The sequence below is a fragment of the Methanothermobacter tenebrarum genome (genome assembly GCF_023167465.1).
GTDB lineage: Archaea > Methanobacteriota > Methanobacteria > Methanobacteriales > DSM-23052 > Methanothermobacter_A > Methanothermobacter_A tenebrarum.
On sequence record NZ_AP025698.1, the window covers coordinates 743,685 to 801,355 of the forward strand.

The window sequence follows — 57,671 nt, forward strand, 5'->3', positions numbered from 1 at the left end:
TCCCCCCGGCTCTCATTACAATAAAGTTCCATGCAAGCTTCTTCGCACACCTTTAACCCGGAGTTGAAGGATTCAATGGGCAGGGCCTCTTGGGATTTTTGTAAGGAAACTTTCATTGGGCAACTGCGTGAGGGAACATAAAAAAAGTTTTATAATATAGGCCTTAGCTTCTCCTGTAAATGGATGGTTCAGTACCAGTAAGAAGTGTAAAAATTTTCAAGGAGGATACGAGACCAACCGGGTGGTGGATTGACGCCCAAAAGGGAGTCCCATAATATGCAGATGGAAAAACATAAAAGACGCCATCATAGAAAATACTAAAGAGTGGATTGTCACATCCTATAATGTCCAGGATCTTCGAAACCGGAAGGATAGTGGGGGAGATTCGATGAAATCTACAAAGGAGCAACCAGCCATGAAGTTTCCATCAGCACACGATAGGAAAATCCTCATACTCTTAGTTTCGATCGTTTCGATAATCACATATAAGCTCATAACAACACAAGATAGTATTGGAGTATACTACTGGGATATATTCCTCTACCTTAATAATGCCCTCAGGATGGCCCATCTTGGCACCAGTGACACATTATACCTCCCACCCCTTTTACCAAGCATCCTATCAGTATTCTTCAGATTAGGATTCGTCAAAGAATACGTGCTCTTTATTGTCTGTGGAGCATTCTATATACTCGGGTCAGTTGGAATGTACCTCCTCCTAAGGCTGAGATTTGACGAAATTGAAAGCCTCCTTGGGGCTTTAACCTTCGCATCCTTCACCCTGATATTGGCATGGGCCGTTACAGGCTCCACCGACGTTCCAGCTATATCATTATCAATATGGGCAATCTACTTGACACTCCTTGCCAAAAGAAAAGACAAGAGATTCTATTATCTGGCCTTCCCAGTGGCGATGGCAGCCTTCCTCACAAGGTATGTTTCAGCCCTTATAATCATTCCCATTCTCCTTGTGATTATCATGGATACTAGGCCCAAGTTCCGTGAAATCACAGGGGGTATAATCCTTGGAATCCTATTTTATTCACCATTTGGATTATTCTTTTACAGGAACCTCAAAGAGCCCCTACCATTCTTGGGCCAGTTCACAGCAACTGCAAGCGGGTCAGTGACGGCAGTTAACCCTGGGTATAATCTTGACAGCCTATACTATCTTAAACACCTCCCAGAGTATCTTTCAAGTTTCCCCTCTGACAATTACATGTTAATTATTAACCCCTCAAGTGCGGGTCCAACCCCATTAGCATATCTTATACTGGCCATCCTAGCAGTCGGTATCATATTCTATATCATCCGCAATAGGATGATATTAAATGGGCTGAGGACCAGAAGATTAATAGTCTTCCTTTTATTATCAGCTGCTTTAGTAGCCGTCTTCGGGAGGATATCCTATGCCCTGGCTGAAGTTTTAATCTTCCTCTGGGCCCTTAGCATATATTGGCTCTTAGAGGATCATAAGCCGGATAATCTTGACATTAACCTTGCCATGGTAACATGGTTCTTAGCATTCCTTTATATGCATAGTTTTCATCCCGTTAAAGTTGACAGGTATATTATAACAATTCTACCAGCCATTGCATATGCAATGCCCCTTAGCATAAGTGAAATTTCGCAGACGCTAAAATTGGGGCGTGTCAGGCGCCTAATCCCCATCCTAGTCATGTTTTTGATGCTATCATCCGCAGCCTATTATATCCTTGGGATGCCAAGGGATTATCCTATCGTAGATGCTGAACATGAAGCAGCCCAATGGCTCAAAGCATATGACCCAAACTACCATGATAAAGTGATAGCATCTGATAGAGGCCCTGCATTCACATGGTACCTTAAAGATTATGTTTTCACAAGGAGAATCAATAAGAATAATACTGAACTCTCCTATAGGCTATTCTACGAGCTCAAACCAGACTATTATATATACTGGTCAACCACCCAACCAAAGATACACGGTTACAGGATAATCTATAATAATAGTGGTGTGATAATCGCCGAGAAAATCCCCCAATAATACTAAATATGTTAAGATTTTATATTGGGACATAAATAGTGTTAGGCGGGTTTGAACACCCCACCAGAGGATACTATAGAGGAGGGAAAAAATAGTATGGAAACACAGAGGATACTCGTAACCGGAGGAGCCGGGTTCATAGGAACCAACCTTGTTAACGAACTTAAAAGGAGAGGCCATGAGGTCATAGCCTTGGATCTTATGCATACAAGCCGTGAAGATTATGTGAGGGCTGATGTGAGGGAATACAGGCAACTTGAAAGAGTATTTGAGGATTATGAGTTTGACTACGTTTATCATCTAGCAGCAGAATATGGTAGATGGAATGGCGAAGCATACTATGAAAACCTCTGGAGGACCAACGTCATCGGGACAAAGAACATTATAAGATTGCAAGAAAAACTAGGCTTTAGGATGATATTCTTCTCCTCAGCTGAAGTCTACGGAGACTATACCGGAGTCATGACAGAGGATGTTATGGAGAAGAATCCCATAAAGGACACCTATCAGATGAACGACTATGCCATGACCAAATGGGTTGGAGAGCTCATGTGCATGAACTCAGCAAAGATGTTCGGCACAGAAACCGTGAGGGTGAGACCCGTCAACTGTTACGGGCCCCATGAAAAATACACACCATACAAGGGGTTCATACCCATCTTCATATACCATGCACTACATGACAAACCCTACACAGTCTACAAGGGCCATAAGCGTATAATAGATTATGTGGACGATTCTGTTAGGACCTTCGCCAATATAGTGGATAATTTCATCCCAGGAGAGGTTTATAATGTTGGCGGCCGCCCCGAGTGGGAACATGATATAAAAGAATATTCTGACATGATCCTAGAGACTGTTGGAAGAGATGATTCAATCGTAACCTATAAAGAGGCCGAAGCCTTCACAACAAAGGTTAAACGTGTTGACTGTTCCAAGGCCGAGCGGGACCTTAAACACGACCCGAAGGTGCCCCCAGAGGAGGGTATAAGGCGTACGGTCGAGTGGATGAAATGGTACTACCGGATAGAATAACCTGGAGATAAAAGATGAGGATAGCGGCCCTGATACCAGCATATAATGAGGAACTAACTATTGGAACCATAGTACTCTTATGTAAAGAGTATGTGGATGAGATTATCGTCGTGGATGACGGCAGCACCGACAGGACAGCTAGGATAGCCGAGGCGGCCGGTGCAAAGGTTATAAGACACGATAGGAACAAGGGTAAGGGTGCTGCGCTTAAAACAGGTTTCAAGGCAACTAATGCTGATATAATAGTGACATTGGATGGTGACGGACAACACAACCCCCAGGAGATACCTAAACTCGTACAGCCCATAATAGATGGCATAGCAGATATCGTCAATGGTAGTCGTTACCTATCAGGGGCGGATAAGAACACACCATTCTATAGGAGGATTGGACAGAAGATACTTGACAAGGCAACAAACATTACAACTAGACTAGACATAACAGACACACAAAGCGGCTTCAGGGCATTCTCAAGGGACACAATCCCATACTTCAAGTTTAAAGAGGATGGGTTTGCAATAGAAAGTGAAATGCTATCAGACGCCGCCGAATCAAACCTTAGAATAGTCGAGGTTGAAATCGGCGTCACATATGATGTTGAAGGTTCCACTAAACACCCCCTAAGTCATGGAGCCTCAGTACTCTACAGGATAATCAGGGACATGGAACTGAGACGCCCATTATACTATTTCACATTCCCAGGATTGATAATAGCACTTATCGGAGCCATCCTCACATTAATATTCCTACGCGATTACATCATGGGAAAAAGTATCCACATGGGGCCGACCATACTAGCAATAATGCTAACATTATTCGGGACATTCTTCATGTTCACAGGCATAATACTAGATTCCATGAAGAAGATGATTATAGAATATGCCCAGAAAAGATGATAAAGAGGTTGATGATCTATGGAAGATATCAAAGTATATGATGGTAAATGCGTGCTTGTAACAGGAGGCGCTGGTTGCATTGGCAGCAACCTCTCAAGGCGACTCGGCGAAGCCGGGGCGCATGTGATAATCCTGGATAACCTATCATCAGGTTATGAGTGGAATATCCCAGTAATGGAGAATATAGAATTCATAAGAGGGGATATACTCGATGATGAGATCCTGAAAAGAGTCTACAAGGAAAGACCAGATTATGTTTTCCACCTCGCAGCCCACTTCGCCAACCAGAACAGTGTAGACCACCCCGAGGAGGACCTGCTAGTTAATGGACTCGGCACCCTGAAAGTCCTAGAATACGCCCAGCTCATCGGCGTTGAACGCTTCATCTATTCATCATCCGGCTGCGGCGTCTACGGCCTAGACTCCAAGATACCATTCAAAGAAGATGACATTTCAATCTCACTACACACACCATACCAGGTGACAAAACTCCTAGGAGAATTATACACCAACTACTTCCACAACCTCTATGACCTCCCAATAGTCAATGCAAGATTCTTCAACGTCTACGGACCAGGAGAAGTCCCAGGGAAATACCGGAACGTCATACCAAACTTCTTCTACTGGGCCATGAACAACCAACCCCTACCAATAACCGGAGACGGTACAGAGACAAGGGACTGGACATTCGTAGATGATATAATAAACGGTCTAATAGCCATGGGAGCCCGCGAAAAAGCAATAGGAGAAGCCATAAACCTAGGATCTGGAGAAGAACACCAGGTAATAGAAATGGCCAACATCATCAATGAACTCACAGGAAACAAGGCAGGTATAGTTTACAAGCCGAGAAGAGAATGGGATGCTAAAACCCGCCTACTATCATCCATAGAAAAGGCAAAAAAACTCCTAGATTATGAGCCAATGACAACATTCAGGGAAGGATTAGAGAAAACCCACCAATGGTTCAAGGAAAACTGGGAACTCATACAAGAAAGCGCTGAATTCTAGACCGGTGAAGACATGAAAATACTCCTAATACAAGAATCCGATTGGATCGCAAGAAACCCCCACCAACAACACCACCTCATTGACCGTCTAAGCCTCAGAGGACACAGGATAAAAGTCATAGACTACCCCATCGATTGGAGGAAAAACGAGCCAAGGGGACTCATCTACCCCAGGAGGCTCTTCAAGGGCGCTTGGAAGGTTAAACCAGAGGCCAAAATCGACGTGATAAGACCCAGCATATTAAAATTGCCAATCCTAGATTACCTCTCAATACCCATCACCCACAGCCTAGAGATAAAAAAACAAATCCAAAAATTCAAACCAGACATCATAGTAGGATTCGGGATAATCAACACTTACATAGGATTAAAAGAGGCCAAAAAAAGGGGCATACCATTTGTATATTATCCCATTGACGTCCTATACACGCTCATCCCAGAGAAGACCCTACAGGCCATTGGCAGATGGCTGATGAAAAAGATTCTAAGATCCGCAGACCTCGTGATCACTATAAACAAGCGGCTAAGACAATTAATGATAGAAATGGGCGCGAACCCCCATGATACGATAGTCATAGAAGCCGGTATAGACCTTGAAAAGTTCAACCCCAGCCTAGACGGGTCCAAAATAAGAAAAAAATACAATATAAAGGATGATGAAATACTATTATTCTTCATGGGCTACCTCTATGAATTCTCAGGTTTAAAAGAATTAGCCCTTGAAATGGCCAAGAAGAACCACCCACGGATTAAACTCATGATAGTGGGTGAAGGCGACGCCTACAATGACCTCAAGAATATAAAGGACGAAAACGGCCTCAAAAACCTTATACTCGTGGGGAGCCAACCCTATGATAGGATACCTGAGTTCTTAGCGGCGGCTGACATCTGCATACTACCAGCCCGCAGAGAAGAGAAGATAATGCAAGATATCGTGCCGATAAAAATCTACGAGTATCTTGCAATGGCCAAACCAGTTATAGCCACAGGATTCCCAGGTATAAAAATGGAGTTCGGCGAAGACAATGGAATACACTACATAGAAAAACCAGAGGACGTGCTCACAGTAGCCAGCGAACTTGCAACTGGCGACCTCCAAGGTGAAGGGATGAAAGGTAGAAGGTTTGTTGAATCCAACGACTGGGAGGTCATAACGGACAAATTCGAAGAAACACTTAAAAAATTAGTGATTTAAGCCCCGGGCGGGGATTGAACCCGCGACCACGGGATTACGAGTCCCGCGCTCTACCAGACTGAGCTACCGGGGCCCCCCTGTAACCATAATCGTCCAAGGTTAACTGATGATCTGTTAACTGTTCCAAGTCTATGCACATTCCATCCCTTGCAGCTATGACCCTCGTATCTGTATCTTCCTGTACTCTGAGGGCTTCACCATCTGGATCGTTAAATATCATCTTCATGCCAAGGTGGGTCATTATTGCAAGTTTGGGTTTCACATTCTCTATGAGGAGTTTGAAATCATCTGAGCACATATGCCCCCTTATATGTTCATTATCCGGTCTTATAACACTTGCTATTAGGACGTCGGCTCCACGATGATATGAGCCGAGTTCATTGAAATAGGCCGTGTCTGATGTATATGATATAGTTATCCTTGGGGTTTGGAACTTGAAACCTATACATGTGGGGTCCCCATGTATGGTTTTTGTGGCTGTGATCTTTATATTGTCTAGTTTTGTTGTCTCACCATCCTCTAGTATTATGTTTTCTGTTTTGCTTAGATGATACTTGGATATGCAAGGACCCCAATCCTTGTAACCTTTTATGACGCTGAGGCTCCCTATTACTGTCCCCTTGCTTCTGGTCATCCCCCTTGTCATGGCTTCGATGAGAACTTCAGCGTCTGTGTAATGGTCAGTGTGTGAATGTGATACTATTATAGCGTCTAGTCTTCGGGGGTTTAGGCCGAATTGATATGATCTTATCAATGCTCCTGGTCCGGGGTCTATATGGATGTTTTTACCCTCGAGGTTGTCTATCCTTAAACCGCCGGTCATCCTCTTTTGTGTTATGGTGGCGAAATCGTCCACCACCACTTCCTAGGAATGTTAGTTTCATGGTCAATCACAACCCTTCATGTTCTGCAGAGTATAACGTTACATTGTAGTGGGATTTTTTTATCTTTTATTTGCAGGTTTTCATCCTCTATAACGACGAGATCGCCCACGTTGACTTTTCCAGGTTTTTCTTTTAGCATTAGCACGTTTTCCCCGGGTTTGGCGACCCTTTTCCATTTTATGTTGAAGGCTTCTACATTGGGGGCTAATTTTACCTCGATTTTGTCATTGTCTATGTTTATCACTTGTCCAACTTTCCCTTCCTTGATTATCTTTGATGCCATTTTTATCTGTTCACTCCTTTTTATGAGTTCCCTTTGTAATTTGGCCCTCCATTTTTGGAGTGTTTTCACATCCCTTAGAATGGTTTCTCTGAGCAGTCTGTGAGCTTCTCTTTTATCTAACCTTGGAGTTTTTATGTACATGTCATATTCTGGGCTTATGGTTGGTGTCCTGGCCGCGACCTCTTCTAATACTCTCTTTAGGAGTTTTGAGACTTCTTTTAGGCTTGTTTTTTTCTTCCAATATTTCTTTAGTAGTTTGCTGGCGAGTTTTTTTGTTATCTTATTCCCGAATATTACAATGGAACTCTCACCCTTCTCAAACTTGGTTATATTGGATCCTATAAGTTCTATCACCTGGTATGCTCCTGTAGTGGCGTATATTCTCCTTCTCTTAGCCTCGAAGGGTGTTTTAAAGCTCACTTCACCTACTACAATGTCTCCGATGCTTCGAACCTTCCTGGCATCATCTGTTATATTTAATGTTATGCCAAGTTGCTCGGCCCTACTTCTCAGTTCCTCCTCTGTTTTGATATTACCCTCATATAATTCCCTTTCGAGTTCCCTTCTATTCTGGGCGCTCCCCAGGTATGCTATTTTTCTCCTGTCACCTATTATTACACAGCCTTTACTACTCACATAGGTTATTATAAGGCTCATCTATGGGTCACCTATCCACATTTGAATTGGATGATCATACTCTGAGAGGTGTTGACTCTCCCCCTTTTGGGAAGTATTTTATCAGAAGATTTATATATATTGTATCCAGTTATGTCCTAGGAGAATTTTAAATGGAACACGAAAACGCCCTTATAAAAGAGAAGAGCCCATATCTTCTACAACACGCCCACGACCTCGTGGATTGGCTTCCATGGGGCGAAGAGGCGTTTAAGATGGCTAAAAGGGATGATAAGCCGATATTCCTGTCAATAGGCTACTCCACATGTCACTGGTGCCATGTAATGGCCAGAGAATCATTCAACGACCCCATAGTCGCCAAACTCATCAACGAAACATTCGTACCAGTCAAAGTAGACCGGGAAGAAAGACCAGACATTGACAATATTTACATGAACGCCTGCCAACTTCTAACAGGTACAGGAGGCTGGCCACTCACAATATTCCTAACACCCGATGGTAGACCATTCTTCGCAGGCACATACTTCCCAAAAGAGACAAGCCAGGGCATGCCAGGCCTGAAAGAGATCATATTAAAAACTGGGGAACTTTGGGAAAAAAAGCCAGAAGACATAGACAATGCCGCCACAGAGATCACCATGGCCATCAAGAGGATGAACGCCCCCACCCAACCACACGAAATCCAAGAGAGGATAATAGATGTGGGATTCGAGGAATTAGAAAAGGCATTCGACCATGAAAACGGGGGTTTCGGGTCTTCACAGAAATTCCCACTACCAAACCACCTCTACTTCCTACTAAGGTACGGTCTTTTAAAAGAAAAAAAAGCCCTAGAAATGGTTGAACTAACCCTTGATAAAATGCGCCTAGGGGGCATCTACGACCATATAGGCTATGGTTTCCACCGTTACACCATAGACCCCAAATGGAGGATACCCCACTTCGAAAAGATGCTCTACGACCAGGCTCTAATGGCCATAGCATACCTTGAAGCCTACCAGACACTGGGAAAAGAACTCTACAAGGAAACAGCAGAGGAAATATTCGAATATGTTATAAGGGAGATGAGATCCCCAGAAGGCGGGTTCTACTCAGCTGAGGACGCGGAAAGCGAAGGAGAAGAAGGCAAATTTTATCTCTGGACCATGGAAGAACTAAGAGAAATTCTAGATTCTCATTTACTCTGCGAATTCTTCAATGCCAAAAAAGAGGGCAACATACCAGATGAAACCGGAAAACCCTCAGGAGAAAACATCCTCTATATGAAGAATATCCCAGAAAAATTCGCAGAAGAAAAGGGTATAGACCCCACCGAATTCCTAAAGAAACTTGAAGAGGGGAGAAGAAAACTCTTCAATTACAGATCCCAGAGAAGCCCACCCAATAAAGATGATAAGATCCTCACAGACTGGAATGGGCTCATGATAGCAGCCTTCGCAAGGGGCTATAGGATAATAGGGGATAAAAGGTACCTGAAGGCAAGTAAGGATGCTCTAGGATTTATCATGGAAAAACTCTATAAAAACGGGAGATTAATGCACCGTTACAGGGACGGTGAAAGTGCAATATGGGGCAACCTCGATGATTACGCCTTCCTCATCTGGGGGATACTAGAATTATATGATGCAACCTTCGATGAAGAATACATAAAACTCGCCCTTGAACTATCAGAGGAACTAAACAGACACTTCAAAGATGAAGAGAATGGGGGATTCTTTTTCACGGCAGATTACTCTGATAGTCTTTTAATCAGGAAAAAAGAGGCCTCTGATAGTGCAACACCATCGGGTAATTCTGTCCATGCACTAAACCTGCTAAGGCTAGGGAGCATACTAGAAGATGAAACCCTGACCAAAATTTCAGAAGATATCATAAAATCATTCGCAGCCAAGATTAAACGAATACCTATCGCCTACACCCTACTTTTAGTAGGGGCCCACTGGCACCAAAAAGGTGGTAGCAGTCTAGTTATAGCAGCCAAGACAAAATCGTGCATACCCAACAAACTAAAAAGTACATTTATACCCTACCTTACAATAACCCTTAAACTAGAAGACAGCGACTGGTCATTCGCACCAGAAACATTAAGAAATAAGAAAGTACTCAACGAATGCACCTATTACCTATGCAAGGATAAAACCTGCCACCCACCAACACAAGATCCGGAAACCATAATAGATATCCTAACCAAATAATAGGATCGGGTTTCCCATGGAAACCTCCAAAAAAAGGCTTATAATCTGCACCCTATTAACAATAGCCATAATCCTCCTGGTAAGATCCAACCTAGGATACTGGAGCATACTACCATCCTCCATAATCTTCTTCTATGGAAGCTACCCATTCTTCAAGGACACCATCAGAGAACTAAAAAACAAGAACCTAGGATCCATGAGCCTAACGATTATCGCAATTACAATAGCCTACCTCTACATTATACTCACACCCCAAACAGGAACCATCCCAATAGAACTGGCCATAATCATCATAATAATACTAGCCGGCCGCTGGCTCGGAACAAAATTAACAGAAAAGATAAAAGAACCACTAGAAGGGCCAATGAATAGCATACCCGTTAATACGCGTATTATAGAGAATGGGAAGGTCAAGGAAGCTCCCACAGAAACTATAAGACCAGGAGACCTCATACTAGTAAAAACTGGGGAAAGGATACCAACAGATGGTACAATAATAAAAGGTTCAACCATAATACACCCAACCATTAAAAACATTATAGAGAAGACCCCAGGAGAGAAAGTTACAGCATCATCAATAAACATCAAAAACCCAATACTAATAGAAGCACTGACAACCAGCAAAGGATCATTCATCCACCAGATAATAAAACTCCTAAAAAGAAAAGATAAAACTAGGATACAAGAATCAGCAGACAAAACCGCATCCGCCCTCATAATAATAGTAATTGCAGTGGCAATACTCACATTCCTCCACTGGAATAAAAACATAACCGCACTGCAACATGCCATAACAGTACTCATAGCAGCATCACCACACGCCATCAGATTAGCAGCACCCACCGCAACCCTCGCAGCCACAATAATATCCGCAAAGGATGGTATAATCATAAAAAACAGAAGATCATATGAGACCGCGCGCCAAATAGACACCATAGTATTCAACAAGACGGGAACCCTTACAATGGGCGAATTCAAAGTAACAGATATCATATCATTAGACGACGAAATAGATGAAGGGGACATAATAAACTACGCAGCTGCAATAGAATCCAAAAGCCAACACCCCATAGCAAAGGGTATAAAAGAAGTGGCCAAGGACCCCATACCAGTGAAAAAATCCAAGCAGATCCCAGGAAAAGGCATTAAAGGATACGTTGGAGATACAAAAATCCAAGTCACAAGTTACAAGCACATTAAAGATCTAGGATTCCAAGTAAACCCAGAAATCCTAAAGATGATAGACCAGGGAAAAACACTAGCATTCATAATCATCAACGACGAACTCAAAGGGTGCATCGGACTTTCAGATAAAATAAAAAAAGAGGCGAAGAAGACAATAAAAAACCTACAAGACAAGGGGATAAAATGTATAATGTTAACAGGAGACAATAAAAAAGTCGCCGAACCCATCGCCAAGGAACTTGGACTAGACGAATACCATGCAGAACTCACAAACAAGGAAAAGGCGGAGAAAATCGAGAAAATGCAAAAAGAAGGGTTAAAGGTCGCGATGATAGGCCAGGCTGATGACGCACCAGCCCTAAAACAGGCCGATCTCGGCATAGCAACGGGTACAGGTCATAGACTGGACATTGAAGGCGCCGATATCATCATCCCATGGGGTAAACTATCCGATGTTCCAAGGATACTAGAAATCGCCACAGCCACCCACAATAAGATAAAAGAAAACCTTGCATGGGCAGCCATCTACAACATGATAACAATACCACTCGCCACAGGAATATTATACCAGCAGATAAACCCGCCCATAGGAGCCGCCCTAATGGTTCTAAGCACCATAATCCCAATATTAAACTCCAAAACCATCATAAAGAGGTGAAAAGTATGGTGAAAACACTTAAGAATCTGGTCAAAGCTTTTATTGGTGAAAGCCAAGCAAGGAACAGATACACATTCTATGCTAAAATAGCTAAAAAGGAAGGATTTGAACAAATTTCAGAAATATTCCTAATAACAGCCGATAATGAAAGAGAACATGCCAAATGGTTATTCCGGATGATACAAGAACTAAAAGGAGCAGATGATCCCATAACAGTGGAAGCGGAAGCCCCACTCACATTAGGAGATACCATGGAGAACCTTAAAGCAGCCATAAAAGGGGAGAATTACGAGTATAGTGAAATGTACCCCGAATTCGCGGATACCGCGGAAGAAGAAGGATACCCAGATATAGCGAAACGCCTAAAAGCCATAGCAGCCGCTGAAAAACACCACGAAGAAAGATACAAAAAACTCCTAGAACTTGTAGAATCCAATAAAGTTTACAAGAAAGACAAAGAAGTCACATGGACCTGTAGAAAATGCGGGTACACACACAAAGGCAAAAAACCGCCTGAAAAATGTCCATCATGCGACCATCCAAGCAGATACTTCCAAATAAAATGTGAAAAATACTAAGGAGGAAAAAATTGACGAGTATAAACCAAATATTCAGATGCAACATATGCGGGAACATAGTCGAAGTCCTCAATCCAGGTGAAGGACGCCTAGTATGCTGCGACCAGCCAATGGAACTACTATTAGCAAGACGCACCGACGTCGGCCCAGAAAAACACATACCCATAACAGAGGAAACAGAAGAAGGAAACCTAAAAGTGAAAGTTGGTAGAACAGCCCATCCAATGGAAAAAAACCACCACATCCAATGGATAGAAATCCTAGTAGATGATAAAGTGTTAAGGAAAACCCTCAAACCAGGTGACAAACCAGAGGCAACATTCAAAGAAAAACCAACCAAGAATATCATGGTAAGATCATATTGCAACATACATGGACTATGGCACGATTAAAAAAAGAGAATGGCAAGCCCCCCCACAAAATGCACATTTAATGCATCAAGGAGGCTTACCCCCAAGATTCTGGTGGACACCACCCACATGATGGGTTTCTTTGCCGAGGGAGTATGAAGCATGAAAAGAGGACTTTTATTAGCCCTTATAATACTTATAACCGTTTCCTTTAGTGGGTGCATCTCTAATATAAGTGAAATAAACAAGCTATCAGGGGATATCAACCAACACCTTAAAAAGGGTGATGAATATTATAATGAGGCCGCAGAGGACGTGAACAATTATAGGCTGGATAGCGCCCTTGAAAAATGCGAATCAGCATCATCTGAGTATAACGCGGCCCGACTTTTAACATCCGAGGCCATGGCATACGCAAATGAATTAGGGGACCAAGTATTCATAGAATACCTGAAACTTGTACTAGCAGAGATAGATGCGAAACTGAACGCCACATCAGAACTTAAAAATGCCATACAACTCCTGAACATAGACGAGATAACCTCAGCCAATAATAGTCTAGACCTCGCAAACAAATTCATGTACCAGGCTAAAGATTATGAAAGACAACGAGAAGAACTAGTAAACAAAAACCCCCAAAAGTTCAACATCTGAAAGATTGCGATTATGGAATGAAAAAAAAGAGGCATGGGGAGAAGAAACCTAAAATTAGCAGTAACTGCTTTTTTTCCACTCCTATTATTGACCTCCGGAATCACTATAAATGCGCTTCCTTAGATTCTTTCCTGGAAAGACACTTCACAGCATTAAGATGCTCTTATATTATTGAATGGCCTGTTAATGGATTATAACCGATCTGGGGGGTTTCTGGATCAGCATTGACACCACACTAAGAAATCTACCCAGGGAGTGTATGGAAGGTTGAACTACCATAGCTGTCGCAAAGGGACTTCCTGCCAATAGGATTAACTCAAATCTTTCATGATACTAAAATGCACCCTCATAGTTTGTTCGACACAAAATCCATGATAACAACTTCAATCCAATTAGCGGATACCCTTTAACGGATATCCAATACCATATTGTAATAGATAATGAATTGGGGAACATGCCCATAAAAGGGTTCGAAGCCCCATCAAACCCTCCTATTGGTGTATCGAATCTGACGCGCCCAAAAAAATAGAATATGTTGAAATGGCCAGGAGAACTCATACTGGATGGAAAAGCATGGCTTTACACCCCCCAATACAATTTCACCGAGCAACATTAGGCGCCCCAAGTTTCTCACCAGAGACCGCACCTTAGAGTCTATGTGAAAATCATATTACAATGCCAAGGGGGGTCAATTTAAAGGATAGCGATATCATGGAAAAAGCCCGGATACTCATATTAACCTTAATTATAGTGACTATTTTATCCCTTCTCATCTATCAACCAAATGGAAAGGTGAGTGAAATTATTATAGGCAAAAACGAGTATGGTGAAGTTATACGCGAAGGACCATTCGGAGACCCGAACTCTCCTGATAGGGTAGCATATATAGTTGGGGTGCACCCCCACGAGTCACAGGCCCATGAAGCCATCATCAAAGCCATAAGACAAGAAGACAAATCCCTAAAGAAATGCTATTACATTTACAAGGTGAATGTTACAAGGAATCCCAACGATTATGAGGAAGGGAGGTTGAACGGCCAATTACTAGCCAGAGAGTATGTTATCCCTGACATAGAAAGGATGTCAATAAAACTCGTGATTGATGTCCACTCTAATGTGGGCCGTTACGATGAGAGAAGATTCCTTTTTATCCCATACCCCTCTGATAAAACTAGGAAAATTGCCAATATGATAACTGATAGGATTGGCTGGTTACAATTATATGAACCCCCAAATCCGACCAGCCCAGAATATGTTACCATCCCCTTAATTAAGAGGGGCATACCCGCGATAGTCTATGAAACATACGCCTATGAAACCCCAGAACAAACATTTAAACAAGCAAAGGAGCTTATATTAGTGATAGATAGCCTATCCTTCCTTTTTGAATGATACCCATCGTAACATGAAAAGTTTCCTCAGCCACTAATATTTTAACCCTATCGGCGGGAAGTCCCCCTTTTGGGAGGGGATGAAAGCCGAAAGTTTATATACTTTCTCTTCCAATATATTTCTCTGTGCTTACCTCCAGGTAGGAAGGATGTGACCTCATCCATTAGCCCTGTATCCTATAAAACCGTGGGACTGGATGGGGTAGGGTTGGGACAACCCAGAATTCACACCTGTTAGGGTGATGCTACAGGTCGTCTGTGAAGCGGGCCTGCAATAGCTGGTGGTAGTTCACAATTTCTATAGGTGTCATTTTTGAAAAAATACAAATGTAAAGTTTGCGGATACATCTATGACCCGGAAAAGGGCGAACCGCGTAGGGACACGCCCCCAGGGACACCCTTCGAGGATTTACCCGACTTGTGGAGATGTCCATCTTGCGGGGCTCCTAAGAGGATGTTTAAACCAATAGACTAATTTGTGGGGGGGTAATTTTCCATGGATAGATACAAGTGTCAAATGTGCGGATACATTTACGACCCAGAGGAAGGTGACCCAAACCGTGACATAGAACCTGGAACACCCTTCGAGGATTTGCCAGATGATTGGACCTGTCCCATCTGTGGAGTGGGAAAGGACCAATTCGAAAAGATTGATTAAAATGGTAATTAAAAGAGTAGCCGAGGACGTTTACGCTCTCCAAAGCTTTGACTGGGATAGGAGAACCTTCGATAGCATACTAGAAACTCCAAAGGGTACAACATATAACTCTTTCTTGATAAAAGACGAGAAAAACATCCTAATAGATTCAACAAAACCTTCAATGGCAAAGGAACTATTAGAGGATCTTGAATCCCTAAACGTCCAAATAGATTATATAGTATCCCAGCATGCAGAACAGGACCACTCAGGTGCAATACCAGCCCTACTAAGAGAATATCCAAATGCCAAGATCCTGGGGACGAGAGCATGCAAAGAACTCCTAGAAAACCTACTGGGAATACCAGCCGAGAAAATCCAGAACATAGAAGACGGGCAAGTACTATCAGCCGGCCGCCACAAACTAAATCTTATAGTAACCCCATGGGTTCACTGGCCAGATACCATGGTATCATACCTCCTACCAGAGGGCATATTATTCTCCTGTGACTTCTTTGCATCACACTTTGCAACAACTAAGACAATAACAAAGTTAGAGGAAATCCAAGAGGAGGCTAAAAGATACTATGCACATATAATGATGCCATTCTCCCAGATGATACAAGGAAACCTGGAAAAACTCAGAAACCTAGAAATAAGGATGATAGCACCATCACACGGTCCCATCATAGAAAAACCAGAGATCATACTAGACCTCTATGGGAGATGGTCATCACAAACATCAAAGAAGGTCACCATAGCCTATATTTCAATGCATGGAAGCACAGAACTCATGGTCAAACACCTCACAAGAACCCTCACAGACTTGGATGTTAACATCAGAGTAATAAACCTCGCAAATACCAGTACAGGGGAGCTTATAATGGAACTTGTCGATTCAAGGGCCATGATCATAGCATCCCCCACAGTATTAACTAGGCCGCATCCAAGTGTAGCCTCCATGTTATACCTTGTTAACATGCTCAAACCACCAATAAAATACGTTGCCCTAATAGGCTCATATGGTTGGGGCACCCTCATCGAAAAAGAAACCAGAAAATTACTCGGGACCATGAACATAGAATTCCTGGAGCCCGTGCTCATAAAGGGCAAACCACACAAGGAAGATTTTGAAAGACTAGATAAACTTGCATGGGAAATTAAAGAAAAAATTGGAGAAGATGAAAAATGATAAGTGAAAGGATAGAAAAAGCCCTGAACCGGCAGTTGAACGCGGAATTATACTCCGCCTACCTGTATCTTTCAATGGCCGCATATTATGAAGCCTCTGACTTGCCAGGATTCGCTAATTGGATGCGAGTCCAGGCACAAGAAGAACTAACACATGCCATGAAATTCTTCGATTACATAGTTCAAAGAGATGGCCGAGTAACCCTCGAAATGATTGAAAAACCACCAGAAGAGTGGGAATCCCCAGTGGATGTTAGTAAACATGTGCTAGAACATGAAAGGAAGGTCACAAGTCTGATAAATGATCTTGTGGATTTGGCCCTAGAAGAGAAAGATCATGCCACCTACAACTTCCTACAATGGTTCGTCGCAGAACAAGTTGAAGAGGAGGAATCAGCGGGAGAACTCCTCAGAAAGGTTAAACTAGCATCCGAATCACCCGCCAGCATCCTCATGGTCGATAACGAGCTTGGAGGGAGAGTATTTAACCCGCCAACAGATGAAAAGGGGGAATAATAATGGAAAAAGAAGGAAGAATGCCCCTTATAGGGGATGAATTCCCAGAAATGGAAGTTCAGACAACCCATGGTATGATGAAACTCCCAACAGAATACAAGGGAAAATGGTTCATACTATTCAGCCACCCAGCAGATTTCACACCAGTCTGCACAACAGAATTTATAGCATTCCAGAAAAGATACCCACAGTTCAAAGAACTGGACTGTGAACTGATAGGACTAAGCGTAGACCAGGTATTCTCACACCTAAAGTGGATCGAATGGATAAAAGAGAACATGGAAGTAGAAATCGAATTTCCCATAATCGCAGACACAGGGAAAGTAGCTGATACACTCGGCCTCATACACCCTGGAAGGCCAACCAACACAGTAAGGGCGGTTTTCATCACAGACCCTAAGGGTATAATAAGGGCCATACTATATTATCCACAGGAACTTGGACGTAACATGGATGAAATACTGCGAATGATAAAGGGTTTCAAGAAGATCGACGAGGAAGGTGTCGCCCTACCAGCCAACTGGCCCGAGAATGAGATAGTTGGTGAAGGGGTTATTATACCACCACCAACGGACGTGGAAACCGCCAAGGAGAGGAAAGGCAAAGAAAACTGTTTTGACTGGTGGCTATGCTACAAGAAACCATAAAATAGGGGGAGATGATAATATGGGGAAAAAGTTTTATGAACTGCCAGAACTGCCCTATGGGTATGATGCCCTCGAACCTTATATTTCAGAGGAGCAACTGCTAATACACCACCAGAAGCACCATCAAGCCTATGTGGATGGTGCCAACAACCTACTTAAAAGATTGGATGAAGCCCGCGAATCCAAAACAGGCATAGACTACAAAGCCACTGCGAAGGAATTATCATTCCATGTTGGCGGCTTCCTATTACACAGGTTCTTCTGGGAGAACATGGGCCCCGCAGACGAGAACAGGGGAGAACCCCATGGCAAGATAAAAGATTATATCGAAAAAGACTTCGGAGACTTTGAAAGGTTCAAGGAGGAGTTCTCACAGACTGCTATAAGCGTTGAAGGGTCTGGTTGGGCCATGTTAACATATTGTCCCCTCACGGATCGTCTACTCATAGTCCAGGTTGAGAAACACAACATCAACCTAATACCACAATGTAAAGTTCTCCTCACATTAGATGTGTGGGAACATGCATACTACCTCGACTATAAGAACCTGCGCCCAGATTATGTAGAAGCATTCTGGAACATCATAAACTGGGACGAAGTAAACAACCGAATAGAAACCCTCTAATAATATCTTCTAATTTTTTTCTTATTTTGGAATGATCCCACCCCCCAAATCAAAAACTATTTTTTAAACTCCTCAAAAATTTTATCCTTAGAATATTTCAAAGAAGGGTTGATCCAAGATGATCTGGGACGAAAAAATGGAATGCATTACAAGGGACGACCTAGAAGAACTACAACTTAAAAGATTACAGGACACCCTAAAAAGGGTATATGAGAAAGTACCATACTACAAGAAGAAATTTGAAGAAAACAACATCTACCCCGAGGATATTGAAAGTCTCGAAGACGTGAAAAAACTCCCCTACACGACAAAGGATGACCTCAGGAAAGCCTACCCCTTCGGGATGTTTGCAACCCCCAAGAGGGAGATAATAGAAGTGCACACATCCTCAGGGACCACAGGCAAGCCCGTGGTCTCAGGGTACACAAAAGAGGACATAAAAATCTGGAGCGAAGTGATGGCAAGAGGCCTTACAATGATGGGGGTTACAGAAGATGATATCATACAAAACACCCATGGTTACGGTCTATTTACAGGAGGATTCGGAGTACACTATGGAGCGCAGAGGATAGGGGCGACAGTGATCCCCATTTCAACCGGCCAGACAAGGAGACAAATCGAGATCATGAAAGACTTTGGGACGACAGTCATGATATTCACACCATCATATGGATTATACCTATCAGAGGTGGCCGAAGAAGAAGGCTACAACCCAAGCAAATTCCAACTAAAGGCCATAGGCTTCGGAGCCGAGATGTGGACAGAGGAAATGCGAAGAGAACTTGAAAAGCGTTTCAACGCACCAGCATTCAACATCTACGGTCTCACAGAGATCATCGGACCAGGCGTTGCCATGGAATGCCATGAAAAAAATGGCCTACACATCTTCGAAGACCACTTCTACCCAGAGATCATAAATAGTAAAACTGGTGAGAACCTGCCACCCGGAAAACGGGGTGAACTTGTCATAACAACCCTCACAAGGATTGGGATGCCAATCATCAGATTCCGCACAAAGGACATCACCTCAATAAACTATGATGAATGCGCTTGCGGGAGAACCCTAGCGAGGATTTCAAGGATAACAGGACGCGCCGATGACATGTTAAAAGTAAGGGGAGTATCAGTATTCCCCTCACAAGTAGAGAAGGCCCTGCTCAAAGTTGAAGGGCTTCAACCCCATTACCAGATCATCGTAACCCGGCCACATCTCATGGATGAGATGGAAGTTAAAGTTGAAACTTCACCAGAGGTCTTCTCAGATGACATAGGAGAGATGATGAAACTACAGAAGAAAATTGAAGACTACATAGCGGATGAGATAGGATTAAGAGTCAAAGTAACCCTAGTAGAACCAAAAACTTTGCCAAGGAGTGAAGGAAAGGCGGTTAGGGTTATAGATAAAAGGAAATTCTGAGGTCCATAATATGAAAGTCGAACAAATCTCAATATTCCTAGAAAACAAGAAAGGAAGACTCTGGAAAGCCCTTAACACATTAAAGGATGCTGGTATAAACATCAGAGCATTATACTTAGCAGACACTTCAGAATTTGGCATATTGAGGCTTATAGTCCCAGACCCCCAGAAGGCGAAGAAGGTTCTCGAAGAAAACGATTTCGCAGTTAAAACAAATGAAGTAATAGCAGTAGAATTGGAAGATAAACCAGGAGGCCTCGCATCCATCCTAAAAATACTCAAAGATTCCCAGATAAACCTAGAATACATATATGCTTTTGTACATGAAAAAAAAGACAAGGCCATCCTATTCTTAAAAGCTGATGACATAAACCGGACAATAAAAGCACTACAAGAGGGTGAGGCGCGACTATTAACAGCTGAAGAAGTCTACAAACTCTAGATCTAATAACTACCTGTGATCACCTATATAAACATGGGTATCCCGGCCACCCAAACGGTAAAATTTTAAGCCTCACTGGTACCGTCCATCCAATGAAAACCTAAATTATAGAGACTGCCAGTAGTGTGAGCATCAGAGCCAAAAATACCCCCATCCAAACCATATATAACAAGTTAAGATACTACAGTGTGTGGGGGTCAATAGATTGGTACCATCAATATTTCGTCTATTATAGGGGCTTCTGTACCTTGATTCTTATCATGCAGGTGCCCGGGCTACTTCATACTACTGTTACACACTTTGCAAGGTTTCTTGGATGGTCTGGGTCTTCGCCCTTCATTACACTGATATAATAGGCTAGTAACTGTAATGGTATGATATATAGGATTGGTGATATTTCCTCTCTTATACTTGGATTAAATGATATGTAATCACTTGTGTTCTTTTTAAATTCTTCATCATCTTCTGATCCGAGGCCTATGACCTCAGCACCCCTCGATTTAACCTCCTTAACATTACTTAAAGTTAGAGTATGTGAATTGCGGAACTCCTTATCCCCATGTACTTCTGATTTTAAAAAGAGTGGTGGGGGTGCTATGGCCACTACAGGCGTTCCTTTTTCTATTAATGCTATGGGGCCGTGTTTTAGTTCTCCTGATGCGTAGGCTTCAGCGTGGATATAAGTGATCTCCTTGAGTTTTAGGGCTCCTTCTAGTGCTGTTGGATATGAAAATCCGCGTCCAATGAATAAGAAGTCAGATTCATCCTTGTAGGTTTTTGCAATATCTTTTATGAGTTCATCCTTTTCTAATATTTTCTCCATCTCCTCGGGAAGCTTTCTCAGATCCTCTATGATATCGGGTTTTTGGCCTATAGTGGCTGCTAACATGTATATGCAGGCTAGTTGGCTTATATAGGTTTTTGTTGCCGCGACACCAATCTCTGGACCCGCCCGGGTATATATTACATGGTCTGCTTCTCTGGTGGCTGTGCTCCCGAGGACGTTCACGATTGCTAATGTTTTTGATTTTTTGTTAGCGGCTCTTAGTGCGTTGAGTGTGTCTGCGGTTTCGCCTGATTGGGTTATGAATATTGTGAGGGTTTCCTCGTCGAGTGCATTGGCAGTGTATTGGAATTCGCTTGCTATTATGGCATCTGTTGGTATGTGGAGGATGCTCTCGAAGAGGTATTTGCCCACGAGGGCTGCGTGGTATGATGTTCCACATGCGACGAAACATATCCTTTTTATTTCCCTTATCTCATCCACAACCTGTTGGATTGCTTTGATTTCCCTGAGGGTGTCCCTTAAAACTTGTGGTTGTTCATGTATCTCCTTTAACATGAAGTGGTCATAGCCGCCCTTTTCAGCCATGTCAGGAGTCCATTTAATGTATTTGAATCTTTTTTCTTTGATGTTACCTTCCAGGTCTTTTATTTGGTGTCCGTTATCATCTATTGTAACCATTTCATTATCCTCTAGGAATATGACATTTCTTGCATGCTCTAGTATGGCTGGGGTGTCTGATGCTAGAAAATATCCTCGTTCACCCTTAGCCACTATTAGCGGACTCTCCTTCCTGGCGCCTATGATCTTATCGGGTTCGTCTGATGAGATCACAGCTATCGCATAGGCCCCCCTTAAACGTTTAAGGGCTTTTCTAACAGCCTCTTCGAGGTTGTGTCCACTTTTCTTGTATTCTTCTATTAAGTGTGCTATGACTTCAGTGTCTGTCTCGGATTCGAAACTGTGCCCCTTCTTTTCCAGTTCATCTTTTAGTTCCATATAGTTTTCGATTATCCCATTATGGACTATCGCTATATTTCCCTCGCAGTCTAGGTGTGGGTGTGCATTTTCTTTTGTTGGAGGGCCGTGTGTCGCCCAGCGCACATGGCCGATGCCTATTCTACCCGGGAACTTGGAAAGGTCTATTTTCTTTTCAAAATCTTTTATTTTACCCTCATCCTTTGCGATGATTATGCTTGAATTGAGTGTTGCGATACCAACAGAATCATAACCCCTATATTCCAACCTTTTAACACATCCTAATAGTATCGGGGCGGCTTTACCATTTTTTAGTATGCAAGCAGCTATACCACACATTATTTCACCTGGAGAAGCTTCATAGTCTTATACTCTCAGATTATAGTGGATAATCATAAAGGGATCTATATAAACTTTATTGATAATATATCACAATAATAGTTATAACACCTATATAAGTTCTCCCCCCCCAAAGAGAGATGTGATGATCATGAAACTGGGAAAACTACTCTACACCGGCAAGGCAAAGGACATATACGAGACAGACCACCCAGATGAGGTTATGATCCGATTCCGGGATGATATAACCGCAGGTGATGGTGAAAAACGTGACAGGATCCCTATGAAAGGATACTACAACTCCATAATATCCGCCAAGTTCTTCGAGGTTCTTGAAGCCGCTGGTATAAAAACCCATTATATAAGCTTGATAAAGCCAGGATACATCCTCGCCAGGAAACTTGAAATGATACCCATAGAAGTCATAACAAGGAACATAGCAACCGGAAGCCTCACCAGAAGGTATCCATTCAAGGAAGGCCAAGAATTCAAAGAGCCTATAATACAAATAGATTATAAAAGTGATGAATATGGAGATCCAATGCTCAATGATGATATAGCCATCGCCCTTGGCCTCACAACAATGGAAGAACTAGACAAGATAAGGAAGATAACACTAAAGGTTAACAAGACCTTAAAGGGGTTCCTCCAGGAAAAAGGTCTGCTACTCCCAGACTTTAAACTAGAATTTGGACGATACAATAGCAGATTACTAGTAGGTGACGAGATAAGCCCAGACACCTGCCGATTATGGGAGATGAAAACCAGGAAAACACTAGACAAGGATCTTTTCAGGAGAGGTGAAGGCGACATAATAGAAGCCTATAGGAGAGTCGCATCCCTTATCCTCAACGAGGAGGATAAAAAAAGATGGAAACTAAAGGATGATCTGTTATGAAATTCAATGTTGAAGTCAGGATAAAATTGAAAAAGGGCATGCTAAACCCTGAAGCAGCCACAATACAAAGAGCCCTGGCACTGCTAGGATACGAGGTTGAAAATACCAACACAATAGATATCATAACCTTCACAATGGAAGAGGATAACAAAAAGAAGGTTGAAGAGGAAGTTGAAGACATGTGTCAACGCCTCCTCTGCAATCCAGTAATACACGACTATCAAATTAATATAAAACCTGAGGATTAAATATGAGGGTTGGAGTTATAAGATTCCCAGGCTCAAACTGTGACAGGGACGTCTACCACGCCCTTAAACTGGTAGGGGCCACGCCAGAATACATATGGTGGGATCGGGAGGATCTAAGCCATTTGGATGCGGTTGTAATCCCCGGCGGGTTCTCATATGGGGATTACCTCAGGGCAGGGGCGATAGCGGCCATAACACCAGTAATGGATGGTGTGAAGAAACTTGTGAAAGAAGAAAAACCCGTCCTAGGAATATGTAATGGGGCTCAGATACTCGCTGAAGTCGGCCTAGTACCCGGAGTCTTCACAGTCAACCAATACCCAAAATTTAATTGCAAATGGACAAAACTAAAGGTCAAAACTACTAGGACACCCTTCACTTCACTCTATAGTAGGGATGAGATTATTAGGATGCCGATCGCCCATGCAGAGGGAAGATACTACACCGACAACCTCCAAGAACTCTGGGACAATGAACAGGTGGTTTTACAATTTCATTCAGAAAATCCTAACGGGTCCATAGATGGGATAACAGGAGTCTGTGACAAGTCAGGGCTAGTATGTGCTGTGATGCCCCACCCAGAAAGGGCCTCAGAGGCCATACTAGGATCAGATGATGGTATAAGATTCTTCAAGGGTATAATAGAATACATTAGTAGGTGTTAGAATATGGTAGTATATCTTGTCGGCGCAGGACCCGGAGACCCAGAACTCATCACACTAAAAGCACTAAAGATCATAAAAGAGGCTGACGTCATAATATATGATCGCCTAATCAACAATAAAATCCTAGAATATGCTCCAGAGGATGCTAAGCTCATATACGTGGGTAAAAAACCCGGTGAACACACCAAGGCCCAGGATGAGATAAATAGGATAATAGTCGAGGAAGCCAAGAAAAACAATATAGTGGTCAGATTAAAAGGGGGCGACCCATTCATATTCGGCCGTGGAGGAGAAGAACTCCTAGCGCTGAAATCCCACGGAATAAAAACAAAGATAATACCAGGTATAACATCAGCCATAGGAGTGCCCACAGCAGCCGGCCTACCCATCACCCACAGGGGCCTGGCAACATCATTCACTATTGTAACAGGCCATGAAGATCCTACAAAGGCTAAAGAACAAGTACACTGGGACTACAAGGCAGACACACTCATCATACTAATGGGTGTGGGCAACCTCAAAGAGAACACAAAAGAATTGATGAAATATCGTCCAGCTGACACACCAGTCTGCGCAATAGAAAATGGGACAACCGAAAATGAGAGGATAACCTTCGCAACACTAGAAGACATACACACCAAGGATATAAAACCGCCCGCGATAATCATCATAGGACACATAGTAAACCTATACAAGAAAATAATAGAAGAGGACCCATAATGGACCTAAAAGGCAAAGTAATAGCCATCACAAGACCAGAGGAAAGATGCGAAGAAGCCATAAAACTCATAAAAAAGGCGGGTGGAAAACCATTCATCGCACCCACCCTCCAAATCCAAACCCCCAAGACAAAAACCCTCACAATATTATGCGAAAACCTCCAAAAATTCGATTGGATAATATTCACATCACCAGCAGCCATAAAATCCATAAAAAAACACTGCAAAAAAATAAAACTAAAACCAGACTGTAAAATTGCAGTTATAGGCCCCAAAACCCGCGAAGCACTCAAAGAACTAGGACTAGATGCAGATGTAATCCCATCCAATTACACCGCAGAGGGGCTAGTCGAGGCACTATCAGCCTATGACATGCAAGACAAAAACGTTGCAATACCACGGACACTCGCAGCCAGGAACGTGCTACCAGAAAATCTACAGAAAATGGGTGCCAAAGTCTATATAGCGGAAGCATACAAATCCACAATGCCAAAAAATGACAGAATACAAAAACTCATAGAAAAAATACTAAAAGAGGAGATAGACGCGATAACATTCACAAGCCCCCTGACCGTGGAAAACCTAATCAAAGCAGCCAATGAAAAAAAAGATGATATAATAAGAAGATTATCCGATGGGGGGATAACAGTAGCTGCCATCGGCCCCATAACCGCCAAAAAACTCAAAGAATATGGTATAAAGGCGATAACCCCAAAAAATTACACGATAAAGGGCATGCTCACAAAACTATTCCACGAACTCTCAGAGGACTGAAAACATGGAAACAATCATATGGCCAGCCTACCTCGATTCTAAAAAAACAAAAAAAGAAGGAAGAAAAATCCCAAGAAAACATGCAGTCGAATCCCCAACCCTAAACGAGATCAAAAAGGCAGCTGAAAGGTTAAAATTCAAGGCAAGGGTAGAAGCGGATAAAGCATATCCACCATCATGGTGGGAGCGCAGCGGAAGAGTCATAATAGAACACAACAACCTAAAAAAAAGAGAACTACTCCTCAAGATCAGTAAAATGATAAAAGCCTCCCGAAAGGGATGATAAGATGAAAACACCCCCACAACTCGATAAAGGCCTATTAAAGGCCAAGAGACTGATAAAATCCTCAGAGGATATCAAAGTTTACAGTCACCGCGACTGTGATGGCATAACAGCAGGGGCTATCATCTCAACCCTCCTTGAAAGACTAGGAAAAGAACACGAAATAGAATTCATAAACCTCAACCAAGTCGAGGACATCAAAATAGAAAATGAACTTACCATCTTCACCGACATGGGCTCAGGCCAACACATAGAAGAGATCACAACATCCAACTCCACTATAATAATCCTAGACCACCACCCACCACTACCAAGAAAAAACCTGAAAGGAGAACTATTAGAATTAAATCCAATAAAACATGGGATAGACGGTTCAACCCAAATCTCAGGCGGTGGCATGGCATACCTACTCTCAAAAAAATTCAACCACCACGACCTGAGCTGGATGGGCGTATTATCAGCCATAGGAGACCTCCAAAACACATTAACAGGCAAATTAACAGGCCTAAACGCTCAAATACTAGAAGATAGCAGGAGACTGGGGCAAATAGATATCATAGAAGACCTGTCAATCTATGGCAGGCAAACAAGACCCATATTCGTGGCCTTATCATACTTCAGTGACGTTAACCTGCCAATCACCAATAACAGGACAGAATCTATACTACTATTGAAAAAACTAGGGATACCATACAAGGAAGGGGAAAGATACCGTTGCCTATGCGACCTAACCATTGAAGAAAAAAGAAAACTATTCTCAGAACTTGTTAAAATGCTATCAAGGGAAGTGCCCCCAAGATACGTTAAATATATTCCACAATTAGTATTCGCAGAAGCCTACGACCTCAAAGAGGAGAAGAAGTACACTCCTCTCCGGGACTTGGCAGAGTTTTCCACAGCCATAAACGCTTGCACCCGGAACAACCACATCGAACTAGCACTCAGAATACTAAAAGGAGAAAGAGGCGTGGCACTAGATGAACTGGAAAGCGTCTCAAGGGCGTATAGAAGATACCTAGCAGAAAAAATAGAGCTAATAGAAACAGAAGAACTCTTACAACAAAAAAAGAACCTACAATACTTCAAAACCACCGAGATAAAGGATAACGTGATAGGCACCATAGCAGGGATGATACTAGGCTATGGTGACTGGAGAAAACCCATAATAGGCCTCGGAGTCAAAGAACATGGTACAAAGGTCTCCCTGCGCTGTTCAAGGCTCCTAGCATTAGATGGGATACACTTCGGATCCATAATAGGCAAAATAGCGGAGAAAGTCGGTGGCAGCGGCGGCGGACATGCAATGGCATGCGGAGCCTACATACCCCACGGAACCGAAGAAAAATTCCTAGAATTATTCGATAATGCGCTCAAAGACAAGATAAGGTGAAACAGGATGCGAGCATTCAAAAAGAAGGGAGAACTGACAAGATTCCAGATACTAGCCGAGATAGCGGAAAACCAACCACATATAAGGCAAAGAGACATTGCAGAAAAACTAGGCATAACAGTACAGGCAGTCTCAGAAAACATAAAAACACTAACAGACCAAGGCTACCTAGAAGCAGGAGACGGAAGATCATACTATAAACTGACAAAAAAGGGAATGGAAAAACTAAAAAAAGAAGCCATAACACTCAGAAAATACGCCGACACCGTACTCGAGACAATGAGCACCTACAAGTCAACATGGCCAGCAATAGCAAAAGAAAACCTACAAAAAGGCGAAGAAGTCGAACTATTCATGGAAAAAGGAATACTATACGCGAAAAAGAGAACAGACGGCCAAGCCCACGGGAAAGTCCTCCACGACGCCAAAAAGGGTGAAGATGTGGCCCTCACAGAACTCAGGGGACTGATAAACCTCAAAAGTGGCAAAGTAACAATACTAGTACTCCCAAGGATAAACGAAGGCGGATCCAGAACCGCCAACCTCCAAAAAATAGAAAAAATATACAAAAAAGAGGGCCACGACAAAGTCGGTATAATGGGGACAGTGGCAAGGGCCGTGGCCAACAAATTAAACTTGAAAGTCGATTTCGAATTCGCAACACCCGAAGCAACCCTAGCCGCGGCAAAAAGAGGCCTAAATGTCCTAGTATTGGCTGTGGGTAGGATGAGCAAAACCATAGCAAGAAAACTTGAAGAAGAGAACATAGAATACAAGATAGAAAATGTTATTAAGAAAGAAGGGAAACGAACCTGAAACTTAAAAAATCTTTGAATTTTACCAACATTTTAGCTTTGTCTTGTCAAATTCCCTATATTTTCCCCTCGAGGGGCTAGTGATTCATTTATCCTAATCTAGGAACATTTTGTCAACCTTTTTGTCCTTTTTCCAAATTTGATTCTGAATTTTTGAATTCAACTTTCCCAATATCAAGTTGTTGCTTAGAATCCTCTTTAACAAATCGTGAACCACCCCCTCCTATCGAACGGGTGCTTCAATGAGGACCTGCTAGTATACCATGTAGACGTTTTCATCTCCACAGGCTCAAAGGATCGTCCCCAGCCCTGGAACAACCATCCTACTTCATCTCGTCTACCCAGCTCCCCCAAGACCCTACAGACAGAAGAAGTAGAGATTATCTCATCCTATTTGAAGATATATAAACCTTCCGGCTCTCGTCCCCTTGGGGGGCTTCCCCGCCGATTGAATTAAAATACGATTCCTGTGAATGGTGGAGAACGTTTCTAATATCTTTAGTCCCTACTTTGAATGATAATCCTCATAATCTTTTCTTGTCCCCAAGGCGTGCAAAGTTTATATGCTATGAGCGTTTACATGTCACATGAAAGGTGAAAATCCAAGAGGTTAATTTGTTTTATATATGGATAAGAATACAGCTAAAGATATAGGTATATTTGATGGCTTGATAGGCTTCATATGCCCATAAAAGGACAAGAGCATAAAAGAAAAAAATACACAACTAAAAAATTAATGGTCATATGATTTATATCCTTTGGTGGGAAAATGAACATTTTAATAATACCTCATTCTATCTGGACGGGGATGAGAGGCAGGTTTGATTGCTTCATAGACAGATTAAAAAGTAAAAACCATCTACATGTCATATCATGGCATATGCCCTATCCCATTTCTCTCAATAATATCAGAAATAATTTCTGGAAATCCCGTAAGGAATTCAAAGAAGAAATTGAAACCAATGTAACTGTTCATCATGTATCAAGACCATTTGTCTTTCCCCCATTCAACAGAAGATCCGTAAATGAACAAATAATAGAGATAATAGATGAATATGATATTGATATAATCTTTTCGGAATCCTTTTTATGGGATTTTGTACCCCCATTCAATAAGGTTCCAGTAATATATGACATGGTGGACGATCATCTGGAGTTTTTTAAGAATGCTCCTTTAACTAAAAGGATTATGAGTTCCCTTAGCAGGGTGAAAGATTCCGTAATGAGTCAGATTAAAAATTCAAACCACACAATATTTGTTTCATCAGTTCTTAAGGATAAATATGGAGAAATTTGTCAAGAATCTTCTATAATTCCAAACGGCGTCCATCTTGAAAGCTTCAAGCGCGCTGATCCCGAAAAATACATTGACAGCTTTGGCCTAGATGATTATGACTGGGTTGTCGGTTATATAGGATATTTTGGTGAATGGTCCAATCTCTATAAATCAGCAGTGAACATCCAAGAGTTTCTTGAGAAAAATAATGGTCTACTAATCATAGTAGGAATTGGACCAGAAGCTGAAAAATTAAAAAAAGACTTTGGGGATAATGAAAGGTTTCTATTTACAGGAATGATAGATCCCAGGGAAATACCCCCACTGGCAAAGACATTTGATATAGGTCTTTTACCCTTCAAAAAGTGTCCATATACTGATGCTGCAAGTCCCATAAAATATTTCGAATACGCAGCAGCAGGTAGTCGGGTTGTTTCATCCCCCCTAGAAGAGATTAAAAGAATAAAGTTTAAAAATACCGTATTTTTTGATAAAATTGAAGACATAAATATGGCGATGGAAATAGCCAGTGACCTTGATTTCAACCACTCTGAGCTTGAAAATTCTCTTAAAAAGTATGACTGGGATGTTTTATCTCTGAATCTTAATAAAATATTAAAGAGTATGGTGTTTGATTAAAATGAAACTTAAAGAATGCGCTGGGAAAAATACTCACAAAAAGGTATTAGATTTAATGAAAACCAAAAAAAGAGGTAGAGTCTTAGATATAGCTGCAGGTTACGGGAATATTAGCTTACAGTTAAAAAGAATGGGTTTTGACGTAACAGCTGCTGATATAAACCCAAATTTATTCAAACCCAAAAACATTGAATGCATTAAGGTCGATGCAAATAAAAAACTACCCTTTGGTCCAGAAAGTTTTGATTACGTGGTTTCTGTTGAAACAGTAGAACACCTTAAAAACCCATGGTTCTTTATAGACGAAATACACAGAATATTAAAAGAAAAGGGAACATGTATAATAACATCCCCCAACGTTGAAACACTTCAGAATAGACTTTTTTATCTTTTAAAAGGAAAATTTAACTGGTTTCATACAGAAGAAGCATTGGAAGACCATAAAACTCCCATTTTTAGCTGGATATTTAGGTATATGGTTAAAGAAAAGTTTTTAATTAAAAAAGAGACATTCAACGCAGGGGAAGTTATAGGTTTTCTCCCCCGAATCGGTATCGAAATACGATTACCCATCAAAGGAGGTAACCTGTTCGGTGAGATAAGGATAATTGAAATGGTGAAAAAATGAAGATACTTTTTATACATCAAGGACCACACAAAGTTCACGCAGCATTTGGAGAAAGCATAACAGATAAATGGTTTTTTTATGGAAACAACCGTAAATCTATAATAAAAACTTTTTTAAAATCGATCATTAAAAATAATGAACAGTTTGATGTTATTTTTTCTGAAGGAGGGTCTGGCCTTCCAATAGCAGCCCTCAAAAAACTTAAAAATTCACGTACAAAGATAATACTCCTCAATGCAGACAAATTCTTCTATTTAATTTCAAAGACCAACCCCATTAAAAGGCTTTTGATGAAATTTCTACTCTCGTTTGTTGATAGGATAATAGCAATCTCGGAAATGAATAAAAAGCTCGCATCAAAGTATTTCGATAATTCAAAAATAAGCGTTGTACATCCTTTCGGAGTAAATGTTAATTTCAATATAAACTGCCCTCTTGACACTACAAACATACTTTTTATCGGAGACCATAGGGTTTTTGATAAAAAATTTGATAATCTAGTAGAAGCCGTAAAGATATTAAACGATAAAGGCTGGAACTTCCAACTTTATCTAATTGGATCATGTGCGGATGTTATAAATGAAAATTATGACTGGCTCCATAAGATAGGTTATACAGAACGTCCTGAAAAATATTTCAGTGAATGCTCAATATATGTTCATCCAGCAGATTTTGACCCCTGTCCAGTTTCAGTTTTTGAAACAATGGCCGCTGGAATGATACCCATAGTGACAAAATGCACAGGCCAAGCAGACATTTTAAAAGAAAATGGTCTCGATTTTTTAATAATGGATAACAACAGACCATCAACAATAGCCAGTAAGATAATCGAAATCTATAATAAACCCCTTAACTGGAAAAAAGAAATCTCCATGAAATGTAAAGATATAAGTCGCTGTTTTTCAGAGGAAAAACAAGTTGAAAAATTTAGAAAAATTTTTAATGAAATCATAGAGGATCTCTGTGAACTACCCCTCCATGATGGGAGGGGCTTCCTGTTTCAATGATGAGACTTTGCCCAGCTAAAGCAGGGGGATGCTGAGTAGAGGTCTTGTCTCAACAGGGCTCAAAGGATCGTCACAGCCCCGAGTTGGTTTTGGATGGGTAAAGACGAAATTTGCAGCCGAGCACTTCCTTGCTCCCCCACATAAATATAGTGATACTGGAAAGCATATCACATGTAAGCCATGTATCACTATAAAATGTTTTTTCGGCTTTCATCCCCCGGGGGTTCCCGCTGAAAAAGTTAAAGTATGGGGGGGTCAAAATTGTACTTGTTAATGGTGCAAAATAATACGTTAAACCTGTAATGGGGGTCAACATGCTTATGTGGCGCAAATTTTCCTATGAACTATGGAATTGAGTATTTTCCTCCAAGATTCTATCCGAGTCTATTAGTGACAAATCAACCCCATTATATGACGATAATCTTCTGGAGGTTTAACGTGTTCTTTGAGGGCGTCCCTGGTTGTTCTGCCAACTGACGATACTATCATATGGGGGGGTCTCATGACAAGTTTTTCAACTATTGCTACAATTCCTGATGATCAGTCACTGGTCGCCATGGACGACGCTCACATCACCTATCGTTGCGATAATAAAAACTCTCTTCAATCGTTGCAAGGAATGCTAGCATCAATGGTGCAAATGTCTGAACATCAATAATATTATCATAGTCTCCCCCCTAACAGCCGCCAATAAACTGCCAACATCAAATGCTCCTCCGGGACAAGTCATTGTGATCAGCGGACCTATATAATGGACTTCCACTCCATCTATGACTTCATGACCCTCAACACCCCCTCTCTTCATAGAGAACACAGCAACCATATGACCCCCCTTTCCACAAGCCTTTTAGCTATTTCAAAATATCCTCTACTATAATAAGGCACAAGAAAATAGGAGACCATAACTATCCCCATGGGATCCTTCAAAAAAGTTGATATATATCTCATATTATAGTATCCCAAAAGTGGGGGGAGCATAAAGCCATGTACAAACCATTAACAATCCCAGATAATATTAAAAAAATGATAAAGGAATACCTACACATGGAGGTTACTAAAGGTTTGAATTTAAGGGACGCTGCTTCAAAGAAACTTAAAAGATACCTGGAAAAGACCGCGGATGGTTCATATACCCTCCCATCAGATGAACGGATGGGTAACAGGGAAACCATGCACACCCTCCATGGTGCGATAACAGAATCCTATGAAAAATTTGTCAAACCCTCTAAATTAGAGGGCAAAGATAACCTGAAAGTCTTGGATATATGCTCTGGTCTCGGATACAATACAACAGCCCTAATAGGACATTTAGAATGTGCTATGAGTGTGGATATGATCGAAGCATCACCTGAGACAATCGCCGCGACATTGCTTATCCCAAGCCCTATAAAAGAACATGAGATCGTCAAGAGAGTGTATGAAGAGTGGCTTATCAAAGAGGGACTGGTGCGCTTTCAACTCATAAAAGCAGAAATCCCTGACAGCCTATCATTTAGAGTTTTTTGCGAAGATGCTAGGAAAGTTTTACCTTCACTCACCCCAAAATATTATGATGCAATATTCCTTGATGCATTCAGCCCATCCATAGCCCCAGAACTCTATACCCTGGAATTCATGAAGGAACTTTACAGGATAATAAAAGATGATGGTGTGCTCACCACCTACACTTCAGCAGCTCCTGTGAGAGCTGCCATGATAAAGGTGGGCTTCCATGTGGGTGAAAGCCCACCCTTCGGGAGGAAGAGGGGTGGTACAATCGTATCACCAAGCAAAGGCAAGGTGGGTTCACTTTCAATGGAAGATGAAAGGATGATAGCCCTGAGTGATGCTGGGATACCCTACAGGGATCATGGACTAGATGATAGCCCCGAGAAGATAATTGAGAGGAGAAAAAATGAGAGGATGGTCTTACGGAACGTTAAGAAGATCTCATCAACTGTCAGAACCCCCATTTATCTTGGAAGGCGTGTTGAAATGGATAGGATGGGACGTAGAATCCTGAAAAACCTTGAAAGGGTGGGCATACCTGACACGTTATCCAATAAGGCCCTCTATATTATATGCCCACAATTTGAGGAGTGTATATGTGGTTGTGGATTGTCTCGCTTATCTTCTTCGAGGGATAGGATACTTGAGATGGAAAAGAGGCTCAACACAATAATCAAAGGTGATTCTAATGTTTGAAGTAAAACACAAGGACAATCTTGGGAGGACAGGAAAGTTCACCATAGCTGATCATAAGATCAAAACACCAACCCTCATGCCCGTAGTGCATCCTGGGAAAATGACCATTGATGTCAAGTCCCTCGGCGCTGAGATAGTGATAACAAACGCCTATATCATATACAAGAATGATGAATTGCGAGAAAAAGCACTTAAAATGGGAGTTCATAGACTTATAGGCTTTGATGGGCCTATAGTGACAGATTCGGGTTCATTTCAACTCTCAGAATACGGGAGTATTGACGTGGATAACAAGGAAATTGTCGAATTTCAAGAAGCGATAGGATCAAATATTGGAACATCCCTTGATATACCCACCCCACCATACGCAGGTTATGAAAAGGCCAAAAGAGACCTTAAGGTAACTATTCAAAGAGCTGAAGAGTCATTGAATTATAGGAAGAAGATGATGTTGAATGCTGTTGTTCAAGGGTCAACTTATCCAGAACTGAGGAGTGAATGCGCCAGGAGACTTTCAACCATGGACTTTGATGTTCACCCTATAGGGGCTGTAGTACCCCTACTTGAATCATACCAATACAAGGACCTCGTTGATGTTGTCATGGCAACTGTAGAGTTCCTACCCCCATCAAGGCCCCGGCATCTCATGGGCGCAGGACATCCTATGTTCTTCTCCCTCGCGGTTTCAATGGGTTGTGATCTCTTCGATTCTGCAGCTTACATGTTATATGCAGATGACGACAGGCTACTATCATCATCAGGCACATATAAGCTGGAGGATTTACAGGAAATGCCCTGCTCATGTAATATCTGTGTAGAGTATACGCCACGGGAGCTCAAAAGCATGGAAAAGGATGATAGGAGAGATCTCATAGCAACCCACAACCTTTATATAAGCTTCGCGGAGATTAGAAGGATTAGGCAGGCGATAGCTGATGGTAACCTCATGGAATTTGTCGAACAAAGGTGCAGATCCCATCCTAGACTATTAGACGCTTATAGAAGGTTCCTCGATTATCAAGAGCTGATTGAAAAGTATGATCCAGTCTCTAAAAAGTCGGCGTTTTTCTATGGTGGCCCAGAATCACTCAAAAGAGTTGAAGTTTACCGCCATCTTAAAAGGATGAAAAGACTCCATAGAAAGAGGGGGGTTGTGCTTTTACCAGCCTGCGAAAAACCATACTCTGCTAATCTGCCGCAGATGGATATTCTTTTTTCATCAGCTCCTGTTGAAGTTGATGAATGGGACTTCATGGTGGTTGACATCCCATTCGGTCTCATACCCTTAACCTTGGATGAATTTTATCCACTAGCCCAGAGCGAATCCCCATCAATACTTGATTCTGATTCAAAAAAGTTTATTAAATCCCTCATCAGTAAAGTTCTCCATGAATATGATGCTGTTTTAGTCAGCCGGGACTTGAATGAAAAATTTGGCCTTGGTTTCACCTATGAGATGCCCGCCCCCAAAATTGAGATTCCCCATAGGGAACGTTTAATCGCAGTTGCAGATTATCAGTTTGGGGAAGGTGCTGGTGAAGCGCTTTTCAATGGAAACCTAGAGATAGTGAAAAGTAAGAGGACTGGGAGGATACGTTATGTTTACGTGGACGATGAGCTCATTGCGAGTATAAGGACATCTGATGGTTTCATAATCCCATCATGGAAGGGTGCGTCACTCCTACATTCTAAACTAGATTATCCTAGGTGTAGGGTTGTTGTAGATGGCGAATCAGAACCCTTTGCAAGGGAGGGGAAAAATATATTTGCAAAGTTTGTTATAGAATGTGATAAAAATATACGTGCTAATGATGAAGTTTTAATAGTTAACGAAGATGATGAATTATTAGCCACTGGCAAGTCACTCCTCTGTAGTGAGGAGATCATGGACTTTAGTTATGGCCAGGCTATAAAAACAAGGAGAGGAAGAAGATGATACCCGGTATGAATCCCAAGCAGTTGAAACAAATGCAGAGGGCCATGAAACAGATGGGAATGGAGATGAAAGATCTCAGGGGCGTTAAAGAGGTTATAATAAGGTTAAAGGACAAGGATATAATCATAGGGAATCCTAAGGTTAGTATCATGGACTTCATGGGCCAGAGAACCTACCAGGTAACTGGTAAAGCCAAGGAAAAGGCCAGAGAACCTGAAATACCCGAGGAGGATATAGAGCTTGTGATGAGTCAGACAGGCGCCACTAGGAAGGAAGCAGAGGATGCTCTAAAGGATACAAAGGGAGATCTTGCAGAGGCTATCCTGAGGTTAAGTTAAGATGGTGCTCATCGCCCATATCTCAGACCTGCATGTAGGCGCGGAAAACTTCAAAGAGGATATACTATTAGAGGCTATAAGGCAGATAAATGACATGGAACCCGATGTTGTTGTTGCCACAGGCGATTTAACCGATAACGGCTACTATCTGGAATTTTTACAAGTGGCAAGTTATCTTAGTAATATAGAAAGTCCGCTAGTTGTTGTCCCCGGCAACCATGATGCAAGACATGTAGGTAATGAAACATTCGAAGAAGTTCTGAGAGAAAAGAAGGGCACTTTAACTGTTAATGACGAATTACACGTGATAGGATTAGACAGCAGTGAACCAGACTTAGATGAGGGGAAGGTGGGAAGGTCACAGCAATTATGGATGGAAAAAGAGCTTAAAAAGGCCAAAGAGGCCGACTTGTATAGTGTGATAGCATTACACCATCATATTATACCAGTACCGAAAACAGGACGTGAAAGGAACGTCCTAGTCGACGCAGGTGACGTTTTATGCTCCATAGTCAAGGGTGGGGCTAACCTAGTCATCTGCGGCCACAAACACGTTCCACACGTATGGAGGGTTGAAGACATATTCTTTGTAACAGCTGGTACAGTAGCATCACTCAAGCTTCGAGGTAAAGATATTAATTCATATAACACATATTATATCGAGGATGATATAATAGAGATAAGATTGAACCAGGTGCAAAGGAAAAGCTATCTGATGGGATCCTATAAGCTCTATTCTAATAAATAGAAAGGTGATCAATTGAGGGTTATTATAGACGCATCCAATGTAGCTCATTCTAAAAAAGGAGATGATGACAAGCCCAGATTAGAGAATATATTAAAAGCCGCTGAGGAACTCCGCAAACTCGGCTATGAGCCTGTTATAATTGCTGATGCATCATTAAAGCATGAAATTGATGATAAAGAAGAATTTAAAAAATACCTTGAAAAGGGCGAGTTTAAGCAGGTGCCCTCCGGGACCAACGCGGATCATTTCATCCTAAAATTGGCAGAAGAAGAAGATGCCAAGATACTATCAAATGACGCCTTCAAAGAATACTCTGACGAATTCCAGGACATAAGTAGTAGAAGGATACCCTACAATTTCAAAGAAGATAAAATAGTTATCGGCAGACCACCAAAACCTAAAAGAGTTAAGAATATCCTCCAGAAGATCTGCACAGAAATACTAGGAGAATTCGAACGTAAAGGCTTCGACTATTATAAGGTCAAAAGGGGTAAAAAACTGAGTGGCATAGCAATCGCAAAGGAAGCCATTGACAGGATAGAAAAAGTAGAAGAAGAGGGTCTTGAACCAAAACTTGAAAGCTTATTCATGAAATTACCCCTCTTTGACAAGTTCATGGAACTCGTTGAGGAAGCAGAAAAAACAGGAGACTTCATAATATTCGTACTTGTAAATCCCCAAGACTATAGAGAAGTTGTCAAATATGCCGGCAACATCGCAGTGACAGTTTTCGAACGTTTAAAGTTGGATCACGCCCCCCTAGTCGCTGTTAGAAATGATGTTTTCATCAAAAAGGGTCGTTTCGAGGTTAATATACTATATTCTGATGAGGTCATGGAAGAAGCCCCATATGATATTAACATAATCATCAATGACCATGACTATAACTTTGTAAAGAAAAACTCAAGAAACATTGCAAGTACTGTGGCGGCTCGAATAGGATCCTGGAGATTCCCCATAGTCTCTGTTAAGCCTAGCATGCTAATGGAAAAACCCGGAGAATTTGAAGTGGTCTTGGAGAAGGGAGGAAGCAGTTAAAATGCTGACAGAGTACATCCTCCGCGCACTACTAGGTTTACTATTAAAGAAGAAGGTTTTAGGCATAGGCACCAAATATTCCCCAAACAATGCCAGGGAACGTGAATACGTTGACATGATAAACTATACAAAGACAATGCTCATAGAAATAAAAAAAGCAGATATAAACAGCCAGAATATCTTCAACAATCTTATAAAAGAGGTTGGCCCTGAAAACATCCCCCCCAATAGGAGATTCATCGAATTAAAACCCCCATTAGACAAAGTAGATGAATATGCCCTCTTCAGCAACATCATAATAGGCAGCGACCGTTACCTCTACATAGAAGTTTTTAACAAGGCAAGGATAATCAACGATTTCACAGAACTCCTAAGAAGAGAAAAAGGAGAGATTATTGAAAAAAGCCCCACAGAAATCCTTGCAAGACTCCCCTCAAAGAATGATGCTATAAGGGCTGCTATAAAACTTATAGGATTGGCCAGCGCCAAGAAGATCAATCTCAGGGCCGCTGTGGGGATGACAGGAGCCGCTGCAATAGAAAGATCCATAAAATTAAACGAAGAAATCGGCGAAATCCCAGGGGTGGGCTTCACAAAACTCGGCGGCGAATTCGCCCTCATATTCCCAACACCATTCACCCTAAAGGAGAGTGAACCCTCAACCCACGACAATTACCTTTTCATTGACGTTATCAACTCCACAAACTTCATAGAAAAATATGGCAAAGGAGCCCTAGTCGAGATAATGAACGACATCAAAAATTACATTGAAAAAGAATGTAAAGGGAAAATCGAAGGTTACAAAGAAGGTGGTGACGACATAATCGCCAACCTACCAAGCAAAGACATGGCACTAAGGGCCACAATAGATGCCGCATGGCACGCACTCGCAAACGGTGCGAAGATAAGAGCAGGTATAGGTAAAACGAGAAGAGAAGCGGCTGAAAGAGCACACCTCGCAGATGATATAAAATTGTGGAACCCCGCCACTGTCATAATATTTGACGTTGCAGATGGACTTTATGGATACTTCATCCCCAACCCCTTTACTAGGGCTATCATAGATTACCTATTCACTAAAAAGTCCAGACTCATCATAATATTCATCTTCGTTTTTATGGCAACCTTCCTAGGCTGGAACCTTGGATACTGGCAACTAGGACTACTCGCAATACTACTCGCAGTATTGTATGGAGCCACTACCTAGAAAATCCCAATCATACCCTCCATATAATCTTAAATTATTTAAAGGATTACCTATAATATAATCTGGGGAGTTTACAATGCGACCGGAAACTGAAGCTAAAATAATGGTTGCCCTTTTAATCTCATTGATAGCATTTGGTTGCGGCTCCTGTCTAGGGATAATATTAGCAATATCACCCGAAAATATCACCACAGAGACCACCCTCAACAATACAAGCCTACATGTCCCAAATCCTATAGAAAACACACCAAACCAGATTAACGAGACGGTTACAAGTAACATGACAAATCCCAACGAATACAATCCATAATAACGCGACTAACCATCCATAGGGGCGGGAGGATCACCCATGAAGATAATAGAAGGTGGAGTATGCGCCGTAGAAGGTATACTCGCCGGAGGGTCCAGAAAAGGAAAATATGGTCTTGGCATATTATATACCGGTAAAAGCACCGCCACAGCCGTTTTCACATCTAATAACATAAAAGCCGAACCACTAAAATTAACCATGAAAAACCTAAAAGATGGGAAACTATCAGCCATCATAGCCAACAGTGGTAATGCAAATTGTTTCACAGGCCCAGAAGGCATGGAGGATGCTCAGAGAATGGTCGAACTTGCAGCAGAGGGCCTCTCAATCCCAGAGGATAGGGTTGCTGTGGCCTCCACCGGTGTCATAGGCAGAAAAATGCCAATGAACATAATAGAACCCCTCACCCAGAAAGTTCTAGGAAACCTTGAAAACTCACCAAGGGGATCCAGGAGATTCGCAGAGGCCATAATGACCACAGACACATTCCCCAAAGAGTTTGCAGTTGAATTCAAACTCGAAGATGGGAGCACAGCCCGGATAGGTGGTGTGGCCAAGGGCTCTGGTATGATAGCCCCTAACATGGCCACAATGCTCTCCTTCATAACCACAGATGTGAAAGCATCACCATCACAGTTAAAAGAGGCCCTCAGGACAGCCGTGGACGAAACCTTTAACATGCTAATAGTTGACGGTGATGAAAGCACCAATGACATGGTCATACTAGCAGCAACTGGAAAATCAGGAAAAATAGATGATAACTTCCAAGAAGCATTAAATTTAACATGCAAAGAACTCGCGAAGATGATAGCAAAGGATGGTGAAGGAGCGACAAAGTACATGGAAGTGAAAGTTTTAAACGCAAAATCCCAAAAGGATGCTAAAAGGGCTGCGAGGGCCGTTGCAGGCTCCACACTCGTTAAAACAGCATTATTTGGAGCAGACCCCAACTGGGGTAGGATAATAGCAGCAATAGGATACTCAGGGGCCGCTATAAAAGAGGAAAAAATATCCATAATCCTAGAGGGTGAAAATAGAAAAATCGACCTTATACGGGCAGGTGAAATCATAGCCTCCGGAGATAGTGAAGAACTTAAAATTGCAAGAGACCTTATGAAAGAAGATAAGATAAGGATAATCATAGACCTAGCCACTGGCGAATACACCGCAAAAGCATATGGATGCGACCTAACCTATGATTATGTGAAGATAAACGCTGAATATACAACATAAGGGAGTCAAATTAGATGAAAACAGTAAAAATCCTCGTAGAAGCCCTACCATACATTAAAAGATTCCATGGAAAAAAGATCCTAATAAAATATGGTGGACACGCCATGATACAAGAAGAGGCCATGGACTCCACAGCAAGGGACACAGTACTCCTAAAATACGTTGGAATGGAACCAATCGTAGTCCATGGCGGAGGACCTGAAATATCCCGTGCAATGAACAAAATGGGGAAAAAACCCAAATTCATCGAAGGTCTAAGAGTGACAGACGAAGAGACAATGGATATAGTTAAAATGGTCCTAGTCGGTAAAATAAACACCAGCATAGTATCAAAGATATGCTTCCACGGAGGCAAGGGTATAGGGTTATCCGGCAAGGACAGCCAACTGCTCCTCGCCAAGAAAAAAGCTCCACATATAATCAAGGATGAGAAAACCGGACAAGAACAGAAAATAGACCTTGGACTAGTCGGTGAAATAGAATCTGTCAACCCCGAAATATTAGAAATACTGACAAGTAACGGGTACATACCCATAATCTCACCCATTGGAATCGACAAGAACGCTGAAACCCTAAATTTGAATGCTGACACCGTCGCGGGTGAAGTGGCCGCAGAGGTTGGCGCGGAAAAACTTATAATACTAACAGACGTCCCAGGGATCCTAGAAGACCCTAAGGACCCTGAAAGTTTAATAGAGAAGATTAGCATAAGCGAATTGGATGACCTAATCAAAGATGGCATCATAAAAGGTGGTATGCTCCCTAAGGCCCTCACATGCATCCAAGCTATAAGGGATGGGGTCTCATCAGCACATATTATCGACGGAAGAATTGAACACTCCCTCCTATTGGAAATTTTCACAAAAAAGGGAATAGGGACCATGATAACAAAATAAACCACCAGAAGATCCCGACAGTCCAACATGGCCTTCATATCTAAATTTTTTTGAAACGAAAACGTATCCCCTGCTCAAACCCCATGGAAAAGTTTCTTTTGACCCATAATCTCCCCCAAATTTACCCTGATATACTATGAATATTTCACCAAGAACCTACCTAAGAGTTGAAAGATTTCACCCTACACATACACCTGCTTCTCCCACTTCAAGCCAAGATCACGATAAAAGGACCACAAATATTAAAAATTATATAATAGGGGGGACTGTCCAAGACGTAATAGCCGAGAAAAATGTCATTTTACGCTAAAAACGTGGATTTTATAGATTCCTTCATCCCAAGGATAATAACCTTCACTGTTTTTCTTTATTGTCAACAGTTTTCACATTCTAACATTTGTCGGTGAAAAGGTTTCAAGCACCTTTGATAGACCTATGACAACCCCACCCCCCAAGAAGACGAAATCATATTCGGCTATACTTCGGTCACAAAGTGGGGTTAGAAAGAGCCTATTATAATCGAAACAAGCACCTTGAGAATGTGGGGATACGAGCCTCATTTTAGTTGACTACTATCATGATCTTTTATTTTTATTAGTTCATCTCTTATTGCCTGTGCTACTTGTGTTGTTGTGTGTTTTCCTCCGATGTCTGGTGTTTTTATTCCTTTTTTTAGGGTTTTTTTGAGGGCTTTTTCTATGAGTGTGGCTTCTTTTTTCTTTTTTAGGTGTTTTAGCATTAGTGTGGTGGATAGTATCATTGCTGTTGGGTTTGCTATGTTTTTTCCGGCTATTTTTGGGGCTGATCCGTGTACTGGTTCGAATATTCCGTGTTTTTTTCCGATGTTGGCTGATGGTGCTACTCCTAGTCCTCCGACCAGGGCTGCTGCTTCGTCTGATAGTATGTCTCCGAACATGTTTGTTGTGACTATAACTTCAAATTCTCTTGGTTTTTTGATGAGGTACATTGCCATTGCATCAACATAAAAATCTTCGGCTTTTATCCCTGGATAGTTTCTTGCAACTTTATAGAATTCCTCCCTGAATATTCCATCAGTTTTTTTAAGAACATTGGCTTTATGCACAGCCGCAACCCTTTCAAAACCTTCATCAACAGCATAATCAAAGGCAAACTTACAAATACGCTTACAAGCCCTTCGAGTTATAACCCTTTTTGCAACAGCACCATCACCCGTATACTCCTCAAGACCAACATACAAATCCTCAGTATTCTCCCGGACAATAACAAAATCCAAACCAGAAAACAAACCCCCAACACCAGGCAAAGACCTAACAGGCCTCAAATTAACAAACAAATCCAACTCACGCCTCAATGTTATTATGGCACTCTTTTCCCCGGGTACTGTTGTAACCGCACCGAATAGGGTTGCATCAGCCCCCTTTACAAGTCTTATGGTCTCTTCTGGTATTGTGTCTCCATATTTTTGGAAGCATTCATGACCCGCCTCTGCAAACTCATATTCAAAATCTAGGTCCAACGCATCTAGTACTAGTAAGGCTGCTTCCATCACCTCTTTTCCTATCCCATCTCCAGGTATGACAACTATCTTCTTCATCAACCTCACCCTATGATTAATAGAAAAATTTTAACTTTATCAGTGAGAAGTCCACCCTCCAAAAAGTAGGAAGATGAAAGCCCCATATATTGTTTATATAATTATGAAAACAATACTATAAACTATAAAATACAAGCTCGATAGAGGAGCACACTCCCCGTCTATGCTCTCCCAGCACCACCCCATACAATATGTAAAAAAGTAAGTGGAGAAGCAAGGGAAATGCCCAGCTATAAATTCCGCATTTATCCGTCCAAGACTACTGGAAAAAGTTCCTTGAACACCTTGACCTTTGCACGTGGCTCAACCGCCCACCCCAAGAACAATGCAAAAACAGAAGGCCGGAAACCACCCCTAATGATACACAAACCCTAATAATCAAACTAAAAAAATGAAGAGAACCCTAAACTCAAAAAAGTCCACTCAAAAGGTTCTGCAGATGGTAAACTACCACCTCAGAACAACATGACCTGAGAAGGCTAACTTTAAAAGGCAAGTTAAGGTTCAAGTTTAAAGGCTTCAAGGCATGAACTACAACCAATCCGTGTTCAAAATCAGAGAAAGCAAACTAGATCAGAGCGGATAGAAGGAAAAGAAGTATATAGTAGAGTGTGAAGGTTCAAGAAGGTGGCTTACAATCTTCCAATTTGAACACGAGCCCGAGCCTCTACCAGAAAACTGGAAAAATCAAGGAGACAGCCAAGAAAAAAACATTCCAAAAAGATTTACATAAAAGCCTATCCTTCATATGCTCGAATACAAAGCTGAAAACGCTGGTAAACCCCAGAGGCACAAGCCGAAAGATTATCATATGATCCATACACGGCATATCCGCTAACCCAATACTTGGAAGGGGGCTGGGACAGCCATCCAGGCCAGGAAAACCTAATCATTGGAACATGAAATCCTAAAGGGGGGTAGTTCACGTTGGATGAAAAATATAAATCGTCACTAGGTATTTGGGGGAGGTAATGATGATAATCTTAGCCGTCCTTGGATTCCTAGATTCGTTTAGGAGGGGGAGGCGGGATAAACTTGAGGATTATAAGAGGAAACTCGAAGAATGTCACGAATACGAGGCTGAGATTCTCGTGGAGATGGGGCTTATTCACCTAGAGAGGGGTAAGATAGAAAAGGCCCTTGATAAGTTCTTGGAGGCTCTAGAAGATTATAAGAAGGCAGGGGATGTTGAAGGTGAAGGATATGCCCATGAACTTATCGGTGACTGTTATTTGTCTAAGAGGAACACTGAAGCCGCATTCGAAGAATATAAAAGAGCACTGAAATGTTATAAGAAGGTTAAATCTTCATTTGCAGATGATCTGCTTGAGAAAATAAAAGAGGTTGAAATGATAAAAAAGGCCATTCAAAAAGCCCCAGAAACCGAAAACAAAGAAGAGGAAACAATCAAAAGCATCCAAGAAGCACCTCGGACTGAAGATAGGAAAATTCAAGGAAAAAGACCAAAAGAAGTTTCCAAAGAGGCTGCTATTAAAAAAATTAATCACCTAATCCTAGAGATTATAGGTCTAGTTGATAAATATAATTACTATAAGAATTTTAGTAAAGATGTTAAATATCTAGAAAATGCATTAGAATCATCGAAATTAATCGGTGACTTGGAAGGTGGGGGAATCCTGCATCTTATCCTAGGCGAAATCCTCTTTAGAAAAGGAGAATACGAACAAGCCCTGCAACATTTCAAGGAAGCCTACAATATATTCAATGGCAAGGACAAAAATGGGGAGGGCATATCCCTCCTACTAGTAGGGATAACCTCCTTCATCCTAGGCAAAGAAGCCAAAATTTATAAGACATTTAACGAGGCCATGACCATCCTCGGTAAAACATCACATAAAGCTCAGAGGATAGCCTACGATATCATAGAAACCCTTGAAACGCTTTAGATATGGTGAGTTTATGGAGAAAAGAGAGAATATAGAAAGAATTATAGAAAAGTTGGAAGATGAAGACGAGCTTGTTAGAGTCCAGGTCATGGAATTACTGGAGGAGATAGGTGAAGCTGCAGTGGATCCGCTTATAGACGCGCTTTCACATCCAAACAAGCTTGTGAGAAGAGGCGCTGCCAGGATCCTCGGTAATATAAAAGATCCAAGGGCTATAGAACCTCTCATAAAAGCTTTAAGTGATGACAATAAATGGGTTCGACGAGAAGCCTCAACAGCCTTATCCAAGATGGGTGAGGAGGCATTCAAACCATTACTCAAGGCATTAAAGGATGATGATTGGAAGGTTAGGGGCGCTGCCGCCTGGGCCATTGGCAACCTAAAGGATGAAAGAGCAGTAGACTCTTTAATAGAACTTTTAGATGATAAAAGCGGCTTTGTCAGGAGTGGGGCTGCATGGGCCCTTCAGAATATAGGGGGTGAAAAGGTAAAGGCTGCTATGAAAAAATTAAAAAGTGAAGGTTCTGGTTTCGCGAAGAGAATGGCATCAGATTATCTAGAGAAAAAGTAATATCATATAGGGGGCCGATTTCATGAAAGTGAGTATTATAGGCTCAACTGGTAGAGTGGGGAAGTCAACTGCACTATGTCTTGCAGAGGAAGAAACTGTAAGTGTATTACAATTGATTTCAAGAGAAGAAAGCTTTGAACGCAGTAAAGGAGAATTACTAGATATTAGTGATGCATTGGCTGCGAAGGGCGTTTCTGTCGAGTTGGAAACATCCTCAAATATTAAGGACGTGGAGGATTCCAAGATCATTATTATAACCGCTGGGATCCCAAGGAAACCTAACATGGAAAGGGACGATTTAGCCCATGTGAATGGTCGTATAGTGGCCAAATACGCATCTGAAATAGGAAAATTTGCACCAGATTCCATGATACTCGTTGTAACAAATCCCGTCGATGTCATGACTTATGTGGCCCTCAAGTATTCTGGTTTTCATCCTAGTAAGGTTTTTGGTCTTGGTAATCACCTTGACTCCCTTAGGCTTAAGAATTACATGGCGAAACATTTTAATGTGCATGTTAGTGAAGTTCACACAAGGGTTATAGGACAGCATGGCCCCTATATGGTGCCCCTTATAAGTTCAACTTCCATTGGTGGCATACCACTTGAATATTATTCTAAAAGGGATTATTTTTCTGATTATAAGCCCTTTGATTTGGAGGGCACTATCCGGAAGGTTATAAATGCCGGTAGTAATATTATCAGTAGGAAGGGCGCGACTGAGTATGGTCCGGCTTTTGCCGTTTCGAATATTGTTAAGACTGTCTTGAATGATGAGAAGAGGATATTGACGGTTTCGACCTTGATTGATGGTGAGGTAGCAGATATAAGGGATGTTTGTCTTGGGGTTCCTGTTAAGCTTGGAAAGGATGGTATTGAGGGTATTGTACCATTTCTTATGGATGATAATGAACGGGAGGCTTTTATTGAGGCGGCTGAGTTTGTTAAAGGTTCAACCATGGAAGTGATGCGCTTACTTGAAGAGGAAGGTTTAAAAAGGCGTTAATAACTTATCTTCTTTTTTTATTGTGGATGAGTTAACCCCCAATGGAAACACTTATATAATTGTTCAATTATAAGTGTTTTTACGGGCAGTTTTTTGAACATTGTATAGTATGGTTTTTTTGTGGTGGGTGTCCCAGAAAAATGTGCCGGTAACCATCTTCCGGTAGTATTATATTGGGAAACCAACTTAATATAATCAAAAAAAGATCGTAAGGAGTTGCCCATGATAAGGATAGGAATACTAGACCTCCAAGGAGACGTGTCAGAACACCTCGAAATGACAAAAAAGGCGATAAAAAACTTGAAAATAGAAGCAGAAGCCAAAAAGGTGAAAAAAAAAGGATGAGATAAGATCATGTGACGCTCTGATAATCTCAGGTGGCGAAAGCACAGTCATAGGCAAACTCATGGAAAAAGAAAACATAATAAAAACCCTAAAAAAGGAAAAAATACCAATAATGGGCACCTGCGCCGGGATGATACTCCTAGCAAAGGAAACAGACCACAAACAACCCCTCCTAGGCATAATAGACATGAAAGTGAAAAGAAACGCCTTCGGAAGACAAAGAGAATCATTCGAAGAAAAAATAAGAATACTAGGCAAAGAATTCAACGGCATATTCATAAGAGCACCAGCAGTCACAAAAACCGGACCCGGAGTAAAAATCCTCTCAAAACTCAACAACAAGATAATAGCAGTAAAACAAGGAAAAAACATCGCACTAGCATTCCATCCAGAACTAGGCAACGACACCCTAATCCACGAACACTTCATAAAGGAGGTAATATGATTGTGCGGAATAGCCGGGATAGTATACAAGGACGGTAAACTCCACCCAGCAGGAAGAGACATGACAAAAATGCTTCACGCACTACAACACAGAGGTCCCGACTCCGCGGGCTTCTCAATCTACGGAGGACTAAAACTAGCCGACGACGAATACCTACTCAACATAGAAATCAAAGAAAAAAAAGACCTACTAGACAGGGTTAAAGAGACAATAGAAGCCACAACAAGGATAAAATCAGAAGAAAAAATACAATCCGTGGAAAACTACATAATATACCGTTGCAAGATAAGCCTAGAATCATTCTCACAACTAAAACCTCTAATAATGGAAATAGACAAAATAGAAGACGTCACAGTATTAAACGGGAGCCACTCATTCGAAATGATAAAAGATGTTGGAACAGTCCTAGAAATAGCCGACCGCTACAACACATGGTCCAAAAAGGGCACACACGCCATAGGCCACACTAGATTCTCAACAGAGAGCATAGTAGACAGATACCACGCACACCCATTCCAAAGCTACATAATCCCAGACATCACAGTAGTCCACAACGGACAAATAACAAACTACTGGAAAATAAGAGACCCACTCGAAAGAAAAGGCCACATATTCGAAACAACAAACGACACCGAATGCATAGTACACTACATAGCAGACAAACTCGCAGAAGGTTACAAACTAGAAGAAGCACTAGAACAATCAGTAAAAGACATGGACGGCCCATTCTCATATATAGTCGGAACACCAAAGGGCATAGGAATAGCAAAAGACCAACTAGGCCTACGCCCCGGGGTAATGGCAGAAGATGATGAAATCTTCGCCATAGCCTCCGAAGAAATGGCCCTAGGAGAAGTAGTAGATACAAGACACATTGAACAAATAGCACCCGGCGAAGTAAGAGTCTACGAAATATAAGGAGGCCAAAAATGAAAGAGGCGAAAATCAACGCCAAGGGGAAAACACCAAGGGAAGTTAACAGTAAACTCAAAAAACTGGCAAAAGAATATGACAAGATAATCATAGAAAACCCCAATGCAATGCACTACCTTGCAGCAGGCCTAACAGGAGACGTTGAGGTCATCATAGACGGATCCGCCGGATACTTCGCAGGTACAATGATACACGGTCCCAGGATAGAAATAAAAGGGAATGCCGGGTGGTTCCCAGCAGATAACATGACCCGTGGTAAAATCACAATTCATGGATCGGCAGGTGACGGGGTAGGCCAGGGCATATATGGTGGCACAGTCATCGTAAAAGAAGATGCCGGTTCAAGAACCGGTGAAATAATGAAAAACGGGACAATAATCATTGGAGGAAACTCAGGTTTCATGACAGGACTCTACATGATGGGAGGACAAATAATAGTCTTGGGAAACCTGGGAAAAGATGCTGGCGAATCCATAATACGTGGAAAAATCTACTTTAAAGGAAAAGCAGAAAGCCTAGGCAAAAACGCGAAGATAAACAAGATAACAGGCGAAGAAAGAAAGGAACTGGAGAAAATATTAGAAGAGAATGGCTTCAAATTAGAAAAGACAGAATACACCAAGTTCAAGAAGATAATACCAAGGAGCAAGAGACCATTCTATGGTAAAGAAGTGGAGGAAGGATAAATGGATCCTAAAATTGGCATGGTCGGCACCCCCTGTCAAATAACAGCAGCAACCCTCATGAAAGACTATGAATCCTTCATAAAAGAATTCCCAGTCACCCTAAAGATAGGACTATTCTGCATGGAAAACTTCTCCTACAAATACCTTAAAAGGTTCCTAGAAGAGAAAGGAATAAGCCTAAAAGAGATAATACAATGCAGAATAGAGGGAGGATCCGCTAAATTCCACTTAAACAGTGGAGAGACAATATCCATACCCCTAAAGGAACTAAAGGAAACCATGCGCAAAAGCTGCCAAATATGCATGGACTATACATCAGAACAAGCCGACATATCAATAGGCTCAGTAGGCTCCCCACAAGGGTGGTCAACCATAATCATAAGAACAAAAAAAGGACTTAAACTCATCAAAGCAGCTGAAGAAAAAAAATACATCAAAACCAAACCAATAAGCGACAAAGGATTTGAATTACTCCAAAGGTTAGCCGCTGGGAAAAAAGAAAAAAACCTAAAAGAGATCAAGAAAAGGGAAAAGGTTGCAAGACCAGTAATGTACTGGAGAGTGATGCCAGAGACAGAATACCTCGAAGAGGTGACTGATTACCAATTCAGAGACCTCAGAGGAGACGTTATAGATATAGGGGCCTGCGTATTATGCGGGGCGTGCCTGCTCTCATGTCCAGAAGAGATCATAAAAATAGAAGACAGAAAACCGGAAATAAAAGGAGAATGTCCACCAGCTTGTAACGCATGCTACATAGCCTGCCCCAGAACATATGTACCAGACAATATCATAAGCCACGAAACCGCGAAAGAACCCCTAGGAGATTATATCAAAATAGTATCAGCCAAGGCCCCAATGTTCAAAGGCCAAGACGGTGGAGTTGTAACCGCATTATTATCATATGCACTATCAGAGGGGATAGTTGATAAGGTCCTAGTAGTTGACAAGGACACCAAGAACCCATGGAAACCCACCCCCAAACTTACAAAACATATCGAAGATGTTATTAAGGCGGCTGGCACAAAATATTCAGCCTGTCCAATATTCAAAGCAATGGGAGGATCCTAATTGCCATTCAAAGTTGAAAGGAAAGCTGAAATATGTAAAAGGAACTTCAACAGGCCAGGTTGTTGCTGGTACCTCTGCGACAACCCCGACGAAGAACAATGCAAAGGCTGCTTCTCATGCTATAACAATTGTCCACATGAAGTCTATGAGATAATAAACGGGGAACCACAACCCATAAGACACGAAAAGTGTGTAGGATGCCGTATATGCGAAGAGATGTGTCCTAATGATGCTATAGAAGTAAATGCTGTTGTGGAGGATAGAAGGAACGTATGGTCACTGGTAGATCTCACCGAAATACAGCGAAAATCAGAAGAGGGCACCTACAAGGTCAGAGGGTGCGGCGCACTACGCAGAATACCAACATTTGACGATCTAGTCCTGATACCTGCACAAGTTTCAAGGCCACCAATAGACAAATACCGGGAACCATGCAACACAAAGGTTATACTAGGGGATAGGTACGCCGAGAACCCACTAGAACTTGACACTCCAATAATGATAGCTGCCATGTCATTCGGAGCCATCAGCAAAGAGGCCAAGATAGCCCTTGCAATGGGCGCCACACTCGCAGGAACAGCCACAAACACTGGTGAAGGTGGCATGCTACCCGAAGAGAGGAAATACGCATCAAAACTTATTGTACAATATGCATCTGGCAGATTCGGAGTATCAGCAGCTTACCTCAACAATTCAGAGGCTATTGAGATCAAGATAGGTCAAGGGGCGAAGGCTGGTATGGGCGGACACCTATTAGGAGAAAAGGTTACAGGGGAAGTCTCAAGAATAAGAATGATACCAGAGGGTACAGACGCGTTAAGCCCAGCAAGGCATATGGATATAGTCGGCCCAGAGGATCTTAGCATGAAAATATCACAACTTAGGGAGATAACAGACTGGAGAGTGCCTATAATGGTCAAGTTCACCTCTGGACGGGTAAGGGATGATGTTAAGATAGCTGCCAAGGCAGGGGCCGATATAGTCGTGGTCGATGGCATGCAAGGGGGTACAGGCGCCGGACCAGATGTGGTGACAGAACATGCAGGGATACCCATTATAGCGGCGATAGTAGAAGCCGATGAAGCCCTCAAAGAGGTCAACCTCCGTGAAGAAGTTAGTCTAGTGGCAGCCGGTGGAATAAGAAGCGGGGCCGATGTTGCGAAGGCCATAGCACTAGGTGCGGATGCGGTGTATATTGGTACAGCAGCCCTCGTGGCCATTGGATGTAGGGTTTGTCAAATGTGCTATGCCGGAACTTGTCGTAAAGGCATCGCAACCCAAGACCCATTATTTAGAAAGAGATTAGATTATGTTGAAGGGGGTAAACGGGTTGCAAGATACATTGAAGCCATGACAGAAGAACTTTCAATGTTAACACAACAAGCAGGTAATACTGATGTCAGTAAACTTGAAAAGGACGATCTCAGGGCGCTTAATCTTGAAACTGCAGCACTTACAGGTGTTAAAATGGCCGGGATGGAAGCACCCCTCTATTCCTTATAAAATTTTATCACTTTTTCTTTTTTTGCATAATATATATATGAAAGGGTTAATCATGATTATCCAAGAGAAGCTATTGGACAATAATATTAAAATGGGGAGTGTGAAGTCCTATGGGAAGATCTTTAAAACTTTATGTTTTATTAGCAGCCACCCTTTCATCATTCCTAACACCATTTATGGGCTCCTCTATTAACGTGGCCCTGCCAGTTATTGGCAGGGAATTCCAGATAGATGCTATATTACAAACTTGGATTCCCACAGCCTATCTTTTGGCAGCTGCAATGTTCTCGGTACCATTTGGAAGACTATCCGAGATTAAGGGCATGAAAAGGATATTCATCTACGGAAACGCTATATTCTTCATATCATCTTTACTATCTGCATTAGCCCCAAACGCTATCTTCCTTATAATATTTAGACTATTGCAGGGTATAGGCTCTGCAATGATGTTCGTAACAGGCTTAGCGATCCTCACAAGAGTCTACCCTCCAATGGAAAGAGGTAAAGTTATCGGTATCAACACTGCCGCAGTATATGTTGGCCTATCCCTTGGACCAGTGCTTGGAGGCGCCCTGACACACTATATTGGATGGAGAAGCATATTCCTTGTAACAGTCCCCATAACCCTACTCGTAATATTTATAATGTCAAGGGTCCGTGAAGAGTGGGCCGACGCAAAAGGGGAGAAATTCGACCTTGGGGGTTCAATATCCTACAGCACATTCCTCTTCCTATTAATATGTGGATTCTCCCTACTACCTGACACTAAAGCTTCCATACTGCTCATAGGGAGTATCATAACAGCCTCAATATTTCTCTGGATAGAATTGAACAATTCAAGTCCAGTATTTAACCTAAGATTATTCAAGAATTTCACCTTCACCTTTTCAAGCCTAGCAGCCCTAATCAATTATAGTGCAACCTTTGGTGTTTCACTACTTTTAAGCTATTACCTACAATACATAAAGGGCTTAACCCCCAATATAGCGGGTCTAATACTGGTAACCCAACCAGTTTTAATGGCCCTTGTAGCTCCAGTAGCCGGGAGAGCCTCTGACAAGTTCAACCCCCAGAAACTCGCAGGTTTGGGAATGGCCATAATATCAGTTGCACTTTTCAGTTTAACTTTCATCAACCCTCGTACACCACTCTCGATGATATTCGCTTCACTTGCAGTCCTCGGCATAGGATTCGGTTTGTTCTCTTCACCTAACACTAATGCTATCATGAGTTCAGTGGAAAAGAAATACTTTGGTATCGCCTCTGCTACAGTGAGTACCATGAGACTTATCGGTCAAAGCTTCAGCATAGGTATAGTAACACTAATATTGGCCCTAATCCTTGGAAGGGTGAAAATAGCACCTTCAAATTTCAATCTACTACTCCAGAGTACCCATATCTCATTCTCAGTATTCGCCATATTATGCTTTATTGGTATATTCGCTGCAATGGCCCGGCGTAAGGAGAGCGACTAATGGAACCTAGGATACGAATATTAAAGGATGGCCCATACCTCGTCATGGGAAACATACCATTATATGATGGTGAAATAGTAACCGATGAAGAAGGGCATACCATTGACATTATAGAAAAGGGTGAATATCCCCCCAGGGAAACTTATGTTCTCTGCAGGTGTGGCGGATCAGGTGACAAGCCATATTGTGATGGTACCCACTCAAGCATAGGCTTTGATGGTACCGAAACTGCAAGTAGAGACCCCCTATATTTCACGCGCTCTTACATTTGAAGGTGAAAAGGTCAGATTAACAGATTTGCCTGAACTTTGCGACCATTCACGTTTTTGCATGCGCGCTGGGGGTATAAGAAATCTAATAAAAAAAGGAGACCCTGAGAGTATTAAAATAGCTGTAGAAGAGGCTACAATCTGCCCATCCGGTAGGCTCGTATTATGGTCCAAGGAGAAGGGAACAGCCTATGAAAAAGAATTTGAGAAATCCATTGTTGTAATACATGATAAACAGAAAAAATGTGAAGGTCCACTATGGGTTAGGGGTGGTATACCTATAGAATCCAGTGATGGTTACGAGTATGAGATCCGGAATAGGGTGACCCTATGCCGTTGCGGATTATCAGAGAACAAACCATTCTGTGATGGCAGCCACTGGATGACCAGCCAAGAAAAGGCAGCATTCAAGAAAAAATGGGGAATAATAAAAAATGGGAGGAGTGAACTACCCCTCCCTGATGGGAGGGGCTTCCTGCTTCAACGACGGGACTTACCCAGCTAAAGCAGGGGGTGCTGAGTAGAGGTCTCATCTCCACAGGCGTGAATTCGGGTCGTCCCAAACCCTACCTATCCCACCCTGCAATTTTACAGGGCTATGGATGAGGACACCGCATCCCAACCTCCTACCAGGAGGTAAACACAATTTGAAACGTATATAAAACTTTCCGGCTTTCATCCCCATACGGGGAGTTCCCGCCGGTAAAGTTAAAGTGGTACGACATTCCCCCCATAGACTTCGTTTATAACTTCACCTAGTCCAACATATATGGCACTTGCACCTGTGAATATGCCCTCATATCCTGCTATCATTGTTACAAGTTTGGATCCTGTTAGTTCACCGATGGTAAGTAGGAAGAATAATATCGCAAGGCTTATGAATATCACCTGAAGACCCCTGCTTAACCTTAAGGTTGCTATAAACATTAGCAGGGTAAATAGTCCCCACATGAATAGGTATGCTGCCAGTGACGCTGGATCAGCGGCCTGAACTGGTGTACCCACAGTTTTAAAGATGGTCACCTGTGGCACCATTAATAGGAACACTAGTGACCACCAGAACAGTCCATAGGATCCGAAGGCGAGTGTCGCGAAGGTGTTACCCTTCTTATATTCCATTGCACATGCTAGTATCTGGGCTATCCCACCATAGGCAAAACCCATGGCGAGTATCATGCTCGTTATGGGTATTAGCCCAGCATTATGCACATTTAATAGGACGGTCGTCATCCCGAAGCCCAGCAGTCCTAGGGGGGCCGGGTTCGCTGTTTTATCAACTATAGTCACGGTTTCTTGTCCCATATCCATTCACCTTATTCTTCTAATGTGGAGGTGTCTCCTAGTTCTAGTCCTTCTTCTTTGGCTCGGAGTATCCTCCTCATTATCTTACCACTCCTAGTTTTTGGGAGTTTATCAACTTGGACCATTTCTCCGATAACCGCTACTGGTCCTAGTTCGTGTCTTACATGTTTTTTAAGATCCCCTATCAATGCAGTGTTTAGATTATAGCCTTCTTTGAGTATGAGGAAGGCTTTGATAACCTCCCCCTTGATGGGGTCTGATTTCCCTATTACGGCTGCTTCAGCAACTGCTGGGTGGGATACAAAGGCTGATTCGACTTCTGCAGTCCCTACCCTGTGCCCTGCTATGTTTAACACGTCATCTGATCGTCCTTGTATCCATATGTATCCGTCTTCGTCCATGTGGGCCATGTCACCTGTTGTATACACGCCTCCTGGTATGTTTTCCCAGTAGGTTTCGATATAACGTTTCTCATCCTTGTAGAGGGTTCTTAGCATGGCGGGCCATGGTGTTTTGATTACGAGGTGGCCTCCTTTTCCTGGGGGTACTGGTTTTCCGTCTTTGTCAACGACTTCTGCTTCGATTCCTGGGAGTGGTTTGGTGACTGATCCTGGTTTTAGTGGTGTTACTGGCAGTGGCGATACTAGGTGCATTCCTGTTTCGGTCTGCCACCAGGTGTCCATTATTGGACATCTTTCTCTGCCGATGTTCTTGTAGTACCATATCCATGCTTCTGGGTTTATTGGTTCTCCAACGCTTCCTAATATTTTGAGGCTGGAAAGGTCGTATAGTCTGGGGTATTTGTCTCCGAATCTCATTAGGTGTCTTATTGCCGTGGGTGCTGTGTAGAATTTTGTTATTCCATGTTCTTCTATTATCCTCCACCATACTCCTGGGTCTGGATAGTCTGGGGCGCCTTCATATACTACTGTTGTTGTGCCTACGAGTAGTGGCCCGTATACGATGTAGCTGTGGCCTGTTATCCATCCTATGTCTGCTGTGCACCAGAATATGTCGTCGTCGTGTATGTCGAATACCATTTTTGTGGTGGTTGAAGTTCCTACCATGTAGCCTCCAGTGGTGTGGACTACGCCCTTAGGTTTGCCTGTTGTACCTGATGTGTAGAGTATGAATAGTGGGTCTTCGGCGTCCATTATCTCTGGTTCGCATTTGTCGTCTTCTCCTTCGATTATACTATCGAATAGGACTTCCTTCCCGCTTATGTCTGATAGTTCTATTGGTATTCCTGTGTGTTCTAGGATGACTGTTGTTTGGACTGTTGGGCAGCGTAGGACTGCTTCGTCAACTATTTTTTTAAGTTCGATGACCTTTCCTCTTCTGTAGGTTCCATCTGCTGTGACTATTATCTTGGCTTTTGCATCGTTTACTCTCTCTACTAGTGCTCCTACGCTGAGGCCTGAGTAAATTACTGTGTGGGGTGCTCCGATTTTTGCACAGGCTAACATTGTTATGACTGCTTCTGGGCACATTGGCATGTATAGTGCGACGACGTCTCCTTTTTTTATTCCTAGGCTTTTGAGTGCGTTGGCCATTTTGTTTACTTGGCGGTATAGTTCGTAGTATGTTAGTTTTTCTTCGTCTCCTCTTTCGTTTACGTAGAGTATTGCGACTTGGTTTCTTTTTGAGGTGTGTATCCAGCGGTCTACAGCGTTGTAGGTCATGTTTATTTTGCCGTTGGTGAACCATTTGTAGAATGGTTTGTTGCTGCCATCTAAGACTTTGTCCCATTTTTGGAACCATTCGAGTTCTTTGGCCTTTTCCGCCCAGTATTTTTCTATGTTTTTTCCTTTTTCTAACTCTGCCTCCCAGTTTTTTATGTGGGCTTCTTCCACGATTTTGTAGTTGGGTTTGAAGACCCTTTTTTCTTCTAGGAGAACAGTGGTATCCTCGGACATTTTTTTGCCACCATTTTGTTTTTTCATTGTTTTTTTAGGGTGCACCCACTATATAAACTTTACTGATTAATCATGATAAATATGATTTTTTAAAAAAATAATATTACATTGGTGGCATTCCACCCATACCCTCCATTCCACCTCCCTCAGATTCCTTCTTTGAAACTTCAAAACCCTTTGCGGCTATCATGTCATCGATTCTTAGTATCATCTCTGCTGCTTCTGCGGCTGATTGTATGGCCTGTCTTTTGACTCTGTGTGGTTCTAGCACTCCTGCCTCTTTCATGTCAACTACTTCACCCTTGAAAACATCTAAACCCATGTATGGTGACTCTTCATGGGCTGCTCTTAAATCTACGAGAGTGTCAATACTGTCAAGACCGGCATTCTCAGCCAAAGTCTTAGGAACAACCTCAAGAGCCTCTGCAAAAGCAGCAACAGCCAGCTGCTCCCTACCACTAATAGACTCACTATAATCCTTAAGTCTTTTAGCAATCTCAACCTCAGGAGCCCCACCACCAGCAACAACCTTCTCATCCTCAACAGTCGCTGAAACAACACCAATAGCATCTTCGATGGCTCTTTCCACTTCCTCAGCGACCTGTCTTGTACTGCCCCTTAGGATTATGGATAATGCCTTAGGATCCCTACAATCCTCTACAAAAGTTAAAAGCTCGTCAAAGATTTTCTTTTCATATACTACACCTGCTTCCCCAAGATCCTCCTCTGTAAGATCCTCGATGTTAGTTACGAGTCTAGCGCCGGTGGCCCTTTCAAGACGTTGCATGTCTGATTTTCTAACCCTTTTGAGGGCGTATATGCCTTCACGTGAAAGGTAATGGAGTGCAAGATCATCAATACCCTTCTGACAGAATAATACAT

General features: G+C 42.1%; 57 protein-coding genes, 1 tRNA gene and 1 pseudogene (1 of these 59 only partly in view). 50 read left to right on the plus strand and 9 right to left on the minus strand.

Features of this window, described 5'->3' with window-relative positions:
• Window positions 1-388 precede the first annotated feature (388 nt).
• The 5 genes from MTTB_RS04135 to MTTB_RS04155 all read left to right on the plus strand — a co-directional run bounded on the left by MTTB_RS04135 (window position 389) and on the right by MTTB_RS04155 (window position 6,162).
• A complete protein-coding gene (locus MTTB_RS04135; protein WP_248563781.1) occupies window positions 389-2,026 on the plus strand; it encodes a glycosyltransferase family 39 protein in 1,638 nt (545 codons plus the stop codon).
• A gap of 96 nt (window positions 2,027-2,122) precedes the next feature.
• Complete coding sequence (locus MTTB_RS04140) at window positions 2,123-3,061, plus strand: NAD-dependent epimerase/dehydratase family protein (RefSeq protein ID WP_248563782.1); 939 nt, start codon at window positions 2,123-2,125, stop codon at window positions 3,059-3,061.
• 14 nt (window positions 3,062-3,075) lie between these two features.
• On the plus strand, window positions 3,076-3,957 hold the full coding sequence (locus tag MTTB_RS04145) for a glycosyltransferase family 2 protein (protein ID WP_248563783.1): 882 nt from the start codon (window positions 3,076-3,078) through the stop codon (window positions 3,955-3,957).
• Between the two features lie 18 nt (window positions 3,958-3,975).
• Entirely contained in the window at window positions 3,976-4,968 is a 993-nt protein-coding gene (locus tag MTTB_RS04150; protein ID WP_248563784.1) for an NAD-dependent epimerase/dehydratase family protein, read from the plus strand.
• Between the two features lie 12 nt (window positions 4,969-4,980).
• Complete coding sequence (locus MTTB_RS04155) at window positions 4,981-6,162, plus strand: glycosyltransferase (protein WP_248563785.1); 1,182 nt, start codon at window positions 4,981-4,983, stop codon at window positions 6,160-6,162.
• Here MTTB_RS04155 and MTTB_RS04160 read toward each other — a convergent pair.
• From MTTB_RS04160 to MTTB_RS04170, 3 genes are all read right to left on the minus strand, one after another.
• Window positions 6,162-6,235, minus strand: a tRNA-Thr gene (locus MTTB_RS04160). The genes MTTB_RS04155 and MTTB_RS04160 overlap by 1 nt on opposite strands.
• The gene (locus MTTB_RS04165; RefSeq protein ID WP_345894024.1) at window positions 6,197-6,985 is read right to left on the minus strand and encodes an MBL fold metallo-hydrolase; all 789 of its coding nucleotides are present in this window, start codon (window positions 6,983-6,985) and stop codon (window positions 6,197-6,199) included. The genes MTTB_RS04160 and MTTB_RS04165 overlap by 39 nt, the downstream gene beginning before the upstream one ends.
• Before the next feature lie 77 nt (window positions 6,986-7,062).
• Window positions 7,063-7,986, minus strand: a complete 924-nt coding sequence (locus MTTB_RS04170) for an MJ0548 connectase family domain-containing protein (RefSeq protein ID WP_248563786.1) — start codon at window positions 7,984-7,986, stop codon at window positions 7,063-7,065.
• A gap of 131 nt (window positions 7,987-8,117) precedes the next feature.
• On the opposite strand from MTTB_RS04170, the gene MTTB_RS04175 reads away from it, so the two are divergent.
• The 14 genes from MTTB_RS04175 to MTTB_RS04240 all read left to right on the plus strand — a co-directional run bounded on the left by MTTB_RS04175 (window position 8,118) and on the right by MTTB_RS04240 (window position 20,451).
• A complete protein-coding gene (locus tag MTTB_RS04175; RefSeq protein ID WP_248563787.1) occupies window positions 8,118-10,160 on the plus strand; it encodes a thioredoxin domain-containing protein in 2,043 nt (680 codons plus the stop codon).
• A gap of 16 nt (window positions 10,161-10,176) precedes the next feature.
• Window positions 10,177-12,003 (plus strand): heavy metal translocating P-type ATPase, encoded by a 1,827-nt coding sequence (locus MTTB_RS04180; protein ID WP_248563788.1) that lies wholly within the window; start codon window positions 10,177-10,179, stop codon window positions 12,001-12,003.
• Between the two features lie 5 nt (window positions 12,004-12,008).
• Entirely contained in the window at window positions 12,009-12,581 is a 573-nt protein-coding gene (gene rbr, locus MTTB_RS04185; protein ID WP_282570335.1) for a rubrerythrin, read from the plus strand.
• An 11-nt stretch (window positions 12,582-12,592) separates the two neighbouring features.
• Window positions 12,593-12,973, plus strand: a complete 381-nt coding sequence (locus tag MTTB_RS04190) for a desulfoferrodoxin (protein WP_248563790.1) — start codon at window positions 12,593-12,595, stop codon at window positions 12,971-12,973.
• A 120-nt stretch (window positions 12,974-13,093) separates the two neighbouring features.
• Window positions 13,094-13,585 (plus strand): hypothetical protein, encoded by a 492-nt coding sequence (locus tag MTTB_RS04195; RefSeq protein ID WP_248563791.1) that lies wholly within the window; start codon window positions 13,094-13,096, stop codon window positions 13,583-13,585.
• 792 nt (window positions 13,586-14,377) lie between these two features.
• Window positions 14,378-14,977 (plus strand): hypothetical protein, encoded by a 600-nt coding sequence (locus MTTB_RS04200; protein ID WP_248563792.1) that lies wholly within the window; start codon window positions 14,378-14,380, stop codon window positions 14,975-14,977.
• 312 nt (window positions 14,978-15,289) lie between these two features.
• Window positions 15,290-15,451, plus strand: coding sequence for a rubredoxin (locus MTTB_RS04205; protein WP_248563793.1), 162 nt, complete (start codon window positions 15,290-15,292; stop codon window positions 15,449-15,451).
• Window positions 15,452-15,472: 21 nt separating this feature from the next.
• A complete protein-coding gene (rd, locus tag MTTB_RS04210) occupies window positions 15,473-15,634 on the plus strand; it encodes a rubredoxin (RefSeq protein ID WP_248563794.1) in 162 nt (53 codons plus the stop codon).
• A gap of 1 nt (window position 15,635) precedes the next feature.
• Window positions 15,636-16,805 carry an FprA family A-type flavoprotein gene (locus MTTB_RS04215; RefSeq protein WP_248563795.1) on the plus strand — a complete coding sequence of 390 codons (1,170 nt, stop codon included), beginning with the start codon at window positions 15,636-15,638 and terminating at the stop codon, window positions 16,803-16,805.
• Window positions 16,802-17,320: a ferritin gene (locus MTTB_RS04220; protein WP_248563796.1), complete on the plus strand. Its 519-nt coding sequence runs from the start codon at window positions 16,802-16,804 to the stop codon at window positions 17,318-17,320. Before MTTB_RS04215 ends, MTTB_RS04220 begins: the two co-directional genes overlap by 4 nt.
• 2 nt (window positions 17,321-17,322) lie before the next feature.
• On the plus strand, window positions 17,323-17,967 hold the full coding sequence (locus MTTB_RS04225; protein ID WP_248563797.1) for a peroxiredoxin: 645 nt from the start codon (window positions 17,323-17,325) through the stop codon (window positions 17,965-17,967).
• A 19-nt stretch (window positions 17,968-17,986) separates the two neighbouring features.
• On the plus strand, window positions 17,987-18,592 hold the full coding sequence (locus tag MTTB_RS04230; RefSeq protein WP_248563798.1) for a superoxide dismutase: 606 nt from the start codon (window positions 17,987-17,989) through the stop codon (window positions 18,590-18,592).
• Between the two features lie 118 nt (window positions 18,593-18,710).
• Window positions 18,711-20,009: a phenylacetate--CoA ligase family protein gene (locus tag MTTB_RS04235; protein ID WP_248563799.1), complete on the plus strand. Its 1,299-nt coding sequence runs from the start codon at window positions 18,711-18,713 to the stop codon at window positions 20,007-20,009.
• 10 nt (window positions 20,010-20,019) lie between these two features.
• A complete protein-coding gene (locus MTTB_RS04240) occupies window positions 20,020-20,451 on the plus strand; it encodes an ACT domain-containing protein (RefSeq protein ID WP_248563800.1) in 432 nt (143 codons plus the stop codon).
• A gap of 280 nt (window positions 20,452-20,731) precedes the next feature.
• Here MTTB_RS04240 and glmS read toward each other — a convergent pair whose 3' ends face one another.
• On the minus strand, window positions 20,732-22,552 hold the full coding sequence (gene glmS / locus MTTB_RS04245) for a glutamine--fructose-6-phosphate transaminase (isomerizing) (RefSeq protein WP_248563801.1): 1,821 nt from the start codon (window positions 22,550-22,552) through the stop codon (window positions 20,732-20,734).
• 151 nt (window positions 22,553-22,703) lie between these two features.
• Between glmS and purC the strand changes: the two genes are divergently transcribed.
• The 11 genes from purC (at window position 22,704) to MTTB_RS04300 (ending at window position 31,894) form a co-directional block, all read left to right on the plus strand.
• A complete protein-coding gene (gene purC / locus MTTB_RS04250; protein WP_248565275.1) occupies window positions 22,704-23,450 on the plus strand; it encodes a phosphoribosylaminoimidazolesuccinocarboxamide synthase in 747 nt (248 codons plus the stop codon).
• Window positions 23,447-23,698 (plus strand): phosphoribosylformylglycinamidine synthase subunit PurS, encoded by a 252-nt coding sequence (purS, locus tag MTTB_RS04255; RefSeq protein WP_248563802.1) that lies wholly within the window; start codon window positions 23,447-23,449, stop codon window positions 23,696-23,698. Before purC ends, purS begins: the two co-directional genes overlap by 4 nt.
• Window positions 23,699-23,700: 2 nt before the next feature.
• Window positions 23,701-24,363, plus strand: coding sequence for a phosphoribosylformylglycinamidine synthase subunit PurQ (gene purQ / locus MTTB_RS04260; RefSeq protein WP_248563803.1), 663 nt, complete (start codon window positions 23,701-23,703; stop codon window positions 24,361-24,363).
• A 3-nt stretch (window positions 24,364-24,366) separates the two neighbouring features.
• Complete coding sequence (gene cobA, locus MTTB_RS04265; protein ID WP_248563804.1) at window positions 24,367-25,083, plus strand: uroporphyrinogen-III C-methyltransferase; 717 nt, start codon at window positions 24,367-24,369, stop codon at window positions 25,081-25,083.
• Entirely contained in the window at window positions 25,083-25,856 is a 774-nt protein-coding gene (locus MTTB_RS04270; protein ID WP_248563805.1) for a uroporphyrinogen-III synthase, read from the plus strand. Before cobA ends, MTTB_RS04270 begins: the two co-directional genes overlap by 1 nt.
• A 4-nt stretch (window positions 25,857-25,860) precedes the next feature.
• On the plus strand, window positions 25,861-26,139 hold the full coding sequence (locus MTTB_RS04275; RefSeq protein WP_248563806.1) for a signal recognition particle subunit SRP19/SEC65 family protein: 279 nt from the start codon (window positions 25,861-25,863) through the stop codon (window positions 26,137-26,139).
• A gap of 4 nt (window positions 26,140-26,143) precedes the next feature.
• Window positions 26,144-27,529, plus strand: a complete 1,386-nt coding sequence (gene recJ / locus MTTB_RS04280; RefSeq protein WP_248563807.1) for a single-stranded-DNA-specific exonuclease RecJ — start codon at window positions 26,144-26,146, stop codon at window positions 27,527-27,529.
• Window positions 27,530-27,535: 6 nt separating this feature from the next.
• Entirely contained in the window at window positions 27,536-28,345 is an 810-nt protein-coding gene (locus MTTB_RS04285) for a DUF7839 domain-containing protein (protein ID WP_248563808.1), read from the plus strand.
• Between the two features lie 768 nt (window positions 28,346-29,113).
• Window positions 29,114-30,259, plus strand: a complete 1,146-nt coding sequence (locus MTTB_RS04290) for a glycosyltransferase (protein ID WP_248563809.1) — start codon at window positions 29,114-29,116, stop codon at window positions 30,257-30,259.
• 1 nt (window position 30,260) lies between these two features.
• Window positions 30,261-30,887, plus strand: a complete 627-nt coding sequence (locus MTTB_RS04295; protein WP_248563810.1) for a class I SAM-dependent methyltransferase — start codon at window positions 30,261-30,263, stop codon at window positions 30,885-30,887.
• Window positions 30,884-31,894: a glycosyltransferase family 4 protein gene (locus MTTB_RS04300; RefSeq protein ID WP_248563811.1), complete on the plus strand. Its 1,011-nt coding sequence runs from the start codon at window positions 30,884-30,886 to the stop codon at window positions 31,892-31,894. The genes MTTB_RS04295 and MTTB_RS04300 overlap by 4 nt, the downstream gene beginning before the upstream one ends.
• 628 nt (window positions 31,895-32,522) lie before the next feature.
• Here MTTB_RS04300 and MTTB_RS04305 read toward each other — a convergent pair.
• On the minus strand, window positions 32,523-32,717 hold the full coding sequence (locus MTTB_RS04305; protein WP_248563812.1) for a hypothetical protein: 195 nt from the start codon (window positions 32,715-32,717) through the stop codon (window positions 32,523-32,525).
• Between the two features lie 161 nt (window positions 32,718-32,878).
• Between MTTB_RS04305 and MTTB_RS04310 the strand changes: the two genes are divergently transcribed.
• The 9 genes from MTTB_RS04310 to argB all read left to right on the plus strand — a co-directional run bounded on the left by MTTB_RS04310 (window position 32,879) and on the right by argB (window position 41,784).
• Complete coding sequence (locus MTTB_RS04310) at window positions 32,879-34,078, plus strand: tRNA (5-methylaminomethyl-2-thiouridine)(34)-methyltransferase MnmD (RefSeq protein ID WP_248563813.1); 1,200 nt, start codon at window positions 32,879-32,881, stop codon at window positions 34,076-34,078.
• The gene (tgtA, locus tag MTTB_RS04315) at window positions 34,071-36,014 is read left to right on the plus strand and encodes a tRNA guanosine(15) transglycosylase TgtA (protein WP_248563814.1); all 1,944 of its coding nucleotides are present in this window, start codon (window positions 34,071-34,073) and stop codon (window positions 36,012-36,014) included. The genes MTTB_RS04310 and tgtA overlap by 8 nt, the downstream gene beginning before the upstream one ends.
• Window positions 36,011-36,352, plus strand: coding sequence for a nascent polypeptide-associated complex protein (locus tag MTTB_RS04320; RefSeq protein ID WP_248563815.1), 342 nt, complete (start codon window positions 36,011-36,013; stop codon window positions 36,350-36,352). Before tgtA ends, MTTB_RS04320 begins: the two co-directional genes overlap by 4 nt.
• 1 nt (window position 36,353) lies before the next feature.
• Window positions 36,354-37,100, plus strand: a complete 747-nt coding sequence (locus MTTB_RS04325; RefSeq protein WP_248563816.1) for a metallophosphoesterase family protein — start codon at window positions 36,354-36,356, stop codon at window positions 37,098-37,100.
• 12 nt (window positions 37,101-37,112) lie between these two features.
• A complete protein-coding gene (locus MTTB_RS04330; RefSeq protein WP_248563817.1) occupies window positions 37,113-38,138 on the plus strand; it encodes an NYN domain-containing protein in 1,026 nt (341 codons plus the stop codon).
• Between the two features lies 1 nt (window position 38,139).
• Window positions 38,140-39,345: a hypothetical protein gene (locus MTTB_RS04335; RefSeq protein WP_248563818.1), complete on the plus strand. Its 1,206-nt coding sequence runs from the start codon at window positions 38,140-38,142 to the stop codon at window positions 39,343-39,345.
• Window positions 39,346-39,421: 76 nt separating this feature from the next.
• On the plus strand, window positions 39,422-39,655 hold the full coding sequence (locus MTTB_RS04340) for a hypothetical protein (RefSeq protein WP_248563819.1): 234 nt from the start codon (window positions 39,422-39,424) through the stop codon (window positions 39,653-39,655).
• Window positions 39,656-39,694: 39 nt separating this feature from the next.
• A complete protein-coding gene (gene argJ / locus MTTB_RS04345; protein ID WP_248563820.1) occupies window positions 39,695-40,888 on the plus strand; it encodes a bifunctional ornithine acetyltransferase/N-acetylglutamate synthase in 1,194 nt (397 codons plus the stop codon).
• Between the two features lie 14 nt (window positions 40,889-40,902).
• The gene (gene argB / locus MTTB_RS04350) at window positions 40,903-41,784 is read left to right on the plus strand and encodes an acetylglutamate kinase (protein ID WP_248563821.1); all 882 of its coding nucleotides are present in this window, start codon (window positions 40,903-40,905) and stop codon (window positions 41,782-41,784) included.
• A 556-nt stretch (window positions 41,785-42,340) separates the two neighbouring features.
• Here argB and MTTB_RS04355 read toward each other — a convergent pair.
• A complete protein-coding gene (locus MTTB_RS04355) occupies window positions 42,341-43,360 on the minus strand; it encodes an isocitrate/isopropylmalate family dehydrogenase (RefSeq protein WP_248563822.1) in 1,020 nt (339 codons plus the stop codon).
• Window positions 43,361-44,331: 971 nt separating this feature from the next.
• On the opposite strand from MTTB_RS04355, the gene MTTB_RS04360 reads away from it, so the two are divergent.
• The 11 genes and pseudogenes from MTTB_RS04360 (at window position 44,332) to MTTB_RS04405 (ending at window position 54,076) form a co-directional block, all read left to right on the plus strand.
• Entirely contained in the window at window positions 44,332-45,267 is a 936-nt protein-coding gene (locus tag MTTB_RS04360; RefSeq protein WP_248563823.1) for a tetratricopeptide repeat protein, read from the plus strand.
• Window positions 45,268-45,280: 13 nt separating this feature from the next.
• The gene (locus MTTB_RS04365; RefSeq protein WP_248563824.1) at window positions 45,281-45,838 is read left to right on the plus strand and encodes a HEAT repeat domain-containing protein; all 558 of its coding nucleotides are present in this window, start codon (window positions 45,281-45,283) and stop codon (window positions 45,836-45,838) included.
• Between the two features lie 22 nt (window positions 45,839-45,860).
• A complete protein-coding gene (locus MTTB_RS04370; RefSeq protein ID WP_248563825.1) occupies window positions 45,861-46,844 on the plus strand; it encodes a malate dehydrogenase in 984 nt (327 codons plus the stop codon).
• A gap of 222 nt (window positions 46,845-47,066) precedes the next feature.
• A pseudogene (pdxT, locus tag MTTB_RS04375) lies at window positions 47,067-47,634 on the plus strand (pyridoxal 5'-phosphate synthase glutaminase subunit PdxT).
• Window positions 47,635-48,552: a class II glutamine amidotransferase domain-containing protein gene (locus MTTB_RS04380; protein ID WP_248563826.1), complete on the plus strand. Its 918-nt coding sequence runs from the start codon at window positions 47,635-47,637 to the stop codon at window positions 48,550-48,552. It abuts the pseudogene before it with no gap.
• An 11-nt stretch (window positions 48,553-48,563) separates the two neighbouring features.
• Window positions 48,564-49,253 (plus strand): GXGXG domain-containing protein, encoded by a 690-nt coding sequence (locus MTTB_RS04385; protein WP_248563827.1) that lies wholly within the window; start codon window positions 48,564-48,566, stop codon window positions 49,251-49,253.
• Window positions 49,254-50,324 carry a Coenzyme F420 hydrogenase/dehydrogenase, beta subunit C-terminal domain gene (locus tag MTTB_RS04390; protein ID WP_248563828.1) on the plus strand — a complete coding sequence of 357 codons (1,071 nt, stop codon included), beginning with the start codon at window positions 49,254-49,256 and terminating at the stop codon, window positions 50,322-50,324.
• Complete coding sequence (locus MTTB_RS04395; protein WP_248563829.1) at window positions 50,325-51,827, plus strand: glutamate synthase-related protein; 1,503 nt, start codon at window positions 50,325-50,327, stop codon at window positions 51,825-51,827.
• A gap of 110 nt (window positions 51,828-51,937) precedes the next feature.
• Entirely contained in the window at window positions 51,938-53,302 is a 1,365-nt protein-coding gene (locus MTTB_RS04400; protein WP_248563830.1) for an MFS transporter, read from the plus strand.
• Window positions 53,302-53,574, plus strand: coding sequence for a CDGSH iron-sulfur domain-containing protein (locus MTTB_RS08395; protein WP_345893989.1), 273 nt, complete (start codon window positions 53,302-53,304; stop codon window positions 53,572-53,574). Before MTTB_RS04400 ends, MTTB_RS08395 begins: the two co-directional genes overlap by 1 nt.
• On the plus strand, window positions 53,519-54,076 hold the full coding sequence (locus MTTB_RS04405; RefSeq protein WP_345893990.1) for a CDGSH iron-sulfur domain-containing protein: 558 nt from the start codon (window positions 53,519-53,521) through the stop codon (window positions 54,074-54,076). The genes MTTB_RS08395 and MTTB_RS04405 overlap by 56 nt, the downstream gene beginning before the upstream one ends.
• A gap of 203 nt (window positions 54,077-54,279) precedes the next feature.
• Here MTTB_RS04405 and MTTB_RS04410 read toward each other — a convergent pair whose 3' ends face one another.
• The 3 genes from MTTB_RS04410 to thsA all read right to left on the minus strand — a co-directional run.
• Complete coding sequence (locus tag MTTB_RS04410; protein ID WP_428343356.1) at window positions 54,280-54,879, minus strand: acetate uptake transporter; 600 nt, start codon at window positions 54,877-54,879, stop codon at window positions 54,280-54,282.
• Window positions 54,880-54,884: 5 nt separating this feature from the next.
• Window positions 54,885-56,789 (minus strand): acetate--CoA ligase, encoded by a 1,905-nt coding sequence (gene acs / locus MTTB_RS04415; RefSeq protein WP_248563832.1) that lies wholly within the window; start codon window positions 56,787-56,789, stop codon window positions 54,885-54,887.
• A gap of 103 nt (window positions 56,790-56,892) precedes the next feature.
• Window positions 56,893-57,671, minus strand: partial view of a thermosome subunit alpha gene (thsA, locus tag MTTB_RS04420; RefSeq protein WP_248563833.1) — the final stretch only. 850 nt of this gene lie beyond the right edge of the window; 779 of the gene's 1,629 nt are visible here — the last part of the coding sequence; the start codon falls outside the window, past its right edge; it ends in the stop codon at window positions 56,893-56,895.

What these genes read in the sequence shown, in the direction of transcription:
- MTTB_RS04135 (WP_248563781.1), top strand. Translation starts at nt 389, where the DNA reads ATGAAATCTACAAAGGAGCAACCAGCCATGAAGTTTCCATCAGCACAC.
- MTTB_RS04140 (WP_248563782.1), top strand. Translation starts at nt 2,123, where the DNA reads ATGGAAACACAGAGGATACTCGTAACCGGAGGAGCCGGGTTCATAGGA.
- MTTB_RS04145 (WP_248563783.1), top strand. Translation starts at nt 3,076, where the DNA reads ATGAGGATAGCGGCCCTGATACCAGCATATAATGAGGAACTAACTATT.
- MTTB_RS04150 (WP_248563784.1), top strand. Translation starts at nt 3,976, where the DNA reads ATGGAAGATATCAAAGTATATGATGGTAAATGCGTGCTTGTAACAGGA.
- MTTB_RS04155 (WP_248563785.1), top strand. Translation starts at nt 4,981, where the DNA reads ATGAAAATACTCCTAATACAAGAATCCGATTGGATCGCAAGAAACCCC.
- MTTB_RS04165 (WP_345894024.1), bottom strand. Translation starts at nt 6,985, where the DNA reads ATGACCGGCGGTTTAAGGATAGACAACCTCGAGGGTAAAAACATCCAT.
- MTTB_RS04170 (WP_248563786.1), bottom strand. Translation starts at nt 7,986, where the DNA reads ATGAGCCTTATAATAACCTATGTGAGTAGTAAAGGCTGTGTAATAATA.
- MTTB_RS04175 (WP_248563787.1), top strand. Translation starts at nt 8,118, where the DNA reads ATGGAACACGAAAACGCCCTTATAAAAGAGAAGAGCCCATATCTTCTA.
- MTTB_RS04180 (WP_248563788.1), top strand. Translation starts at nt 10,177, where the DNA reads ATGGAAACCTCCAAAAAAAGGCTTATAATCTGCACCCTATTAACAATA.
- rbr (WP_282570335.1), top strand. Translation starts at nt 12,009, where the DNA reads ATGGTGAAAACACTTAAGAATCTGGTCAAAGCTTTTATTGGTGAAAGC.
- MTTB_RS04195 (WP_248563791.1), top strand. Translation starts at nt 13,094, where the DNA reads ATGAAAAGAGGACTTTTATTAGCCCTTATAATACTTATAACCGTTTCC.
- rd (WP_248563794.1), top strand. Translation starts at nt 15,473, where the DNA reads ATGGATAGATACAAGTGTCAAATGTGCGGATACATTTACGACCCAGAG.
- MTTB_RS04215 (WP_248563795.1), top strand. Translation starts at nt 15,636, where the DNA reads ATGGTAATTAAAAGAGTAGCCGAGGACGTTTACGCTCTCCAAAGCTTT.
- MTTB_RS04220 (WP_248563796.1), top strand. Translation starts at nt 16,802, where the DNA reads ATGATAAGTGAAAGGATAGAAAAAGCCCTGAACCGGCAGTTGAACGCG.
- MTTB_RS04225 (WP_248563797.1), top strand. Translation starts at nt 17,323, where the DNA reads ATGGAAAAAGAAGGAAGAATGCCCCTTATAGGGGATGAATTCCCAGAA.
- MTTB_RS04230 (WP_248563798.1), top strand. Translation starts at nt 17,987, where the DNA reads ATGGGGAAAAAGTTTTATGAACTGCCAGAACTGCCCTATGGGTATGAT.
- MTTB_RS04235 (WP_248563799.1), top strand. Translation starts at nt 18,711, where the DNA reads ATGATCTGGGACGAAAAAATGGAATGCATTACAAGGGACGACCTAGAA.
- MTTB_RS04240 (WP_248563800.1), top strand. Translation starts at nt 20,020, where the DNA reads ATGAAAGTCGAACAAATCTCAATATTCCTAGAAAACAAGAAAGGAAGA.
- glmS (WP_248563801.1), bottom strand. Translation starts at nt 22,552, where the DNA reads ATGTGTGGTATAGCTGCTTGCATACTAAAAAATGGTAAAGCCGCCCCG.
- purC (WP_248565275.1), top strand. Translation starts at nt 22,704, where the DNA reads ATGAAACTGGGAAAACTACTCTACACCGGCAAGGCAAAGGACATATAC.
- purS (WP_248563802.1), top strand. Translation starts at nt 23,447, where the DNA reads ATGAAATTCAATGTTGAAGTCAGGATAAAATTGAAAAAGGGCATGCTA.
- purQ (WP_248563803.1), top strand. Translation starts at nt 23,701, where the DNA reads ATGAGGGTTGGAGTTATAAGATTCCCAGGCTCAAACTGTGACAGGGAC.
- cobA (WP_248563804.1), top strand. Translation starts at nt 24,367, where the DNA reads ATGGTAGTATATCTTGTCGGCGCAGGACCCGGAGACCCAGAACTCATC.
- MTTB_RS04270 (WP_248563805.1), top strand. Translation starts at nt 25,083, where the DNA reads ATGGACCTAAAAGGCAAAGTAATAGCCATCACAAGACCAGAGGAAAGA.
- MTTB_RS04275 (WP_248563806.1), top strand. Translation starts at nt 25,861, where the DNA reads ATGGAAACAATCATATGGCCAGCCTACCTCGATTCTAAAAAAACAAAA.
- recJ (WP_248563807.1), top strand. Translation starts at nt 26,144, where the DNA reads ATGAAAACACCCCCACAACTCGATAAAGGCCTATTAAAGGCCAAGAGA.
- MTTB_RS04285 (WP_248563808.1), top strand. Translation starts at nt 27,536, where the DNA reads ATGCGAGCATTCAAAAAGAAGGGAGAACTGACAAGATTCCAGATACTA.
- MTTB_RS04290 (WP_248563809.1), top strand. Translation starts at nt 29,114, where the DNA reads ATGAACATTTTAATAATACCTCATTCTATCTGGACGGGGATGAGAGGC.
- MTTB_RS04295 (WP_248563810.1), top strand. Translation starts at nt 30,261, where the DNA reads ATGAAACTTAAAGAATGCGCTGGGAAAAATACTCACAAAAAGGTATTA.
- MTTB_RS04300 (WP_248563811.1), top strand. Translation starts at nt 30,884, where the DNA reads ATGAAGATACTTTTTATACATCAAGGACCACACAAAGTTCACGCAGCA.
- MTTB_RS04305 (WP_248563812.1), bottom strand. Translation starts at nt 32,717, where the DNA reads ATGGTTGCTGTGTTCTCTATGAAGAGAGGGGGTGTTGAGGGTCATGAA.
- MTTB_RS04310 (WP_248563813.1), top strand. Translation starts at nt 32,879, where the DNA reads ATGTACAAACCATTAACAATCCCAGATAATATTAAAAAAATGATAAAG.
- tgtA (WP_248563814.1), top strand. Translation starts at nt 34,071, where the DNA reads ATGTTTGAAGTAAAACACAAGGACAATCTTGGGAGGACAGGAAAGTTC.
- MTTB_RS04320 (WP_248563815.1), top strand. Translation starts at nt 36,011, where the DNA reads ATGATACCCGGTATGAATCCCAAGCAGTTGAAACAAATGCAGAGGGCC.
- MTTB_RS04325 (WP_248563816.1), top strand. Translation starts at nt 36,354, where the DNA reads ATGGTGCTCATCGCCCATATCTCAGACCTGCATGTAGGCGCGGAAAAC.
- MTTB_RS04335 (WP_248563818.1), top strand. Translation starts at nt 38,140, where the DNA reads ATGCTGACAGAGTACATCCTCCGCGCACTACTAGGTTTACTATTAAAG.
- MTTB_RS04340 (WP_248563819.1), top strand. Translation starts at nt 39,422, where the DNA reads ATGCGACCGGAAACTGAAGCTAAAATAATGGTTGCCCTTTTAATCTCA.
- argJ (WP_248563820.1), top strand. Translation starts at nt 39,695, where the DNA reads ATGAAGATAATAGAAGGTGGAGTATGCGCCGTAGAAGGTATACTCGCC.
- argB (WP_248563821.1), top strand. Translation starts at nt 40,903, where the DNA reads ATGAAAACAGTAAAAATCCTCGTAGAAGCCCTACCATACATTAAAAGA.
- MTTB_RS04355 (WP_248563822.1), bottom strand. Translation starts at nt 43,360, where the DNA reads ATGAAGAAGATAGTTGTCATACCTGGAGATGGGATAGGAAAAGAGGTG.
- MTTB_RS04360 (WP_248563823.1), top strand. Translation starts at nt 44,332, where the DNA reads ATGATGATAATCTTAGCCGTCCTTGGATTCCTAGATTCGTTTAGGAGG.
- MTTB_RS04365 (WP_248563824.1), top strand. Translation starts at nt 45,281, where the DNA reads ATGGAGAAAAGAGAGAATATAGAAAGAATTATAGAAAAGTTGGAAGAT.
- MTTB_RS04370 (WP_248563825.1), top strand. Translation starts at nt 45,861, where the DNA reads ATGAAAGTGAGTATTATAGGCTCAACTGGTAGAGTGGGGAAGTCAACT.
- MTTB_RS04385 (WP_248563827.1), top strand. Translation starts at nt 48,564, where the DNA reads ATGAAAGAGGCGAAAATCAACGCCAAGGGGAAAACACCAAGGGAAGTT.
- MTTB_RS04390 (WP_248563828.1), top strand. Translation starts at nt 49,254, where the DNA reads ATGGATCCTAAAATTGGCATGGTCGGCACCCCCTGTCAAATAACAGCA.
- MTTB_RS04400 (WP_248563830.1), top strand. Translation starts at nt 51,938, where the DNA reads ATGGGAAGATCTTTAAAACTTTATGTTTTATTAGCAGCCACCCTTTCA.
- MTTB_RS08395 (WP_345893989.1), top strand. Translation starts at nt 53,302, where the DNA reads ATGGAACCTAGGATACGAATATTAAAGGATGGCCCATACCTCGTCATG.
- MTTB_RS04405 (WP_345893990.1), top strand. Translation starts at nt 53,519, where the DNA reads ATGGTACCGAAACTGCAAGTAGAGACCCCCTATATTTCACGCGCTCTT.
- MTTB_RS04410 (WP_428343356.1), bottom strand. Translation starts at nt 54,879, where the DNA reads ATGGATATGGGACAAGAAACCGTGACTATAGTTGATAAAACAGCGAAC.
- acs (WP_248563832.1), bottom strand. Translation starts at nt 56,789, where the DNA reads ATGTCCGAGGATACCACTGTTCTCCTAGAAGAAAAAAGGGTCTTCAAA.